This is a genomic window from Trinickia camelliae (assembly GCF_053525655.1).
The window spans coordinates 1-57671 of record NZ_JBCHAA010000002.1; the positions used below are offsets into that span (position 1 = coordinate 1).

Below are 57671 nucleotides of genomic sequence, written 5' to 3' on the forward strand. Positions count from 1 at the left end.
TTTTGGTTACTTTGGGCAAGGACCAAAGTGACCCCGGTCCCGGGGAGGGACGGACCATACGTACCGGCGCGAATTCAAAGTTATCGCGACAACCCAAGCAAAAGAAACCAACCGCCGATAGGCAATAAAGAAATCACCCAACACTACCAGCCAATTCAAAAATCGGCATATAAAGCAGCACCACGATGGTCCCAACCATCGCCCCAACCCCTAGCATGAGAATAGGCTCAAAGATCTTGCTAAACATCTCGATAGCGCGATCGAGCGCCCCATCATGAAAGTGCGCGATACGTTCGCACATACCACCGAGATCCCCGCTCTGCTCGCCGACGCGCAACAACCGCTCAGCCACCGCAGTAGTCAACCCATGCTTAGTCAGCACTTCAGAAGCCGTGCGCCCAGCACGCAGTTGCTCTAAAGCAGGCGTCAAACGCTTCCCATAATCGGCCGGCAGAATCTTGCCCCCAAGCTCAAGAGCTTCGATAAGCGGCGTCCCGCCCAACAGCAACATGCCGACCGTACGATAGAACCGCGCAAGCGCAAACAGATGACACACATCCTTAAGCCTAGGAATACGCCACAACGAACGCAGCATCGCAGCCCGCACGGCCGCGGTGCGCAAAATAAGAACCACGCCGACGACAAATGCGCCTAGAGAGCCAAGCAGCACCGCGCCGTGTTCCTTAACGATACCGGACCACACAAGCATCGCCCGCGCACTACCCGGCAACGTCTGCATACTCTCAAACACAGCCGAAAAACGCGGAATCACAAGAAACGCCATGAACAACAAAATGATCGCGCCAACCGACATCACCACGCTCGGATAAACGAGCGCCCCAGTAATGCGCTTCTTGATCTGCTCGATTCGGATTTCGTAGTGTTGAAAACGCTGCAGCGCGACAGGCAATTGCCCGCTGCCTTCGGACGATTCGACAGTCGCCACCAGCAACGGCGGAAACACGTTCGGCTGCGCAGCCAGCGCCTTCGAAAACGGCTGGCCTTCGTACATGAGGTCCAGCAGCTTGCCGAGAATCTCGCTCGTGCCCTTTTCCTTGCCGGCTTTGTCGCGCAACGCCTCGAGCGCTTCGATCAGCACGAGCCCCGCTTCGAGCAGCGTCGAGAGCTCCTGCAAAAACAGACCCAGCGCGAATTTCGGCGCGCGTTTGCGCCCCTTGAGGCCGGCCTTGCGCGTCACGCCGAGCACGACCGCGCCGGGCGCGCACTGCGCGCGCGCCTGCGCTTCGTCGGCAGCTTCGATGTCCTGCACGGCGATCGCGCCCTGCTGCAAGGTCCGTACTTGGAAAACCGCCACGTCAATCTCCCGCCGACTCGCGCTGCCGATAGCGCGTCGCGCGCTTCAGCGTCAGCGCTTCGTATTCCTTCCACACTTTGGCCGCATAGACCTGGCGCAGCCCCTCGCGTTCAGGCGCGAGTCCGGCGTTGTATGCGCCGACGGCTTCCCACGTATAGCCCACCTGGTCGATGAAACCGGCCAGGATTTCCGCGCCCGAGCGGATCGCGGTGCAGGGCTCGCGCACGAGCCGCTCGCGCGTCACGCCGACTTTGCGCAAGCGCGGCAAGTGGGTGCTGTTGATCTGCATGATGCCGACGTCGAAGCTGCCATCGCTGTTGCGGTTGAACGCCTTCGGGTTCAGCGACGACTCGACCTTGGCGATCGAGTACAGCAGGAGCGGATCGATGCCGTATTCGGAGCCCGCCTGGGTCCAGCAATTGTCGGCCGCCCGCGCGGCCGGCGCCGCCACGCACAGCGGCGCGCACAACGCCGCGAAAAACGCGGCCGCCGCGCGGCGCTTAAAGATCGTAGTAGAGGTCGGCATCTTCGCCACTCCCGCCTTCACGTCCGTCGCGGCCGAGCGAAACGATATCGGCTTCGGAGTCGCGGCCCGGCACGTGATACTGATAGGCGTGCCCCCACGGATCAGCCGGCACGGCCTTCGCGAGGTACGGACCGTTCCAGTTGTTGGTGCCTTGAGGCGCTTTCGTGAGCGCGTCGAGACCTTGATCGGCGCTCGGATAGCTGCCGGTGTCGAGACGGAATTGCGTGAGCGCGTCGCCGATCGTCTTCATCTGCGCCTGCGCCGTTTTGACCTTGGCCTTGTCGACTTGCGAGAACAGCTTCGGGCCGACATAGCCCGCCAGCAACGCAATGATGAGCAGCACGACCAGCAGTTCGAGCAAGGTGAAGCCCTTCTGAGCGGCGCGCCTGACGCGGTGAGAGATGCGATTCATGTATGTCCTCTTCTGCGGATTCGTAGGTGTTGACCCAGCCATTCTCGGCATCTATCCCAATACGGGCAAAGAACATGAAGACAATCTGAATGAACGTGCGCAACGCACGGCAAACGGCGCTCCGAAATGACAAAACCCCGCCGCGATCGCGACGGGGTTTCGTTCCCTCCTAGTCTCCAGTGCGGCTCATCGCCGCGCCGGAGGCCGCCATGACGGCGGTTGCTGCTGCTTACTTCTCAGTCCAGGCGCTCTGCCATGCGGCGCCCTTGCCCGGCTCGTAGTACGCCTTCGACTGGCCGCACCAGCCGCTGTACGGCGCCGGCTTGCACTCGTAGAGCTTGCCGTTGTTGCTGACGACGTCGCCGCCCTTGTAAGCCGTGCCCGCCTTATAGGCCGGCGCTTGCGAACCCGCCTTGACCGTGACCGTGTGCGTGATCATGTTGGGGGTCTTGCCTTGCGACAACACCGACAGCTTGACCGTGATCGTGGTGTTCTCGTTCGGCGCGCTCAGCACGACTTGCTTGCCCGCGAAGTTGTTGCCGCTTTGATCGCGGATCGTCGGCGGCGTCACCATCCAGAAGTAGGTCCCGCCGTTCGGCACCGTCGACGCAGCGGCGTCGAGCGTGAAGGTCGCGCCCGGAGCCACTTGCGTCGGACCGGAGATGCGCGCGACGAGGTCGCCGCCCGGCGTCGGCGTCGGGTCCGGTTCCGGCGTCGAGCCGCCCGTCAACTTGATGTCGTAGGACTGCTGGATCACGCCGTCGTTGCCGTCGGACGTCGTCATCACGAGCGTGTGCTTGCCGGCCTTCGCCGACGCGACGTTGATGCTCATCGTCGCGCTGCCGTCCACGTCCTTCGTCTGCGTGCCGACCATCGTGCCCGCTTCCGTGTAGACGCGGCCCGTCACGGAGCCCTTCTTCGAGAGCGTCACGTAGGCATCGACTACCGCGCTCGTGCCGTTGATCGCGTATTCGCTCTTCGGCGTGACGCTCATCTTCTGCTCGACCGGGCTCGGCGCCGGCTTCTTCGTGATGTCGATTTCGACGCGCGTGATGCCGCTGCCGGGCTTCGCGAAGATCGTGTTCTTGCCGTTGACGGGCTTGATCGAGCCATCGGCGTCGCTGCCTGCCTGGTAGCTCTCGCCCATCGTGCTGTTGACCTTCTGCGCGAGCAGATACGGCCAGCGGTCGTGATTGCCATCCGCTGCGCTGCCGATCGTGATCGATGCGGACAGGTTCGTCATTTCGCCGCTCGCGTTGAAAACGCGCGTGCGCACGGAGTCGCCTGCCGCGAGGTCTTCGATCGGATTGATCGCGCCGACTTGCGTCCAGGCAGGCGCGGGAGCGGGCGTGTCGCCGCCGCTGCCGCCCTTGATGTTGACGTCGATGGCGTTATAGAAGCTCGCGGCCGTATCGCCCACGTCCCAGACGCCGACGATCACGTGATAGCCGCTGTGGTCGCTCGGAATCTTGCAGGTGAACGATGGCTTCGTGCTTGAGAGCGCCATGCCGTATTCGGATTCGCAGAACGGCTTCGCTTCGAGCTGATCGCGCGTGAGCGGTTTGTTCGGGTTCCAGCCGTTCTTCGTGATGAAGTAGCGAATGTCCTGGGTGCGATGCGCCGCCGTAAAACGCCAGGTGAAGGCGCGGGTTTCGCCCGCGATGACGTCGGTCTTGGTCCAGCGGTCGGAGGTCTGCTCGTTGAGCGGGCCCCACGACGAATTGCCGGCGCTCGCGATCTGGCCGTCAGCCGGGCCGCCAACGGGGAAGCGCGGGTTGCCGTCCGGACCTTCGACGCTTTGCGGTTCGTATTGAACAGGGCCGCAGTTCACGTTCTTGCCCAGATTGCAGTAGGCCGCGCGCCCAGGCGGATCGGAAACGTAGCCGTGAGCAACAGCGGTCTGCGCCACCACCATGGAGGCGGCGGCTACGATCGGCAGCAGCGCGAGCTTGCTGGTCTTATTCGAATGACGTGATTTCATGTATGACTTCGATCTCGTTTGGTGCTGGAAGAGTTGCCTACGCATCGCAATGTGAAGGCGCGTTCAATTGGAGTACGAACGGGCACATTCTTCCAATGCGATAGCAAGCACTCAAAGTTTCTAAACAGAATTCAAATGTCTCGCGCAACGAAACGCGCGGTGCGACAGGCATGACGCGCATAAAAAACCCCGCCACGCGGGCGGGGTTGTCGATTGCGCTCAGCATCCGGCCATTGACCGGATGCGTTCGCTCATCGCCTTACTTCTTCACGGTCCAAGCATCGCTCCACGCGAAGCCCTTGCCGGGCTCGTACGCGAACGCGGCTTGACCGCACCAGCCGCTGTACGGCCACGGCTTGCACTCGTAGAGCTTGCCGCCGTTGCTGACGACATCGCCCGCCTTGTACGGCGTGCCGGCCTTGTACGCCGGGTAGGTGTCGCCACCCGTGTCACCGCCCGTATCGCCGCCTGAAAGCGGCTTGATCGTGACCGTTTGGCTCACTTCATGCGTCAGCTTGCCGTCGCTCACCTTCAGGCTGACCGTGTACGGCGTGTCCTTCGACACCACCGGCGCGACGATCAAGAGCTTGCTGCCCGCATTCGTCGGCTGCAAAGCAGCCGGTGCGTTCCACGTGTAGGTCAGCGTATCGCCGTCTTCGTCGCTCGATCCCGAACCGTCGAGCGAGCCGGGGTTGCCCGAGGTCAGGGTCGCCGGGCCGCTGATGCGGGCGACCGGCGCGTGGTTTTCCGGCGTCGGAGTCGGCGTCGGATCGGGCTGCGGCGTCACGGCTTCGGCCTTGACCGTCACCGTCTTGGTTGCGGTGGCCGACAGCTTGCCGTCGCTTGCCGTCACGGTGAACGTGTAGGACTTCTCTTTCGTGTTGCTCGGCGCGGTGAACGTCAGCTTCGCGCCGTTCTTCGTCGCCGTGATGCCCGACGGAACCTTCCACGTGAACGTCAGCGCGTCGCCGTCGGGATCGGTCGAGCCCGAGGCGTCGAGCGTGACTTGCGTATTCGCGTCGACCGTGTCCGGGCCGCTCAAGCGAGCCACCGGCGCGTGGTTTTCCGGCGTCGGGGTCGGCGTCGGATCGGGCTGCGGCTGCACGTCGACGGGCTTGGCCGTGACGAGCACGCTCGCGCTCGAAGACAGGCCGTGCGGGTCGGTGACCGTGACGCGGAAACGATAGTCGGTCGCCGCAAACACCTCCGGCACCACCACGCTTGCCTGTGCACTGCTCGAGTTGTTCAGCAACAGCGAGCCGCCGCTCACTTGCTCCCACTTGTAGGTCAGCGCTTCGCCTTCCGGATCCTTCGATTGCGAGGCATCGAGCGTGATCGTCTTCGTGCCTTGCACCACGATGTCCGCGCCCGCGTTCGCGACCGGCGGCAGGTTGGCCGCGCCGCCGCCTTCGCCGTTGCCGACGCCTTCATGCATGGCGTTAAGCAGGTCGCCGGTGTCGGCGTCGATTTCCCACGAGAACATGCCGCCGAGCTTCTTCTGCTGAACGTACTGGCCCTTCGCGAGGGTCGAGCGGGCGTTGTCGTAGGTGATCAGGTCGCCGTTCGACGGGTTGAACAGGTACGGCGCTTCAGCCGTCTCGTCGTAGTTGTATTGATAGCCGTTGATGCCGGTGCCGTTCGCGCCGGCCATGTCCTTGACGATCTTCTTGTAGTCGAGGATGCCCTTTTCCCATTGACCGGCTTGCGGGCCGGAGGCCTTGCCCGTGAACGGGTTGTTCGCATCGGTCATGCCATGGATGCCGGTCCAGCCGCGGCCGTACGCCGCCACGCCCATCACGAGCTTGCCCGGATCGACGCCTTGATCGAGCAGCGCCTGCATCGAGTTCGCGCTCGTGTACGACTGGTCGGGGCGCCACTTCGGCGCATTGAGCGCGGTCTGGTGGCCCAGCACGTTCATGTCCCATGCACCGTAGTAGTCATAGGTCATGTCGAAGATGTAATTCATGTACTTCGTGGCTTCTTTGTAATTGATGCGGTCGATCTTGTCCTTGCCCGCACCGATTGCCGAAGTCAGTTCGTACGGCTTGCCGTATTCCGCGCTCAGCTTGTCGAGCATCGCGCGGAGTTCTTTCATGAGCGTGACGTAGGTCGCGCCGTCGGTCGGCTTGCCGAGCTTCGGGTTCGCGCCGTTGCCGCCCGGGAATTCCCAGTCGATATCGACGCCGTCGAAGAATTTCCACGTGCGCAGGAACTGCTCGACCGAGTCGACGAACACCTTGCGGTTAGCCACGTTGTCGAGCTGGAAGAACGGATCGGACAGCGTCCAGCCGCCGATCGACGGGAGAATCTTCAGGTTCGGATTGCGCTTCTTGGCGGCCATCATCTGGCCCATCACGCCCTTGAGCGGCGAGGCCGAGGTTTGGCCCGGCAGCACCTTGGCGACTTCGCCCCACGAATCGTGAATCGCGACGCTGTAGTTCGGCAGGCCCTTACAGGAGATCTGCAGCTGGTTGTACGGGTTGCCCTGTTCCTTGAGCGAATCGTTGATGCCGTCGCCGCCGCAGATCGGAATGAAGCCGTACAGGATGTGCGTGAGCTGCTCGACCGGCACTTGCGACATATCGAACTGGCGATCGTAGATCGACCAGGTCGTGAAGTACGTGCCGACCACCGAGCCGCTCTTGTTCGTGTACTTCTTGAATTTGGCGGGCACGTTGTTCGGCAGGTCGTCCGCGAACTCGGGGCGCGTGTCGAACACCATCACTTGCAGCGCCGAGCTGTCGGTGTAGGAGCCGTCGGCCGCGTAGGCGCGAACCTGGAAGTTCAGCTTGCCGGGCTTGGTCGGATGCGCGATGACGGTGCCCGTTTGCGTGGAGCCCGGCGTCAGCGTGACTTGCGACGCGGCATCGACGACGCCGTCGATCACGGCCACGGCCTTGGTCGCCGTGCCGTTGGACCAGATGTCGAACGGCAGCGGCACTTCCACGGTCTTGTTGACCGTGACGTAGTCCTTGTACGCGGCGTTGCTGCCGGCTTTTTCCTGGTCGACGTGAACGAAGCCATACGACTTGCCGTAGCCGTTGATCTCATACGCTTTCAGCGAGGGCGCGCCCGGCGCGGCGAAAGCGGACGACGCGAACAGCAGCGCCATCGTGCTGGCGATCGCTGTGCGTGAGATCACCTTGGCCTTTGCGGAGGTCTTGGAATGCTGAATTCTCTTCATGGGGAGTCTTTTCAGGAAGTTGGCAATGGGTGCTGCATCCACGCGCACGACGCGACGGCTATCCGGCGCATGACGCTCTCGATGTGGAAACGTTGGCATCTTTCCAATTTGGCAAGGGTTCCTCAACGTTCTTGAAAGGAACCTCAAAGTGAGGCGGCGATAGCACCGCGCTTGCAATACGAAAAACGCGCGTGCATGAAAAAACCCCGCCGTTAAAGGCGGGGTTTCGAGACGCTCGCCGGTTGGAGAACCGGCATGGCGGCGGGTGGGATTACTTCTTGATCCAGGCGTCGGTCCACGCCCAGCCCTTGCCCGGCTCATACGCGGACGGCGACTGGCTGCACCAGCCACCGTACGGGAACGGCTTGCATTGGTAGACCTGGCCCTTGTTGAGCACGATGTCGCCAGCCTTGTAGGCCGTGCCCGCCTGATAGCTCGGGTAAGCATCCGGACCCGGCGGCGGCTCGGGCGGCCGCTCCGAGCTGGCCTTCACTGTCACCGTGTAGTTCGTCGTGCTGGACTGCTTGTTCTGCGTGTCGTAGACGGACAGCTTGACCGCGTATTGCGTGCCCGGCTTGGCGTCCGCCGGCACCTTCAGTTGCACGCTCGACGTGTCGGCATTCTTACCCACCGAAGCCGGGACCATCCAGTAGTAAGTGGTCGGCGTGCCGTTCTTGTTGACCGACTGCGTACCGGTTAGCGTGAGCGTCTTGCCAGCCTCGACCTCTGCCGGACCGCTGACCTTCGCTTCCACGGGCTGGGGCGTCTCCGCGCGCTCTACCTTGACCGCCTGCTTCGCGCTCGCGCTGCGCAATCCCTTCGTGCTTTCAGCGCGTACGGTGAGCGTGTAGTTGCCGCTCTTCACGTCCACGGGCAGATCCCATTCCGCGCCGCTGCCCGACGCGGCCGCCTGGCCCGATGCATCGGCGAGCGTCCACGCGTAGCTTGGCTGATCGAAGTTCGCGCTGGCCTTGTAGTTGGACCCCGTGTTGCCCGTCACGGTCGTGCTGCCCGTGAGCGTGACCGCGGGCGCGATCACCATCACCTTCGTGCTCGCCGTCGCCGTCTTGCCCGCCGCGTTGGTCACCTTCAGCTCGAAAACGCCGGTGCCCGCCGTGTCCTTCGGCACGAGCACTTCGGCGTCGGCGCGATCGCCGTTGCGCACCGAGAACGGCCCCGACACGGCGCGCCATTGATACGTGAGCGTCTGTCCCGCCGGATCGCGGCTCGCGCTGCCGGTAAGCGGGTACGACCACGTGTAGTCGCTCGTCCCCACCACCGTGCGGTCCGCGCCTGCGCTCGCCACCGGCGGCTCGGCCGGCGTCGGGGTTGGCGTCGGATCGGGCTTGACCGCCGCCTTCACCGTCACGGTCTTCTTCGCCGTGGTGGACAGCTTGCCGTCGCTCACGGTGACGCCGAAGATGTACGCCGCCGCCTGGCTTGCGCTCGGCGCGACAAAGCTCAGCTTCGAACCCGCAGGCGTGGCCTGGATGCCGGCGGGAATCTGCCACGTGAACGTCAGCGCGTCGCCATCCGGATCGCTGGAACCCGATGCGTCGAGCGTGACCGCGGCATTCGCCTCCACGCTCTCGGGCCCGGTCAGCTGCGCGACGGGCTCGTGGTTCTCGGGCTCAACCTCGGGCTCCGGCCCGGCGAGGTATTGCGTGCCGTCGTACGAACCCAGGTACTCCCAGTAGCTATTGCTCGCTTGATTGGTCGGGAAATACCAGTAGCTCGCCTTCTTCAGCTTGAAGAAATCGACGGTGCCGCGATACGAGTTGTTGGCCTCGTAGAGGTCGCCGACCGTGCCCGTCGTCGAATCGCTATAGCTTTGGAACTCGGTCTTGCCGTAGTCGGCCAGAATTTTCTTCTCCATGGCCTGCAAGGGGCTCAGCGAGGGGCCGCCACGGTAGAGCGTCGTGAGGTAGGTCCAATGGTCGTCGCTCGTCCGATCGAGCGGGAAATAACCGTAGTCGGATGTCTTCAGCAGGAAGTAATCGCGATCGCCGGAAGACGGATTGTCATAGGCATAAACGTCGCCCACAACGCCCGTGCGCACGCCGCTCCACGTCAGGACCTGGCTCTTGCCCTCTCCTGTGGCGACTTTCGTATCGAACGCCTGAGTCTCGGCCGCCGTGGGCACGCCAGTCTTGAGCTGAATGGCGCTGCCGATCAGCATGCTTTGCCCGCTCTCGGACACCGTCACGCGAATCGGCGCGCTGCTGTTCTGGAGCACGTTGGTGGGCGCGGTCAGCGTGATCTGCGGGCTGTTCGACGCCGTGCCGCGGAAGCCCTCCGGAATCTGCCATTCGTACGTGAGCTTGCCCGCGTCGCGGTTGCCGACGTCGACCTTCGCGACAAACGTCGAGCCCGCCGCCACGCGCGCCGGCACGACGATCTTGCCGGCCGCGTTCTGCTCGGCGAGGCTGTAGGTGTACTTGACGGCCGCGTCATGGTTCTCCCAGATCGGCTTGTCGAGCGTCTTCAGGCCGAGCGACTTAAGCGCTGCTTCCGTTTCACTCGTGAGCGGCAAGCCCCACTTCTCGAAGAACGGCGTGAGGTCATAGCCGGACACGCGGCTCGCCTGCAAGATCAGGAACTGCTTCTTCGTGGCATCCGTCATTGGCAGTTGATCGCTGGGCAACGCACGCGTGAGCGCGCCGAAGCGGGCGTAGAAATCCTTGCCGAACGCGAGATCGAGCTGCCAATACATGGCCAGGCGAATCCACACGTCGGTCAGCTCGTCGTAACTGCGCGAAGCCTGCGCCAGATAGTTGAAAGTCCGGGTCCAGACGCCGCCCGCTTCCAGGCGCGTAGCCTGGCCTTCGAACATGCGCTGCACGTAGAGCGAAGTCAGGTTGACCGTCACTTCGGTCTGGCCGGTCCATTTGATCGCAGGCAACTGATAGTGATGGCCGAGTTCGTGCCACGGCCCCCAGGACGTACGCAAGCCCGCGGCGCTCACCACGTCGCTTACGCCGCTTATGTTGGTGCGAAGCCAAGTGCTGGAGGCCGACATATAGCCGCCGGTCGAATCCGGCTTGGTCGAAAACTGGTACGTAAAAGGCGTCGCCTCGTGAGGGCGCGCGTTGGCTGAAGAAAGGCCGAATTGTTCTTCGGTGGCATCCACGATGCGGTCCCAGGTCTGCATCAGCAAGACCGGGTCGTCGACCTTCTGCTTGAGCACGCCGGCCGGCATGACGATCGACATGCGCTTGCCGATCAGCTCGGCATAGGGCGCATCGGGGAACGCTTCGAACATCTGCGACCAGTCCGCCTTGCTGTGCTTGCCGAGCACGAAGTGCGGCATCGCATGGCCGCCGCTCACGATCTCGACCTCGACGTCGCCGCCGAAGGGCTGGTTCGGCGCGGAGAATTCGATGGCGCCCCCGTTCTGCACGGTGACCGTGTTGAGCCCCTCGGTGAGCTTCACGACCTGATCCGTTACGGAGGCATCCGCCGCGTTGTAGACCGGCACGATCCAAAGTTCAGGCGGCACGTTCGGCTTGCGGCCGCCGAGCGGCGTGTAGCGGATCGTCAGCGTTTCGCCCTGGGTGGCGTAATAGCCGCTCGCCTCATAGGGATGCGGCGTGAACTGGCGGCGTTGGTCGATCAGCAGGTCCTTTACGGTGCCGCGCTGCTTCAGCTTGAGCGTGCGTGAGGCCGCGTAGGGGCTCGTCTCGGCGGCCACGGCGGCGACTGTGCCGGGCGGCGTCGCGGCGGACACATAACCGGGAAGCTGCGCGCCGAGCGCAAAGGCCGTCAAAATCGCCAGCTGACGCCGCTTGGGCGCGCACAGGAAGGAAGTTCGGAACGATGACATGGGATAAGGTTGGATATCGAACGATGGGCGGCGGGCGGGGCTTGGCTGAACGTGCCCGCCCGGCGTGGGCCAACCTTATCGAAGCGATCCCTGCTTCCCAAAGAATCTAAGAAGTCCTCCAAGAATTTCTAAACGATTTCTAAGCGCTGCCGGGTGCAGCGAAATCGAAGCGCAGGGGTCGCGTCAAGCCGCCTCGCTTTCCCCGAGTTCGACGTGCGTCACCGGCAGGCTGATGCAAAAAATCGAGCCCTTGCCGAGCGTGCTGACGACGTCGATTGCTCCGCCGTGTCGCTCGACGACGGTCTTCACGAACGGCAGCCCAAGGCCCACGCCGTCGCGCCCCGCGCGGCGGTCGTCGACCTGGAAGAACGGATCGAACAATTGCGGCAGGGCAGCTTCGGAAATGCCGATGCCTTGGTCGGCGATCTCCACTGCCACGCGTTCGCCGGGCTTTCGCACGAGCGCCACGGTAATCGCAGTATGCGGCGGCGAATATTTGATCGCGTTGTCGATCAGGTTGATGACGGCGCGCATCAGCATGTTGCGATTGGCGAGCACGAACACTTCGTCGCCGTCGAATTGCGGGCCGTGGAGCGCGATTTGCTTTTGCTCGGCCGACGCCGTGATGTTGTCGATCGACTCCACGAGCAAATCGATCAGCGGCACCGGCGAAAAGCCCTGCGCGTCGAGATGCTCGGCGCGCGAGAGCTGCATGAAGTCCTGCGCCACGCGCAGGCTGTAATCGGCGAGCCGGTGCAGCTCGCCGATGAACTTCTTGTCGTCCTGCTTCGGCGCGCCCGCGGCGCTCGCGGCGTTGCGCTCGTCGAGCAGCGAGAGGATCGTCGACAGCGGATTGCGCAGGTCGTGAGCCATGTGGCGCAGCACCTGCCTGTCGTGCGTGACGGTCTCCTTCACGCTCGAAATGTCGACGAGACAAATCAGCGTCGAGCGCTCGCCGGCTTCGGCATCGGGCTCGAACGACACACACAGCAGCATGTGGGGCGCGCCGTCCACGTCGACCTCCACGCCGCCCTCGCCCGCCTCATCGCAATGCTGATCGGCCAGGGCCTGAACCGCCGCGGTCGTAATCGGCACGGCCTCGGCATCGCCCGTCTCACCGCTGCGCGGCCGGAACGGTGCACCGAGCGCGAGCAGATTCGACGCCTTGTCGTTGCACAGCGTGATGCGGCCGGTCTGCTCCAGAAAAATCGGATACGGCAGCAGATTGATGACCTTGACGTAAGCCGTCTGCCACGAGCGAATCTGCTGCATCGCGGCCCGGATGTCGCTGCGCGCGCCGAGCAATGCATCCGGCTCCCTGTGCACCGGGTGCGCCGGCTCCTGCAACACGACCGCGCTCGAAATCTGCCGCAGCTCGCCGATCTCCGTGCGCAAGAGCCGCAATGTGCCGTCGAGCCGGCTCGACGCGAACACGCCGTAAATCGCCATGCCGCACGCCACCAGCGCACCGACGGGCACCCAGATCCGGAACACGCCCAACAGCCCGGTCGACGCGAGCAGCACGAACGCGCCCCAGGCGAGCGCGAACCAGTGCATGCGCCGCCCTGGCGTCAGCGCGCAGATCGCGAGGATGGCAAGCGCGAGCGCGACGTAGACGGCCGTGAAGAACCACGGCGACAGCGCCTGAATCACCCCGCCGTCGAGCAGCGCCTCGGTGATCAGAGCGTCGAGCTCCGCCTGCGGCACGGTGTCGAGATTGAGCGAGGAGAGCTTGAAGGCTCCGGTTTCGAGCACCGAATGCCCGACGAACACGAGCTTGCCCGACCACACCTCAGGCGGCACACGCCCTTGCAGCACGTCGACATAGGAATAGCGCTGAATCTGCGAGCGCTTGGGCAGCATCAGCATCAGCGACTCGGTCATCTGATTGCCGACCGACAACGCGCGCGGCAGCGTATAGCGGTGCGGATCGCCCTCGGGAATCGAAGCTTCCGCCACGCGGATCGCCTCGAGCGCGACATGCGGATAGGTCCGTTCGCCGATGTGCAGATACGGAACGATGCCGCTCACCGCGCCGTAGTGTCCGATCGTCACCAGATGCTGACCGACGCCCGCGATACCCGAACACAGCTCCGAGGAAGCGGGCATCAGCGGCTTGCCCTGGTCGCCCTGCAGCTCCGACGGCAGCGGCAACACGACGCGCCCATTGCGCTGCACCGCCTGCGCGAAGGCAAAGGCATGCGGCGTGGTGTTGGGAAACAGCAGATCGAACGTGACGCTAGCCGCGCCCGCGAGACGGTCGAGCAGCTGCGCATGCGTGCGCCGCTCGAAGATCGGCGAGACGCCAAGCGCGCCGACCGTCTTCGCATCGACGCCGATCAAGACGACGCGCTGCGAGCCCTTGCCGGGAAACAGCCAGCCCGCGATATCGAAGTGCACTTTGTCGAACGAGCCGAACACCGTCTGCAATTCCGGCGAGGACGCGAGCGCGCCCAACAGCGCAATCGCAAGCACGCCGGCCACGTTGCGCCAGCGCGAGAGCCGGGAAAACGCTGCGCGCAGCGTGGCGGCCGCGCGTAAGCCGGCTGGATTTGCACCGCTCGCGGGGACGCCACGCTTAGCGGCGCGATTGTTTTGAGATGGTGCTGACGTTTCGGATTTCATGCGGGGACAGCGAATATACGCACCTGTCTGCTCGTTACGAATTATTTACAAGATGACATGGTATGTCGGGAAAGGCCGCTTCTGAACAGTCGATCCCCACTCTTTCAACTTCTTTTTAGGTTCCTTTGCGACGCATCACCCGGTCTCCACAATGCGACCCTGTTTCGACAACGCTGAGCCGAGTGTTGGACGAACACCTCCCACACGTCGCAATGAAGAGCACCCACATGAACCAAGTTACGAAAGTCACTGCACTCAGCCTCTTGGCGATCGCGGGCTTTACCTCGCTGTCGCTGCAATCGGCCCATGCCGACGGCAACGATACCGGCACGATCAACTTCACCGGCAAAGTCCTCGCCAGCACTTGCACGCTCGATTCAAAGTCGTTAGAAGTCCCGATGGGAACGGTCTCCGCCGATTCCTACGCCACGGCCGGCACCACCGGTCGCTCGGTGCCGTTTCACATCGACCTGAGCAATTGCAACGCCGCGCTGAACGGCGTGGCGGTTGAGCTGACCGGCACGGCCGATGCCGACAAGTCGCAACTCCTCAGCGTCAATGGCGGTCCCGACAGCGCAAAGGGCATCGCGATCGAATTGCTCGACCAGAAAGACAAGAGCGTCCCGATCAACTCGACGGCCGACGAATATGCGCTGAACGAAGGCGCCAACGCGCTCGACTTCAAGGCGCGCTACGTCTCCACGGCCGACACCGTCACGCCCGGCGACGCCAACGGCACCGCTCAGTTCTTCTTGAAGTACCGCTAAGCACAAGCCCCTGTTCAAGCGAACGTCATTTGCGCGGCGCCTGGCGTCGCGCGTCCTTTGCCATGAGAACGCACCGCCTCGCATTCCTTCGTTATCCGATCACCGGCCTGCTGTGCCTGGCAGCCGCGATCGCTTCACCTGCACACGCCGGCATCGTTGTCGGCGCGACGCGCGTGATTTACAACGAATCGGCTCGCGAGGCTTCCGTTTCGATCAAGGACGTCGATAGCGCGCCGTTCGTCGTGCAGACGTGGATCGATACCGGCGACACCCATGCGAAAGCGCCGTTCTTCATCACGCCGCCGCTTTCCCGGCTGGACCCGGGCAAGCAGAACATGCTGCGCGTGATGCGGACGAACCAGCCGCTGCCGGCCGACCGCGAATCGATGTACGGGCTGAACGTCAAGGAAATTCCCGAAGCGTCGCGCGACAAGAACGTCCTGCAAATCGCCGTGCGCACGCGCATCAAGCTGTTCTACCGTCCGGCGAGCCTGCCGGGCAGTCCGGCCGATGCGCCCAAGCAACTGCAATGGCATCTCGAGACCGCGCCCGACGGCAAAGGCAGCACGCTCACAGTCCATAACCCGACGCCTTACTACGTCACGTTCGCCACGCTGCATGCGGGGCTCGCGCCCGCCGAAAGCGTCGATATCGAATACGTCGAGCCGTTCGGCGACGCCAAGCATTCGATCGAGAAACACGGAGGCAATACCCCGCTCGACATCACGTTCTCCACGATCAACGACTTCGGCGCCCTCGTGGGTCCGGTTACGGCACGAGCCGAGCGATGAAGCGCCCGGCTCGCCGGGCAACATGGCTCAAGCGCTGGCTTCTTGGCGCCTGCATTGCGATGCAGGCTGCCGGCGCCGCATGGGCGCAAGCGTCGGCGGGTGATGCATCGCCTGGGATCGCGCCGCCTGAAACGAATACGTTCGCGCAAGCGCTCGACGCGGCGGGCGGCTCGAACACGCCCACGCGTTTTAACGCGCAGTTCCTGCAGATTGGCGATACGCCACAAGACGCCGCGCAATTCACAGCCGCCGACCTGGACGCGTTTTCCAACGGCAACGTGACGCTGCCCGGCAAGCATCGCATCGACGTCACGGTCGACGACGAGCACGCCGGCTCACACGAGATCGAGTTCGTCGCGCAGCCGAACCTGCGCGGCGCGATACCGTGCGTCACGCCTGCGCTGCTCACGGACATCGGCATCAACCAGGAAGCCTTTCCGGCGCTGCGCGGCGCAGCGCGTGACGAATGCATCGACGTCGCCGCGAAAATGCCCGAAGCGAGCTTCAGCTACGACGCCGACGCGCGGCTTCTGAACGTGACGATTCCGAACGCGATGCTCAAGCACGTCGCGCGCGGCTCCATTGACCCGTCGGAATGGCAGAACGGCATCAACGCTGCGCTCTTCGACTATCGCGTGAGCGGTGCGAAGAACTATGCGGGCGGCGAAGCGGGCGGCGGCCTCGATTGGTACGCCTCGCTGCGCTCGGGCGTGAACGTCGGCCCATGGCGCTTTCGCAGCACCGCGATGCTCAACCACGCGGCGGACAGCACACGGCTGCAAGTGCAAAACATCTACGCGAGCCGCGCGCTCGCCTCGATCAAAGGCGAGGTCACGATCGGCGATGCGATCACGCAGAACGATATGTTCGACAGCATGGCGTTTCGCGGCATTCAGCTCCAATCGGACGAATCGATGGAGCCCGACAGCCTGCGCGGCTACGCGCCGGTGATCCGCGGCATCGCACTCACGCACGCGAAGGTCGAGCTGCGCCAGAACGGCTTTCTGATCTACAGCACCTATGTGCCGCCGGGCCCGTTTTCGATCGACGACCTCTACGAAACGACCTCCAACGCCGACATCCAGGTCACCGTGATCGAATCCGACGGCTCCCGGCGCTCGTTCATTCAGCCGTATTGCAACATTCCGGCGCTGTTGCGCGAAAAAGCGTGGCGCTACGGCGTGACGGCGGGCGTGTTGCGCATTCCCGGCGCGCTCAAGAGCCCGACATTCGTGCAAGCGACGCTCGCGCATGGACTGAAGCACGATCTCACGCTCTACGGCGGCTTGACCGTCGCGCCGATCTATCAGTCGGTGGTGCTCGGCGTGGCGAAGAATATGCGCTACGTCGGCGCGTTTTCGCTCGACGTGACCTATGCGCGCTCGCAACTGCAGGACGGCCGCGCCGAGCACGGGCAATCGCTGCGCATCATGTACGACAAGTCGCTCGACGCCCTCGGCACGCAATTCCGCGTCGCGGGCTATCGCTACTCGACGCGCGGCTTTCACACGCTGCCCGACCTCGTGCAGCCCGTGAGTCTCGATCCGTTCGCGCTCACCACGGCCAATGCGCGCGACCGCATCGAAAGCAACATCTCGCAGAGTCTCGGCAGCGTGGGCTCCGTGTATCTCCAGTTCACGGAGCAGGGCTACTGGAACCATGCGGGCCGCGATCGCGTGCTGCAGCTCGGCTACACGGGCAGCTACAAACGCATTCCCTTCAGCCTGAACGTCAGCCTCAATCATGGCGCCGACGGCTCTTCGAGCCGGCAGATCGCGCTCTCGGTGTCGTTGCCGCTCGGCAAGGCCGAGGAAACCTCGCAGTTCGTAACCGCGTCGCTGATGTCGGACAACGACGGCCTGCACGAAGGCGCGGCCTACAGCGGCTCGCTGCTCGCCGACCAGCGCTTGAGCTACAGCCTGCAGACCGACCACTCGCCAGCGGGCGGCGTGAGCGGCTCGGCCAACGTGAACTACCGCGCGGGCTTCGGGGAATTCGCCGCGACGCAGACCCAAGCGCGCGATCGCGGGCAGACCTCGGTCGAGGCCGCGGGCGGCATGGTCGTCCATCGGCACGGCGTGACGTTCTCGCAGCCGCTCGGCGAGACGGCCGCCCTCGTCGCCGCGCCGGGCGCGGACGACGTCGGCGTCGAAGCCAACCCCGGCGTGCACACGGACGGCGCGGGCTACACGGTCGTGCCCAACCTCACGCCGTACCGCCGCAACCGCATCACGCTGCGCACCGCCGACCTTGGCCGGCAGGTGGAAGTGCAAACGGCCACGCGGATCGTCACGCCCAAGCGCGGCGCAATCGTGCTCGCGCCGTTCAAGGTGTCGGTCGGACGCATGATCCTCGACATCAAGGACGACAACGGCAAGCCGCCTCCATTCGGCGCGCGCGTCATCGACGAAGACGGCCAGGAAGTCGGCATGGTCGGCCCCGACGGCCAGAGCTTCATCACCGGCGCGGGCGACCACGGCACGCTGCGCGTGCGCTGGAGCAAGCGCGCAGGCGACGAATGCAAGTTGACGTTCGATGTGACCGGCTTGCGCTTGAAGTCGGACATGCCGGAAACCGATGCCGTCTGCACACCGCTCGAACCGGCCGCCATGCCGCGCACGGCGCATGCCGTGCCGCAAGCGGCAGGGCCACCCGCAGCGCCCGGCGCGTCCACTAACGGGGATATCCCATGATCGCGATGCCTTTCATTCTCGCCGCGCAAAGCACGCGGTTCATCCGGCTGTTCGCTTTGCTGTGCCTGATGGCGCTGGCGAGCACGGCCCACGCCTACTGCATGACCGACGGGGGCGACCTCGATCCGCTCACGAACGGCACCGTCCCCTCCGACGCCGACGTGCCCGACGGCGCGCCGCTCGGCCACCTGCATCAGTGGACGATCACGCTGACCTGCAACAAAGGCACGAACGGCAAGGCGATTCCGGAGACCGTCGAGTTCGACAACGCCTTGGGCGTGATGCCCGGCACCGACCTGTGGGCCACGACGCTTGCGGGCGTCGGCTTGCGCGTGACGGTCAACGGCACCCTCGTCAGCACGAATCGCAGCTTCAATTTTCAGCACCCGGGCGACGGCTCGAAGATCGTCTACAACATGACGCTCCAGATGATCAAGACGGGGCCCGTGCGGCCGTCGAATTTCACCACCGACGTGTTCGGGCTCGATACGATCTCCGTCGAAGAAGGCGGACACAACATCGGTCACGAGCGCATCGTCGATACGCTGTTCGAAGGCGTCGCGTGCAACGTCACCAACGACTCGAAGAACAAGATCGTGAACATGGGCACCTGGACCGTCTCGAACTTCAACGGCGTAGGCTCGTCGGTCGGAGAGCAGATGGTGTCGCTGAACCTGCGCTGCGACAGCTACGGCACGCCGATTCAGACCCCGCTGTCGATCAGCCTCGACGGCACGGCCGTCGAAGGCCACGACGACGTCCTGCAAGTGACGGGCGAACCGGCCGCGACAGGCGTCGGCATTCGGCTCACCGAGTACGGCACCAGAGCGCCCATGCCGCTCAACCAGTGGATCCGGCTTACCGATTCGACGAATGTCGGCCAGCGCAGCGTCGTCATGAACGCCGACTACTACCAGTACGCCGACAAGATCACGCCCGGCGAGGCGAACGGCATCATCACGTTCCGCATCGACATGAGGTGACGCGCTCAGCGAACCGCTTGGCGGTTCAAGAGCCGCCATCGAGCGAAGCGGCTCGCATGGCCTCGCCCGGCTTCGTGAAAAGCCGTTGTCTGAGCTGCGCGATCTGCGCGTCGCGCGCTTGCGCGGGCAGCCCCATCGCCTCGATTTGCGCGCGCTGCGCCGCGTAGTCCGCGTACTTCGCGCGCCAGACTTCCTCATCGCTTTGCATTTGCGCGACGCGCGCGGCGGCGTCAGGGCCAAGCGACTGCGTTAGTTGCGAGCGCAACTGATCCGCCGACGCGCCCTGCTTCTGCATCTGCGCAATCGAATCGATCGCTTGCTGCTGCTTGCGCGTGCGCTCGCGCGCCGCGCGCTCCTCCAGCGGCAGTTGCTGATCGAGCGCCTGCAGCCGCGCGGCTTTCTGCGCATCGGTCAATGAGCTATCGGCGGCGATGCGCATGCGTTCGAGATCGAGCTGCTGATGCTGGCGTTCGTCGCCGAAAAACGGCACGTCCCACTCGCCCATCGTGCGGCTGGCGAGCGATGCGCGCTGATCGAGCGCGAGCTGCACGGCGTCGAAGTTCAGCTTGCCGTCCGCCGAAGCGGGCACCCCGGGCAAATGCCCCAGCCCATCCTGGTACAGCAGATAGCGTCGCCATACGTCGAGCGCTTCGGCTTGCGCGGGCGCGCCGTCGAGCTGGGCCGCGATTTGTTTTCGGACCAGCGCGTCGAGTGCGGCGGGGGTCATTTCGTCTTGCGCCGTCATCAGATAGTCGAAGAAATCGCGAACGGCGCGCGTCTTCAGCAAATGGCCGCCGTCGCCGACCGGCAGGCGCGGCACCGACGAGCCTGCCAAGGATGCTGGCAGTGCTTTCGGCGCGGCCGCCGTCGCACTTGCCGCCGCTGCGGCTGCCGCGTGCGGCGCTTCGGCAACCTTCGCCGTGCCTGGGCCGCTAGCGCTCTTCAATGCAGCGAAGAACCAAACGGCGCAGGCCAGCGCAACACTCGCCGCGAAAAACAGCACACCGTAGTGCCGGCGCGTCAATCCGTTTCCGTTACGTGCCATCGTTTGCATGCCCCGCGTGTTGCGGCGGTTGTTCCCGCCATCGCGTCCGCGCCCGGCCCTGCGGACCCGCGACGCGGCCAGCCCCAACTCGTGCGAATCGCTACACGCCCTGCAGCTTCAACCGGTTGGCGTGCGCGCGAATCACCGCTACGGGGTCCGCCGCATTGGCGCCGCGAATGCCGAGCAACTGATTGATTTCGTCGAGGTGGTTCCACTTGTAGCTCGTGCTCAGCACATTGCCGTAAAGCGCGCTGCAAACCGAAACGAGACCATCGTTCTGCCCCGAACCGCGATTGATCATGATCGTGCCCGTACCGTAAAGCACGAGCGTCGACGGATCGGTGACGTCGGCAGGGTCGAGCAGCCCAACGCTGGTATCGGTTGCGCCCTGGATGCCCAGAATCGAGGTCGGCTGAATCGCACTGCCGGCCCACGAGTACATCAGGTGCGTGTTGCCGCCGACCGTCTCCGTCGGTGCACCCGTCTGGCACGACCCCGGCGCGCCGAGCCCCGCGCTCGGGAACTGCTGGTTGAACGACGCGGCGTTCGCTGACTCCAGCGTGGCGAGCGCGGCAAGCGCGTTCTGATTCGTGTTGAGGTTGCTGCTGAAGAGCGTGCCGAGCACGTTCGCGAACGAGCCGATGATCGGGGCGGCGAGCCCGGTCGGGTCTTTCGCGAGCACCTCGGCGACGAAGTCCGCGAATTGCGAGCCCCAGTGCGGCGTGCCGATCGTCGTCACCGACGCCACCAGGTCCGGCGCCACCGCCGCGACATAGCGCGAGGTCAGCCCGCCCTGGCTATGGCCGATCAGATTGACCTTCTGCGCGCCCGTCACCGCCAGCACCTGCTTCACGTACGCGAGCAGTTGCTCGCCGCGCCCATTCGGGCCGGCGTCGCTTTGAAAACCGGAAAGGTTCGCGACGTAGACCGTCGCGCCGTGCGACTCGAGATCCGACTGGATGCCGTACCAGTAGTCGAGCACGCCGGCGTATTTGTCGGTGCCCGAGAGGCCGTGTACGAGGATGATCGGATAGCGCGTATCGGCGTAATCGTCGGTGGCCGCGGGCGCGACGGCGGCAGCCGCTTCGCGCGCGCTCGACAGCGAGAGAAAAGCGGTTAGTCCTGCGAATTGCGTGCTGCTCAGCGCAAGCGCCATGAAACCGGCGAGCGTGCGTTTTCGAATGGATCTCGACATGCGTTTCCCTCCTGTCTGTACGTTCACTTCGTGGATTTCATGCGGACCTGCGCTGCGACGTTGCTGAACGCAGGCCTAGCAGTGAAACAGCAAACGGAAAGTGAAGTAAGAGAGGAAACGCTTGTTTAGACAGGTATCACTAATCGAGTGACGCGCGCACCGCTGCATAGCGGGTGCGCGCGTTGAAACAAACGCGGCGATTGTTGAGCGTTCTCGCCGCCCCCGATCTTTACATCTTGATCCGCAAACGCGCCCACGCGGTGCGCCCCGGTTCCATGATCGGCGTATTCGCCGAAAAACCGAAGCCCGCGTTGCCGGCCAGATTCAGATGCTCGTAGTAGGACTTGTTGAGCAGATTGTCGACGCCGACCGTCAACTGCATCGTCTTGTTGAAGTCGTATTGCGCGTGCAGCGACAGTACCCCGAACCCCGCGCTCGGCCCGAAGTCCTTGCCGACCACGTTGCCTTCGTTGAGCGCGATGCTCCGCTGCGGCGCCACCACGCGCCACAACGCCCCCGCCGACCACGCGCGATACGTGTAGTCGAGCGCAAAGCGCGCTTCGAGCGGCGGTATCTGCGGCAACGCTCCGCCCGAGCTTGCGTTGTGACCGTAGGCATAGGCAAGCGACGTCTCGAAGCGCCAGTTGTTCGTCGGCCGCCACGTCGTGCCGGCTTCGCCGCCCATGATGCGCGCGTTGACATTGGTCGCTTGCGACATCGACGCCATCATGCCCGTGCCGTAGTTGAACAGGATGAAGTCCCGCACCATCCCGGCATAGGCCGATACCCATGCGTCGAGCTTGTCGGTCTTGTATTGCGCGCCGATATCGATCTGCGTGGTCTTTTCCGGCTGAATGGCCGAGAACGCGTTGACCGATCCGGCCGGGCCTTTCGTCGGCGAAAACAGTTCCCAGTAGTCGGGGAAGCGCTCCGTGTGGCCGATGCCCGCGTACCACATGGCCGGCGTGCCGGCGATGTCCTGCTCGTAGCGCACGAATCCGCTCGGCAGGTACTTCGTGCGTTCGTTGCCGTAGGTCGGGTTCGGCATCGTCATTCCCATGCTGCCCGCGGTCGCGCGATCGTCGCGCGCGCTCGAACGGTCCACTCGCGCGCCCGCGATTACGCGCTTCGTATCGGCCAAGTCCCACGTGAGCTCGCCCAACGCGCCCACGTTCCACAGCGCCGCCGACGACAGCCACGGCTTGCTGCCGTAGTCCACCGAGGTCGCGCCCATCATGGCCATCGCCGAACGCGTATCGAGCTTGTTCGTCTGCCAGTCGATGCCGGTCACGAGCGTGAGCGGGTCCGCGAGACGCAGGGTTCCGGCAACGCGCCCGCCGAACGTGCGACGGCGCACTTCGGAGGCCATCGGCATCGACATCATGCTGTTGGGATCGGGCTCGCGCAGCGTGTAGTTGTCCATCACGTGGTCGAACTCGTTGTAGTAGACCTGCGCCTCGATGCGTTCGAGCACATCATTGATGTGCTTTTTGTCGAAACGCAGGCCGAAGGAATCGCGCCGGAAATGCACGCCGTCCATGCTGCGGCCCGCGTAGCGCGCATAGCCGTCGCCGGTGCCCGCGGTCAGTTCGAGCTTCGTGTTCGCATCGGGCGTGACGCCGATCGCGGCATCGGCGTTCCACTTGTCCCACTGCGAAGGCACGGTGTTGCCGTCGCCGTCCTTGTAGTCCTGCGAATGCGCGTGGTTGGCGACGATGCGCGCGTACATATCCTGATTGCCGGCCGCCAAATCGGCATTCTGATCGTTGCGGCCGAACGAGCCGCCCACGACACTGCCGTCGAAGCGCACGCCCGGCTTGTCGAAGCGCTTCGTGTCGCGCTCGAACCGGATCGTGCCGGCCGATGCGCCTGGGCCGTACAGCACCGTTTCCGGTCCCTTGATCACAGTAACTTTGTCGTAGCTCTCGGGTGCGATGTACGACGTCGGCGCGTCCATGCGGCCGGGACACGCGCCCTGCAGCGCCGCGCCGTTCGTGAGGATGTTCAGGCGCGAGCCGAACATCCCGCGCAGCACGAGGTCGCCGTTCGTGCCGCCGCTTCGGATCGCCGTGAAACCGGGGATCGTCTTCAGGTAGTCGGCGCCGTCGCTGGCCGGCAGCGGCTGGCGCGGCGTCTTCGGGTCCGTCACGATCGTGAGCGGATCGGACGGCGGCGCGGCGAGCACTTCGATCGGCGGCAGCGAAGGGGCGTCGGCGGCGGGCGTTTGCGCGACGGGTGCCGCCGCGGCCGCGCTCGCGCCTTGCGGCAGCGTCTGCGCGTGGGCAAAGCTGATCGCACCGGCAGCGAGCGACGCGACGGCCAGGTGAATGACGCGTCTGCGATTTCGACCGTCGAGCGACGGCCTAGTGGTCAACGGAAAAACGGATGAAGCGTGATCGAAAGACATGTGTTTAGGAGCCCAAAGAACGCCCGTCCGGCCGATATAAGGATCGACAGGATCAGCAAATTACAAAAAGAATGAAGGGAAGACGCGTTCAGGCGTCGATGGGCGGGGCGCGCGGATAGCCGCGCGTATAACGTGTGAAGCGCCGCTTGGCAGCGGGCGCGACAGGAGAAACGAAGTCGGGTGATTGCTGGGCGCTCTGCAGCACCGGCGGCACGGTCCCGAGCGCCGGACTATGCGCGAGAAGACTGCAATAACCGCAAGCGTCGAGATGCAGACCGTGCTGTGCGTGCTGCCCCGCTTGCTTCCCCGATGGATGGCCGTGGTCCGCGTGCGCGCCGGAATCGGCGCCGCACACCGGCATCTCCATGTGCGACGCGCGCGCCTCGACTTGCGACACGAGCGGCCCAAGCACCGTCAGCCAGATCGCAAAGATGCCCAGCCATGCGGTCAATTTTCGGGAAAGGCGGTGCATGAAGAGGATTCGGGGGTGCCTTGAGTTTCAACAGGCCCCGAATATTACAGATGGTTTTCTACGATGAATAGCCGTTCTGAATAATGAAAGCGAACCGCACTGCGCACGCGCATGAATTGGGCGTAATTCGGCGATAAATCTGCGGCGATTCGCCGCATAAAAAGAGGGGTGTAAGCAGAAGTGCTGCTAAAGCGCAGCAGGTGACGTACTTGAATACCTGTTTGTCGTCGAAGAATGAGTCCGGCGCTCATTGCGAGCGCCGGGGTTCATGGTCTTGACATCGTCGTTCTGGCGCCGGCCATCACTAGCACATATGCAGGCCACCGTTCAACGAGAAGTCGGCTCCCGTCGCGAATGCTGCGTCATCGCTAGCCAGCCAAGAGACAATCGACGCTATCTCAGTCGCCTCTCCCAAACGGCGCACCGGAATGCTCTGAACGATCGCCTCCAATACTTCCGGACGCACCGCGCGCACCATAGCGGTTCCGATATACCCAGGCGATACCGTGTTCACCGTGACGCCCTTGGTCGCAACCTCCTGGGCAAGCGACATCGTAAAGCCGTGAATGCCCGCTTTGGCCGTCGAGTAGTTGGTCTGGCCAAATTGCCCCTTCTGCCCGTTCACCGACGAAATGTTGATGATTCGGCCCCACTGCTTACCGACCATCTCCTCGATGACCTGCTTGGTCACGTTGAACAGGCTGGTGAGGTTCGTGGCAATGACGTCGTTCCAATTCTCCCGTGACATCTTGCGAAACACGCCGTCCCGCGTGATGCCGGCGTTGTTCACGAGCACGTCGATGTCGCCGACCTCCTTCTTCACCTTCGCGAAAGCCGCCTCAGTCGACTCCCAGTCGGCGACATCGCCCTCCGACGCGACAAAGGAGAAACCCAGTTCGGCTTGCTCTGCCAGCCAGCGAGCCCGTCGCGGGGATTTCACTCCGCAGCCCGCCACTACCGTGAATCCATCCTTGTGCAGACGCTGGCATATCGCCGTTCCGATTCCCCCCATGCCTCCGGTTACATATGCAATCCGCTTCGTCATGACTCTTGCTCCTCGGTTAGGGTTTGCGTCCAAGATATTCGCGCCTGCTCAACGACGATTCCCCGCTATACACATTATTTGGTAGCAGTACTACCTTTTAAACTTCCGTTGATGGTTTGAGCGCGTCGATTCAGGTTGTTCGATATCTCTCAGGAGTGTCGCTGTAGTTGCCGGCACACTTGCTAACGCTAGCTACTCGTTTTGGCAATTTCAAGTCCGGACACGCGGATTGACATCAGCGAACCCCATGTCTCTGTTGCTAAAACGTATTTAGCCGAGTCATGCAAGATGGCGGCCTGCGGCAAGTTCATGCGTATCGTCGTTACGCACGAACAATCCTCGACCTGGCGGTGAGTCAAGACATACGGCTCGTGAAGAGCCATATGTCTTTGATAAAGCGTGATGAAAGGCGACGGATTACTGCGGCTGGATATTGGCCGCTTGCTTACCCTTTGGTCCCTGCTTGACCTCGAAGGTCACGCGTTGCTCTTCCTGCAAGGACTTGAAGCCTTTAGCCTGAATTTCGGAGAAGTGCGCAAAGAGGTCTTCGCCGCCATCGTCCGGCGTGATGAACCCAAAACCCTTTGCATCGTTAAACCACTTGACTTTACCTGTTGCCATTTCCTGGATTTAAAACAATCGTTCTGTTGAATTGACTACACGTCGCCGAAGCGGCGACGGCTGCGAGGGACTACTTTTAACACGAGCAAAAGAGTGTAAGACATGCGCGTTTACGCCGATGTGACAAGACTCACCCATGTCACAATTTATCTCCTCCACTTACACCCTAGGCATTTTTGCCAAATGATAAGAATGCCTAAGTAAAACTGACCGAGTCTGGAATCTTTCAAGTTCTTATTACCGGAAACTGTGGCCGTAAGCAGCGACGTGTTGTTAATGCCGGGACTCCGATACCGTCCGCAGGAGATCTGCGGCGCTCATCTCTTAGTCAAGCTCAGGCCGCCAACAATCCCATAATGCGAAATGAGGGCTCGCGTCCCAAAATTAGCTTGGCCATGACACGTTGCGGGTACTGCGCATCGGGAAAAAAGCTTTCATATCGTGATATTTTCCGCGCAATACATTGATTTATAAATATTTTTCTTTTGAATCAATGGCTGTCTTCCGGCAGCCCGGGCATCCTTTTCCTCGGTACGCTCTTATACAAGAGGTGGATGTTCGAAGATTTGCCGTCCGGCTGATAGCAAGTCACTCCGAAACCGCCCAGTGCTTTTTATAACGCTGGAGATGTCATATGCCGTACGTCTACGTAGAACCTGTTCCGAAGGGGCGGTGGGGCCCCATTGATGGATATACCGTTGAATTCCAGGACGGCACCAGAGTCGTTCAGGAGGTTTATCGCTCAGAAGTACGCGCAGTGAGCGAAACCAAGCTGCGCGGCTACGTGCCTTTGCTTGCAAAAGTACGCATAACGGACAAGAGCGTCACTGAACACTGGCAAACGGCCGAGGAATCACTTCTGCAAGACTAAAGCTGACCAGTAGCACCCGCAAACCGCGACGAACGCGTACTTCACGTTGATTCCTTCGTGAAGTACGCCGTCGTCACTGCCTCGCCAAACGTTGCTGAAAGTGCCCTCACTTGACTGGCGCCACATTTTGGGTGCCGTTAGGCGGCGGCGATTCGCACGCGAAACTTTGAGCCGTGAGCGAGTCGGAATACACCGTCCATCCGGCAACATCGGTCGCGGCCACGCGGATCGGCCGTTCGACCGTCGACCGGTCGCCAAATTTATAAAGACACGTTGGCTCGTAATAGAAATCGAGGAAGCCGTACTGGTCCGCCGACGGCACGCCCGGGACGGCGAAGGCGGCGTCCGGCGCGCGACCCGGGAGGTGGTCAACGCGTAGCACCACCGGCTTGTTCGGCGTGAAGCCCTCGCCGAAGAATTCGACTTGGTCGGTGACGTTTTGGCCCTGCACGGTGCCGAAATATTCCCGCGCGTAAAGCTTGGCGCCCGGCGGCGGGTGCGGGCCCGCGCAGGCTGCGCAGAGCGCCGCGAGGAGTAACGCGGCACCGGTCTCGCGCACTTTCCGGACCATGCCTCTGTGCCCTGCCAACCGTTCTTCGTTCATGCGCCTAGTGGTGGTTTGAGTCACGTCAATGTCGCGTCACTTCAAGCCGAAATCAACCCGCGTCGTCGCGCCCTTGTCCTTGATGTCTTGTGCGTCGAGCTTCGGCGCGACGATGAACACGCGGCTTGAATCGACCTTGCCCTCGAAATACTGCTGCACGGCTTGCGCACGCTGCTGCGCGAGCGCACGCAGACTCGCGTCGTCGATCGGCGCATGCTCGGCGAGCGCGGTCTTCATGTCGTCGGCGGGGATGCTCTTCGTCAAGCCGATGAAGTTGCGCGGCTTCTTGAAGTCCGCATTCTTGTACACCTTCGTCAGATAGTCGTCGTACTCCTTCGGATCGACCTTCACCGTCGACGGATCGACGCTCTCGCCGTGCCCGATCACATCCTTCAGCTTCTCCTGCCGCACGAGGCGGTCGACGTAGACGAGGCGCAGCCCGGGCGTATCGATAGCGGGGTCGACGCGGCCGATCAGGTCGATCTTCACCGAGGGCTTGTCGTTGAGCGCCTTGACGATGGTGTCGAGCTTCTGCGTCGTCGCGTCGGTGAGCTTGGCCGAGCCCGGATCGAACTCGACGTAGCCGAGATCCTCGCCGCCTCCGCCAAATGCGTTGGCGAGCAGCGAGAACGGCGCGGTCACCGCCTTCTCGATCAAGTTCACGAACGCGTGCCAGATCACGCCGCCGATGCTGAATTCAGGGTTCGCGAGCGACCCCGACACCGGAATGTTCACGTCGATCTGACCGCGCGAGTTCTTCAAGAGCGAGATCGCGAGACGCACCGGCAGCTTCGTCGCCGTGTCGTTCTGGATGTGGTCGCCGAACGTGAGCTGGTCGATGAAGATGTGGTTGTTCGCGCTCAGCTGATCGTTGTCGAGCTTGTAGCTCAGATCGACATTGAGCTTGCCCTTCGTGATCGGGTAGCCCGCATATTTCGCGGAGTACGGCGTGAGGTTCGTGAGCTCGATGCCGTGCGCGGTCGCGGTCAGGTCGAGCTGCGGCTTCTTCAGAAGCGGGTTCACCGTGCCGCGGATCGAGATCGGGCCGTTCGCCTCGAGCTTCGCGCCGACGTCGACCGGCGCGGGCGTCGTCGATTGCGTGCCGAAGGCGCCGATCGTGCCCGTGATGTCGACGAGATTCGCCGTGTAGTTCGGCTTGATGAAGTCGTCGGTGTAGTTCACGCGGCCCTTTTGCAGCACCAGTTGGCCAAAGCGCAGGTTGACCGGCGCGCTCGGCGCGGCGCTGGCCGTGGCCGATGAAGCAGCTGCGGGCGCGGCGACATGCGCGCTTGCGGAAGCCGCCGCAGCCGCCGATGCTTGCTGCGCGACGGCCGCGGCCGAAGCCGGCGCCGCCTCCGCGCCCGGCGTCAGCGGAACCGGCGCACCCTTACCCTGCTCCGCCGATTTCTGCTGCGCGATCACATCGTTCAGATTCAGCTTGCCTTGCGCATCGAGCAGCACGCGTCCGAAGAAGTTGGTGAACGTCACGCGGCCGACGTCGACATCAGTGCCGTGCTCGTCGTAGCGCGCTTTCAGGTTCGCGAGCGACAGCGCACCCCAGCCCGCGAGCGGCGTCGAATTCACGCGATCGAGCAGGCGCACGTCGACGAGCGCCGCGTCGCCGCGATACGACGCGCTCATCGTCTTCTCCGTCTGCGCGAACGCAAGATCGCCCTTCAGGTTCAAGAGCGCGCTCGCCATCGTCGCATTGAGCTTGCCGCCGAAGTACGGCTCGAACGCGGCTGCGTCGAGCCGGTTGCTGTTCACGTTCAGCGCGAGCTTGAGCGGACTCGCGGTCACGTCGCCTTTCAAGTCGACCGAGCCCTTCTTGTTGAGCGTCGCCTGCAGCGTGACGGGCAGCGGCTTGCTCAAGTCGTCGCTGATGTTCTGAACCGAAAGCTGGATCGGCGTGAAGCTCAGCTTCGCGGGCTGCGGCGTGCTGTTGTCGACGAAATCGGCCGACGCGTCCTTCAACGTGAACGAGCCGATCTTGTAGCGCCACGCCGGCCCTTGCGCCTCCGCCTGCTGCGCGCTGTGCGCGACCTTGCGCTCCGGCGCGGCCTGGCGCGGCGCGGCGAGCGTCTGCAGATCGATACGGCCGTCCTTCATGCGCTGCGCGTTGATGGCGAGGCCGGTCGCCTCGATGCTCGTGATGTCGGCGGTGCGCGCGGTCAAGTCGATCTGCTTGATCGCGACGTGACCGTCCGCGAGCGCCACGGCCGGCGTCTTCGCATCGTTGCCCGCGATCTTGAGCGACTTGAGGTCCACCTCGCTGTCGCCGACCTGCACCGCGACCGGCGACTTCGACCAGTCGGCGGTGGCGTTCACCGTCGTGCTGAGCGTGCCGTCGGTCACGCGTGCCGACGTCACGCCTTCGATATACGGCTGCGCGATCGGCAGCGGGATCGATGCGAGCGTCACCTTCGCGTCGGCGGTCTTCGCGACGAGGCCGAACGAGCCCGCGAGCCCGACCGAGCCGCCGTTTTGAAGATCGGTGTTGAACGTGTAGCGGGCTGGCGTCTTCGCGAGCGTCGAAAAATCGTCGAGCCCGACGGCCAGATGCGTGAGCCCGACCGACATCGGCTGCGCCGGGACGCGGTCGTCGATATGGATCGTGCCGTCGTTGATGGCGAAGCGCTTGATCGACAGATCGAGCGGCACCGAAGGCTTCGATTCGGCCGTGGCCGCAGACGACGCAGCCGGAGCCGACGCCGCAACCGCCTCGCTCGCCGCAGAGGCAGGCGGCGTCACCGCACGCACGATGGAAAGCGTGCCGTCCTTCTCGCGTGCGAGATTCACCACGGGCTGATCGATGTGGATGTCATCGAAATGAAACACGCTCTTGAGCGGTTGCAACTCCGCGGCCGCGACGTGCACGCCGCTCGCCGCGATAAGCGGCGCCTTCGCGGCATCGACCACCGCCAATTCCGTGAGATCGGTGGTGCCGGTCACGGTGAGCGTCGGCGTCTCGCCTTCCATCACGAAGTTCAGCTTCAAGTCGCTCGCGAGCTTGCCCGAGGTTACCGTCACCGGCAGCTTGGCCGGCACGTACGACAGCATCCTCGGCACGTCGATGCCGTCGAACTTGAGCGCGACTTCCGATTCGCGCGACGCGGCAAACGGCTTGGTCTTGCCGTCGATCGCGAGCGGGCTGCCGTCGATGCGCGCGCGCAGGCGCGGATCGACGAAGATGTTGGTCTTCGACGCCAGCGTCGCGATGAACGGCACGCCGAGCGCGAACTGATCGACGACGTGCTTCTGGCCGAGCAGTTGATCGTCGAAATAGAAGCTGCCGTTTTCGATCTGGATGTTCGAGATCGAGAACGGCGTCGGCTTGCTTGCGGGCTTGCTCGGCGTCGAGAACTTCTCGATCAGGTCGGTGAAATTGAAACGTTGCGCGTCGTAGCGAACGATATGAATGCGCGGCGAATCGACCTTGATTTCGTCGACGATCGGCGCGAGACGAAACAGCGACGACCACGACGCCTGCACCACGAGCCGCGAGATATCGACGAACTCGCCCGCGCCGCCGCGCTCGCCGACGTGAATGTTGTCGGCTTCGAGATTGAGCGTGTAGGGATTGAGCGCGATGCGCCCGATGCTGGCCGGCCGGTCGAGCTGCTTGCTCAACTGCTGCTCGGCGATGTGCCTGATGAGCGGCGGCGCCGCGAAAAAGCCGAGCAGCCCGAACAGCACGACGACGATCAGCAGCCAGATCGCGGTGCGCTTCGCGCGATTCGATTGCGCTGCCGAGCGCAATGTCTGCAACGAGGAAACCAGAGCTGCTTTGCTTGGACTTGCCATGCTTTATTGCCTATTTATCGACGCGAAACCGCCGCGCAAAAAAACAAGAGTCCGCCGCTCGGAAGTATAGGCGGCGGACTCCGCTCATTCATGTCAGCGGCCGAATTATTGCCGTTGGACTGCGGGCGGCTGCCAGTTGCCGTCGGTGGCCTGCGGCTTCGGCGCGTACAGGCGCATGACGAGCTTGAAATCGCTGCGCGGCGTCGGCAGCCAGTTCGATGCGCGCGCCTTGCCCGGCGAATTCGCCGACACGTAGATGTCGACCGAGCCGTCGCGGTTGCGGCGCAGCCGGTCGCGCGAGCCGATCGAGCGGCGCGCTGCGTCGGTGTCGGGCAGCGCGCCGTCCGCCGTATACGGCGTGATCGTCCAGAACGCGCGTACCGGCGGCAGCGCCTTCGCGTCGAAGTGGAGCACGTAGCGGTTCGCGCCGTTCAACGCCTGGCCGTCGCTGTCGATCGTCACGGTCGGCCGCACCTCGTCGTCCTTCGTGGCGCTGCCCGGCTGCGCGTAGGCCGCGTAGGCGCGCAGCGCATAGTCGTTGCTGTAGTGGCCAACGTCGTCGCCGAGCCAGCTCCAGCCGTTCGCCGTGAGCGCATTGGCCGGCACCGCCGCGACGCGGGCGCGTCCGTCGGCGAGACCTGCGGCGATCGCGTCGGCCGCGCCGTCCGGCAGCTTCACGGGCTCGCCCGGCTTCACGCCGAGATCGGCAAGGATCTTGAGTGCGTGCGGATCGGCGGGCGTCGGCGGGTTGTCTTGCAGCGCGTTGGCGAGCTGGGTGAAGAACGCGTTGGCGTCGAGCGCGGCGACTTGCGCGGCCGGCGCGGCTTCCGGCGCGGTGTCGGCGGGGCCGCCGCGCGTCGCCATCGACGAGCCGCGCGCGTCGCCCGTGTACACCGACAGCGGCACGACGCGAATCAGGCGCTGCAGCTTCTTGACCGCCGTCAGGTCACGCGGACCGTTCGACTGAATCCGCACCGACAACCAGACGTTCGCCGAGCTCGCATCGACGCGCTGCACGTTCTTCGGCAGCTTGCCGTCCCAGCCGGGCGCGACGAAGGCAATCGTTTGCGTCTTGGCGGCGCCGGTGCGCGGGTTGGCGTCCGCGCCCGTCGACCAGATCACGTTGCTCCACATGTCGAGCGCGCGCGCGCCGAGGTAGCGGCCGCGGCTATCCGGCAGCGTCACGACAACCGGTTCGGCGCTCAAGTCGAGCCAGCCGTTCGAAGCCAGCGTATCGACGTCGGGCGTCGGCGGATTGGCCGCGCCGACGGGCGGCTGCGCCTGTTCGTGGCGCAAGGTGTTCACGGGCGCCTGGCCGGGCTGCGTACCGTCGTCCCCGATCGCCGCGCTGCGCGAGTTCTGCATCAGCACGAGCGGATAGCCGAACACATAGGAGTCGGCGACTTCGTCTTTGATCCAGCCGTGGTTGTCCGCCGGAGCGGGCGCGGGATGATTGGCGGCGCAACCCGCGAGGAACGCCAGGCCCGCGAGCGATGCGCAGGCCGTCGAAAGCAGCGATTTTCTTATCATTGGGTGGTGTTGGGCGACGCTTGCCGGGCAGCCGGCCGTGACAGGCCAGCGATGCAGCGCTTCCCGCAGACCCCGGTCCGGTCCGCGCGCGCTGTGCTTCTTGATCTTGAAAAGGCGTTTTATCGTATCCTCGCCGGCTAAGCAAGAACAAGGCGGAAGCGTTGCGAAATCGCGTGCGGAACCCGGTTCTTGCACTATTTGACGTTGTCGGCGCTGACCGGCGCGCTCGTCATCGGCTCGTCATCTTCCAAGGGCCGGCATACACGCAAGCCGGGCTTGACCTTCCCATCATGGGAAGCTCAATACTGAATTCGTCATCGGCCATTGCCGCCTTCGAGCACCGCCTTCGAGCCCACTTCGTCATGACCGACTTGTCCGAACCCACCACTGCCGCCATCCCGCTCGTTACGACGGAACTCGAGATCGGCGGCATGACCTGCGCGATGTGCGCAGCACGTATCGAAAAGGCGCTCGCGCGCACGCCGGGCGTGGCGCGCGCCGCCGTCAATCTGGCGACGGAGCGCGCCACGGTTGCCTCGGATGCGCCGCTCGACGTCGACGGGCTCGTGGCCGTCGTGGTGCAGGCAGGCTACGAAGCGCGCCCGGTTGCGGCACCCGAAGCGGCCGCTCAGCCCGGCGCCGAGGCCACCGATACCGACACCCGCAAACGCCGTCAGGACCGCCGCGAGCGCAACGCGCTCATCGTCGCGGCGCTCCTGACGCTGCCGCTGATGCTGCCGATGCTCACCGAATGGTCGAGCACGCCGCTCGCGCCGCCGGTGTGGCTGCAGCTGACGCTCGCGACCATCGTGCAGTTCGGCTTCGGCGCGCGCTTCTACTCCGCCGCGTGGCGGGCGCTGCGCGCGAAGGCCGGCAACATGGATCTGCTCGTCGCGCTTGGCACATCGGCGGCGTACGGGCTCTCCGTCTGGCAGACGGCCGCGCATCCCGGCGAGATGGCGCACCTCTACTTCGAAGCGTCGGCGGTCGTCATCGTGCTGGTGCGCTTCGGCAAGTGGCTCGAAGCGCGCGCCAAGCGCCAGACCACCGACGCCATCCGCGCCCTCAACGCGCTGCGTCCCGATCGCGCCCGCATCCGCGGCGGCGACGGTCACGAACGCGATGTGCCGCTCGCCGAGGTTCGAGTGGGAACGGTTGTGGTCGTGCGGCCCGGCGAGCGCGTGCCGGTCGACGGCGTCGTGCTCGAAGGCCGCACGCATATCGACGAATCGCTGATCACCGGCGAGAGCCTGCCGGTCGCCAAGGAGGCGGGGGAGCGCGTGACGGCGGGTTCGATCAACGGCGACGGCCTGATCGCCGTGACGACGAGCGCGACCGGCGCCGAGACCACGCTCGCGCGCATCATCCGGCTCGTCGAGACCGCGCAGGCGGAGAAGGCGCCGATCCAGCGGCTCGTCGATCGCGTGAGCGCCGTCTTCGTGCCGGCGATCCTCGCAATCGCGCTCGTCACGCTGTGCGGCTGGCTGTTGGCCGGGGTGTCGGGCGAGAGCGCGATTCTCAACGCGGTGTCCGTGCTCGTGATCGCCTGCCCTTGCGCCCTCGGGCTCGCGACGCCCGCGGCGATCATGGCGGGCACCGGCGTCGCCGCGCGCCATGGCGTGCTGATCAAGGACGCGCAAGCGCTCGAACTGGCGCAGCGCGTGTCGATCGTCGCGTTCGACAAGACGGGCACGCTGACGGCCGGCAAGCCGTCGGTGGTCGCTTTCGAACCTGTCGCGTTCGAACCTGTCGCGGTCGGCATGGGGCGCAGCGAAGCGCTCGCGCTGGCCGCCGCCGTGCAGCGCGGCAGCGATCATCCGCTCGCGCGGGCGCTCGTTGCTGCGGCGGAGCCGGGCACGCAGCCGAAAGCCGCGCACGCGCTGGCCGTGCCGGGACGCGGCGTCCAAGCCGAAGTCGAAGGCCGCACGCTCGCCATCGGCAGCAGCCGCTGGCTCGCCGAGCTGGGCATCGATCTGCCGGCCGCTATCGCGGCGCGCGCCAAGGAATTCGAAGCGGCCGGCAACACCGTGTCCTGGCTGATGAGCCTCGCGACCCCGAACACGCCCGCCGCCGCCCTCGCGCTGATCGCGTTCGGCGACACCGTCAAGCCAAGCGCGCGCGACGCCATCGAACGCCTCGCCGCGCGCGGCGTGACGAGCGTGCTCGTGACGGGCGACAACCACGGCAGCGCGGCGAGCGTCGCGGCGGCGCTCGGCATCCGCGAATTCCACGCGAACGTGCTGCCCGCCGACAAGGCGCGCGTCGTGAGCGAGTTGAAGCAACGCACCGGCGGCATCGTCGCGATGGCCGGCGACGGCATCAACGACGCGCCCGCGCTCGCCGCCGCCGATATCGGCATGGCGATGTCGACCGGAACCGACGTCGCGATGCACACCGCCGGCATCACGCTGATGCGCGGCGACCCCGCGCTCGTCGCCGATGCGATCGATATTTCGCGGCGCACGTATCGCAAGATCCGCCAGAACCTGTTCTGGGCGTTCGTCTACAACCTGGTGGGGATTCCGCTCGCGGCGTTCGGCCTGCTCAACCCGATGCTCGCGGGCGCGGCGATGGCGTTTTCGAGCGTGAGCGTCGTGACCAACGCGCTATTGCTGAAGACTTGGCGTAGCGGTAAATGAGCGGCAAATAAGAGGCAAACGAGCCACAAAAATGAAAAGCCCCGCGTCCAAGACGCGGGGCTCGTGCCATCACACAGCGTGACGCTTACTTACTGGCGGTAATCTCCGTGGTCGCCGTGATCCCCGTGGTCGCCGTGGTCATGGTCGTGGTACGGGTCGTGATCGTGCGGATGGCGGCGCATCCAGTCATCGTGAGCCCAGTAGCGGTGGCCGTCCCAGTAGCGGTCGCCATGCCAGCCAAGCGAGATGTTGATGTCGACAGGGATCACATGCGGCGCGTCATACCCCGGTTGCGGCGCGCCGCGGTACACCATCTGGGCCGAGGCCGATCCTGCGGCCAAGAGTGCGCCCCCTGCAACGAGCGCGGCGGCGATCGAATGCGAAATCTTCATCTTGAGTTTCATCGTCGTTCTCCAGTAGTCGAGTCAATATCCGGTAATGCCGCACGGCTCGTGCCTGCGCGGAAACCTATTTGGGCGCGGCGCCTGCCGCTCGAAAGGCGGCGTTCCGGCGACGCGCTTCAAGCCGTGCGCTTGGAAACCAATGTACTGGGCTCGAGGCTGTGGGGAAGTGAGCGGTTGTAAGGCGAAATTTCAACCGAAACTCGCGGCTCGGACGACAGAAACAGACGGGGAGGTCTATACAGACAAAGTGAGACGGGCGTAACGGCCCTATTTCCGCGTTGGAAATGGCGCGCAGCACGTTACATCCGTAACGGACAGGAAATCTTTGGGGTCACTTCAACCCGTGCGCTGAAAAAACAAAACGCCGGCGCACGTGGTGCGTGCCGGCGTTCGAGAAGACCCGCAAGCCCCGGCTGACTACCGGGCTTGCCGAGGTTTTGCGCGGCTTAGCGGCGCATCAATCCGACGAGCGAGATCTGCGAGCGGCGGATGCGCTCAGCTTCGAGGTGGCGCGCTTCGTACGAATAATCCGAATCGAGCGGCAGGTGCGGCGATGCGAAAAGGTCGCTGGCCTTTTGGATCAGGGCGAGGATAAAGCTCATGAGCGACTCCTGTTGGACAATGGACTAGGGTTTTCCCTTAAGAAGAATTATAGGGTTTTCCCTAGCCCATTGCCAGTGCGACGCAGCAATTTCTCGATGCGTCACGCTGCCGCACGGGTTTGAGGCCGTTTGTGCGTTGCAGCAATACAACAAGCCGCCGCCATCTCCGTCAGGTGCTCGGCTTCCACGGCCAGGACGGATAGATACGCTCGCTGGTCTCGACGCTTTCGCGCGGGGACGTCTCCGAATCACTGGCGCGCTCGACGTCGCTCGACTCGGGCGCCTCCGGCTCGGCCTCGCGGGGGCCTGCGACGGCCGCTGAAATCGGCTCCGCGACCGCCTCGAGCACCGCGACGCCCTCACCGAACCACGGCACCTCGACGCGCAACTCGGCAACATAGGCCCGCCATCCGTCCGGGTTGCCGGCAAAGAGATGCCGCTGCACGGTCGATGCAAGCTCCTCGCGATTCAGCTCCGCTTCGAGCAGTTCGCTCGGCCACGTGCAGAAAGCGGCGCTCGCGCGCTGCGCGAACTCGACCGGCGTCATGCGCGGCGACACCTGCTCGAGCAACGGGAGGCTCGCCAGCGACGTGTCGGTCTCGGCGACCTGATGCACCGAGCGTTGACCGGCCTCGCGTTTCAGCAGAGACGCCACCGTCTCCATGACCTCGCCGAGATGCAGCAACAGTGCGCGGCGCTCGAATCCGTCTTTCATTGATTCCTCTCCTGCGGGTGAATTCAATCCCAAATTCTAGCCGCGGTAGCGGCGTTGCCAGTTGAATCGGCGCGATGGGGTGCGCGCGGTAATCCGTGGGAATGTGGCGAGAAGCTGGCGCACGACGCATGGGCGCCCCACGACTCGTCGTGCGCCGCGCTGTTAATACGTGGGAGCCGCTTTGGGCTTGTGCGAGTGCGGCTGGGGTTTCGCGTGCTTGGCGGCAGCCGGCGCCTGCGGCGACTGGCGCGTCACCGGCGCGGGCGCGGCAGGCGGCGCGGACGGCGTCGCCGTCTCGCTGACGGCGGAACGCGCGTTGGCCGACGCGGCGGCATCGGCGAGCGTCGTCAGCGTGGCCTGCTGGCTGCGCAGCATGTCTTCGATGCGCTGCTGCTGGGCCGCGCTCTCGTGCGTGAGCCGCATCAGCAGCGCTGTCTGCGTGATGCCGATCGCGATCGTCACCAGGAGCGCCGCCACGACGGTCGACAGCAGCCACTTCATGCGCCGCGAATGATCGCCGGCCGCGCGGCGCTGGTCGGCGATGACGCCGTAGAGCGCGTCGACCGTGTCGGCAAACGCCGTGGCGCGAGCCCAGTCGAGATCCGGTGCGCGCCGCGAGGCGGCCGGGGTGTACGGCGCGGCCTCACGTGCCAGCGGCTTGGCCTGAGCAGGCGCTGCGCTTGGCTCGGCGGACGCCGGCGCGGGTTCCGGCGCGAGCGCGGATGCCGGGCCTGCACTTGTTTCCGCGGATGCGGCGGACGATTGCGGCGGCGTCTCCGGCACAACCGTTTGCACCACAGTAGCCGCGACCACCTCAGTCGAGACCGACGTTGCCTCTGCCTCATCGGCGAGCAGGCTGTTGTCGCTCGCCGCGTTCTCGCTCGGGCGCGCGCGGCGCGCGGGACGCGACGCCTTGGCTTCAGCCGGCGCCTGCGCCGTTGCTTTAGACGAGGCCACCGCCTCGCCCCCCGTCTCGGCGCGCTCCGCGACCGGCATCCCAACCGCCAGCAGCACGTCATCCGGCAGCTCGAACCCCGAGAGCGTGCCTTGCCGCGTATCGATGTTCATCGCTTCGAGCGCGGCGCGCGACGCATCGGCACCCGCCGGATCGTCGCCGAACAGATCGCCGGTGCTGTCGTCGCGGGTGACGTCGCTGAGTTGCGCGAGGCGCTGCGCCGACTTGGCGGCGCGCGCGAGCTTGTTTTCGGTATCGGATGAGTCGGCGCCTGCACGGCGCTTCGCCGTGGCCGTGCGGGAGGAGCGGGAAATCGAGGGTGCTGCGGTGTCTGCCATAGCGTGGTGGAGCGGCCGCCCGTCAGGCGCCGCTCATTGGTATTGTCTGCGTTTTGCGAGACTGCATTGTCTCATGGCCGCGGCGCGTTGCCGCCGCGATTTGCGGCCGATATGCGGCCCATATCGCGTGCTTGCGATGGCCTGCCCAGGAGGCTAGGCGGGCGCAATTTGCTTTATCCTTGCGCATCTCGCGGCACTTCGCGCCGCGCGTCGCACGCTATTTTCGACTCAACGCACACCATGCCCTCCGACGTTTCGACCACGGCCCAAGCCGCCACGCTTCGCGAACACTTTTCGCACACGATCCTGCCGATCTGGCGCGGCCCCGGTTTCAATGCGTCGCTGCAATTGCCGTACGAAGCCGTCAGCGCCGACGACCACCAGCCGCTGCCCGTCACCCGCTATCGCGCGATGGCCTGCGCCCGCCAGCTCTTCGTGTTCTCGCAGGCAGGCAATGCCGAGCATGCGCACCGCCTGTTCGAGTCGCTCACGCGCTACTTCGCGGATACGCGCAAAGGCGGCTGGCTCTACAGCGTCGACGCGAGCGGCGCCCCGCTCGACACGACCAAGGATCTCTACACGCACGCCTTCGTCGTCTTCGCGTGCGCCGAGTACTTTGCGAAGTTCGGCAACCGAAGTGCGCTCGCCACGCTGAATGAAACGGCCTCGCTGATCGAAGCGCGCTTTGCGGCGCCTGCAACGAACGGCCTGCTCTACGCCGCGCTCGACGAAGGCTTCACCACGGTTCGCGAGGGCCTGCTGCAAAACCCGCTGATGCATCTGACCGAGGCGTATCTCGCCGCGAGCGAAACCACCAGCGGCACCGCGTTCAGCGACGCCCTCGCCCGCCTCGCCCTTGGCATTGCCGGCACCTTCGTGCACGCGCCGACGGGCTGCATCGCTGAACTGCCGATCGGCTCCGAGGACAATCGTCTCGAACCCGGCCATCAGTTCGAATGGTTCTATCTCGTGAAGCGCGCGGGCAAGGCGATCGCCGCATCGGGTCTCGATGCAGCGCTTGAGCGCGCGTTCGACTTCGCGCAGGAGCGAGGCATCGATCGCGCGACAGGCGGCGTCTGCGCGGCGCTCGACGAACAAGGCGCGGTGAAAGATGCGACGCAGCGCATCTGGGCGCAAACCGAATATTTGCGCGCGCTCGCCACGCGCGGGGACAGCGCGTCGCTGCAGACGCTGCCGCAGCAGATCGAGCGCTTTCGCACGCGCTTCCTGCACGCACGCGGTTGGTACGAATGCAAGACGCAGGACGGCGCGGTCGCGCGTGCCGACATGCCGTCGACGACGCCTTATCACTTGGCAACCGCCTACGCGTCGCTGCCGGAATAACACACGCCACCAGACAAAAAAACGCCGGCATGAAAGCCGGCGCCAACTCCTACCCCCAAAAACACTGTCCGCGATCAGTACGCCGCCTGCGCCACGCCCATCGGTTCGATGCCGCTAGCCGAAAACCGAGCCTCGCCCAGCACCGCGTTCGAAATCTCGAACACCGATACCGCGTCCTTCAACTGCCGCGTCTGATCGTGCAGCGAAGAAGCCGCGGCCGCAGCCTCCTCGACGAGCGCCGCATTCTGCTGCGTCATCTGATCCATCTGCACGACCGCCTGATTGACCTGCTCGATCCCGGTGCTCTGTTCGAGCGACGACGCGCTGATTTCCGACATCATCTGCGCGACGCGCGAGATCGACGTCGACACGTTCTGCATCGCCTCGCCCGCGCGCTCGACGAGCTCCGAGCCGCCTTCGATCTGCGCGACCGATTCGCTGATCAGCGCCTTGATCTCCTTGGCCGACTGCGCGCTGCGCTGCGCGAGACCGCGTACCTCACCCGCCACGACCGCGAAGCCGCGCCCTTGCTCGCCCGCGCGCGCCGCTTCAACCGCCGCGTTCAGCGCGAGGATGTTGGTCTGGAATGCGATGCCGTCGATCACGGTGATGATTTCGGCGATCCGGTCCGAGCTTTGCGCGATCGCGCGCATCTTCTGCACGACGCCGTCGACGACGCCGCTGCCGCGCGAGGTCGCCTCGAGCGCGTCGTCGGCGAGCGCGTTCGCGGTGCGCGCGTGATCGGCGTTCTGCCGCACGGTCGCGGTCAGCTCCTCCATGCTCGATGCCGTCTGTTCGAGCGACGCGGCTTGGCTCTCGGTCCGGGCCGACAGGTCGGCGTTGCCGGTCGCGATTTCATCGGCGCCGAGGTGGATCGAATCGGCCGCGTCGCGTACGGTTTTCACGGTGCGCGCCACGCTCGCCTGCATCCGCGCGAGCCCATCGAACAGGCGCCCGATCTCGTTGGTGCCGCGCTGCGTGATCGGCTGATTGAGCCGGCCGAGCGCGATCCGGTCGAAATGGCGGCCGGCCTCTTCGAGCGGCGCCACGACGCCCCGCTTCAAAGCGATATACACGGCGACCGTGCCCGCCAACAGCGCGACGAGAATCACGATGCTCACCGTGCGAAACGCCACGAGACGCGCATCGATCGAATCGAGCGACGCCTGGCTCGCCGCATCGCCGAACTGCGAGAAGTTGTGCTGCTCGGCGAGGTAGGCGTCCTGGAACGATTGGGTCGGCTGGTCGAGGAAGGCTTGCACATTGCCGGCGTCGAGATACTGCACCAGCTCGCCCAGCGCCGTGTGCAGCTTCTGATACTTCTCCGCGAGCGCGGCGGCGCGGGCGCTGTTTTCGTCGCTCGTCTTCGTCGCGTTGCTGAACTTCGCGAACGATTGGTCGGCGAGCGCGAGCTGGTCGCGCGCGTGCTGCACGATGTCTGCGGGTTCGGTGCCGCCGCGCGCCATACGCGTACCGGCGCGCGACAGGTTGATGCGCGCGTCCATCAGATGCTGGGTCGTCTCGTTGACCGCATCGACCTGCTTCAGCGCGACGTTGGCAAGATCGCCGACGTCTTCGTGCGTGGTCGTCAGCGACCAGAAACCCAAACCCGCTGTAACGAGCTGAAGCAGACAGAATGCGGCCAACACAAACAGCAGGCCGGAAGCGAGTTTGATCTTGCTGAACATCGTGAATACCTGAAAACGCCAAGAGGAAAACCACAGCACATAACCACTGTGCTCGTTTACGGCACGGAGAACGTTTGCTTGAGTGCGGATGGCGCGATTTGCGCAAACTGCGAGAGGACGGGGTGCTTACGGCGAATTTCGATCACTTTGCACAACAATTCGCGTCAATGGCTTCGATTTGCCTTGACTCGACGCACTGGCGCTTCCTAGAGTGAAGCCAACCAAAATCGGGGGGATCGAGGATGACCGAATTCGTGGATCTCGCGCGCAGTGCGCTGCACGCCCAGCCTTTCAGCATGCTGCTCGGCACCGAATTGATGCACGTCGGCACGCGCGATCTGGCGCTGCGCTTGACGATTCGCGACGAGCTTCGCCAGCAGCACGGCTTCGTGCACGGCGGCGTCATCAGCTATCTCGCCGATAACGCGCTCACCTTCGCGGGTGCGCTGGCGCTGGGTCCGAGGGTGGTCACCATGGAATACAAGATCAACTACATGAGGCCCGCCGTGAACGGCACGCTGATCGCGCGCGCGGAGCTGGTCTACGCGGGGCGCGGGCATGCGACCTGCCAATGCAACGTGTTCGTGATCGACGGAGAAAAGGAAAAGCTGGTCGCGATTGCGCAGGGGACGATCAATCGGGTGGGGGATGGCGGCGAGGGAAGTTCAGGTACGGCGTGATGCCGTCATCAGCCCATCACGCTCCACGCGAAGTGATAGGGAAGAAACGGCGACGGGCCTTGTCCGTATTCCTGCAGCATGTTTCTCGCCCTGAGCAGAAATCCCACCACGCCGACGAAGACGAAGACGCATTGCAGAGCCCGCCTACGCTCATTGACGTGGGCGGAAATGAAAGCCAGGTCGCAACACAGCGCGAACAGCACCAGCCACTGAAATCTGAGCCCCGCATAGCTGAATCGCGCGAGGACAAAGCTGAGCACCTCGCAGCACAGGAGCAGCCAGATCGAGCGAGGCACGCGGCCCGCTGCGATGCCGATCCCCGCGGCCAACAGGATACAAAGCGCGAGCGGCGCGAGGCCGGACACGCTATCCGGCGCAATGGCGCCGCTGTAGTAACTCAGCTTCAGCAGCAGCTTCTCGTAAAAGACGACGACCAGTGCGCAACCCGCCAGGATGAGCGGGATGAAGTGTTGGCCGGGCTTTAGCCGCCGAACTTGCAGCAGCGCGATGAGCACGATCGACGAAACATGAATGCTGGCGGCGATCAGCGCCAATACCCCCGCCGAAACGCCACGCTTTTCATCCCATGCGTCGGAGGCCATTTTTCCCAGGCAGAATGCGATTCCATATCGCAGCCCGTTCATCGACATATCGTAGAAAAAGCACGGAAAAATCAGCGCGGCGAAAACGATTGCATCAGTCCGCTTCCGTGAGAAAGCAAGGAGGCAAGCAACGACGACCAGTAGCGACATCACCGCAACAGAAAATCGCGGATCCTCGATGAAGAAGGTCAGTCCGCGCGCAAGCAACTCGAAGCCGGGTTCGAGCGTCCTCGGAATATCCCTTGCGTCGCTCAAAACAATGGCTCTGACCATGGTCATGTACGACGCGGTATCGGTGCCCACGCTACCCCGCAGCACCGAGAGCAAGCCCGGCACCGTCAAACCGAGCGCCAGCCATTGCCATGTTTTCAGCTTCCAGCGCCAGCCCATCAAGCCGGCGAGCAGCATGCTGGCGTATCCGCCCAGGTAGAAGATCATGTCGGGTTGCTTCCGAATTGCCTTGAATTGCCATGCAAAAAATCGGGAGCATCCTAACGTTACGGCCGGAATCCTCATCCTAATTTCACGCTTCGCCGTGTCGCCTCGATTCAAACTTTCATTCGATAAAAGTAAAAACAGCCGCCCGAGGGCGGCTGTTTTTACTTAAGGCTAGCTAAGAAGACAAGCTAACGAACGAATCCCGGCCTTATTCCGCCGCGTAAGTCCGCTGCTGCTGCTCGCCGAGACCCTGGATGCCGAGGCGCATCGTCTGCCCCGGCTTCAAGTACACCGGGTTCGGCTTCACGCCCATGCCGACGCCCGGCGGCGTGCCGGTCGAGATCACGTCGCCCGGCTGCAGGCTCATGCATTGCGACAGATACGACACGACCTTCGCGACGCTGAAAATCATCGTGCGCGTGCTGCCGTTCTGGTAGCGATGGCCGTCCACTTCGAGCCACAGGTCGAGTTGCTGCGGATCGGCGACTTCGTCGCGCGTGACGAGCCACGGGCCGATCGGGCCGAACGTGTCGAAGCCCTTGCCCTTGTCCCATTGACCGCCGCGCTCGATCTGCCATTCGCGCTCGGACACATCGTTGATGACGCAGTAACCCGCCACGTAATCGAGCGCATGCGCTTCGTCGACATACTTGCAAGGCTTGCCGATCACCACGCCCAGCTCGACTTCCCAATCGGTCTTGTTCGAGCCGCGCGGGATTTCGACGTCGTCGTTCGGGCCGACGATCGCACTCGTCCACTTGTTGAACACGACCGGTTCCTTGGGCACCGGCAGGCCCGATTCCGCCGCATGGTCCGCGTAGTTGAGGCCGATGCAAACCAGCTTGCCGACATTGCCCACGCACGCGCCGATACGCGGATTGCCCGAGACGAGCGGAAGCGATTTCGGATCGACGCCGCGCAGCTTGGCGAGACCGGCGTCGGTCAGCACCTCGCCTGCGATATCGCGCACGACACCCGACAGATCGCGAATCTTGCCGTCAGCATCGAGCAAACCCGGCTTTTCCTGGCCCTTCGGCCCATAACGAAGCAGTTTCATCGTTGCACTTCCTCACGTCTCGTTCAGTTGATGTAAAAGCGAACCGGTTAATTCGGTTCTCCTATCGAACGTGCGCCCATACGATCGGCTTACGTTCGACAGGCGATGCCCCTCGAAGAATTCTTTAGTTCGACGCGGCCGGTCTAGGCGCGGCCGGCATAGGCACGGTCAGTTTGACCAGCCGCCGTCGATCACATGCGCGTGCCCGGTGGTGAACGCCGACTCGTCGGACGCCAAATATAACGCCAAAGCGGCAATCTCATCCGCCTTGCCAACGCGCCCCATCGGCTGACGCGCGACAAACGCGGCGCGCACCGCATCGATCGTGGCGCCCTGTGCCTTCGCCTGCTCGGCGATGCGATCCTCCAGCGACGGCGACTCGACCGTGCCCGGACAAATCGCATTGCATCGTATGCCGCGCGTAATGAAGTCCGCCGCGACCGCCTTCGTCAGACCGATCACCGCCGCCTTCGATGCACCGTACACGCAGCGGTTCGGCACGCCCTTGATGCTGGACGCCGCCGACGAAATGTTGATGATCGAGCCACCGCCCTTTTCCAGCATCGCCGGCAGGAACGCGCGGATCATCCTGAACATCGCCTTCACGTTCAGATCGAACGCGAAGTCCCAATCCTCCTCGCTCGCCTCCAGAATCGAGCCTGCGTGCACGAAGCCGGCGCAGTTGAACAGCACGTCGATCGCGCCGACTTCGGCGGCGAGCGCCTTGATCGCCGCGCCGTCGCGCACGTCGAGCTTGCGGACTTCGAACGGGCGATTGGCAAGGCCGTCGATGCGGATATCGGTGGCGATCACACGCGCACCCTCGCGCGCGAACATTTCGGCGGTCGCGAGGCCGATGCCTTGCCCGGCGGCGGTGATCAAGGCCGTCTTCCCGGCCAGTCTTTGTACCATCTGCGGCTCCCAATGAAATGGTGTCTGAGACATAACGAGTATTGCAGTACGCGCTCAACGAACGCGCAATACGTATTGCACATCGTGTCTTGCGTATTACGGATTGCGTGTTTTACAGACGATAGAACGCGCTGGCGTTGCCGCCGAAAATCGCGTCGCGCTCCCCATCGGACAGATCGGCGACGAGTGCGTTCGCGCACGCGTGCCAGAGCAGGTAATCGCCGTTCAGGTTGAGCACCGGCCAGTCGCTGCCCCACATCAGGCGGGACGGGCCGAACTGGGCGAGGAGATGGGAAACGTAAGGCGCGAGCGTCGCTTCGGTCCAGCCCGCGGCGGCCTCGGTCGCGAGCCCCGAGAGCTTGCAATGGACGTTCGGCAATGCAGCAAGGCGTGCGATGCCGTCCGCCCAAGGCTGCCAGCTTGCGGCGCCGTCGCGGATCGGCGGCTTCGCGCCATGATCGACGACGATGCGCAGCGCCGGAAAGCGCTTCGCGAACGTGTGGAGCGCGTCGACGTGACGCGCGAAGATGAGCGCATCGAAAGCGAGATCGTGGGCGATGAGCGCTTCGATGGCGGGCGCGAGCGCGGGGTTCGCGATCCAGTTGTCGTCGGGCAGGTCCTGCAGCATCGGCCGGACGCCTTTGAATTTGGGTTCGCCTGCCAGTTCGGCGATCAGCGACGGCGCGTCCGGGTCCTCCAGCGGCACCCAGCCGACGACACCCGCCACCGATTCTTCGCCGCGCGCGATATCGAGCAAATAGCGCGTTTCGGCCACCGTCTGCGCGGCCTGCACGATCACTGTGCGATCGATGCCGGTGCGCTCGAGCCACGGCGCGAGGTCAGCAGGACCGAACTCGCGGTAAAGCGTGCCGAGCTGCGGCGTAAGCCATCCGTAGTCGCCGCGCTGCGGATTCCAGTAGTGCTGGTGGGCGTCGATTCGCATGGTGAGAGTTGAGTTGGCGGGTCTATGAGCTTGGCACCGGCGCTGCGGCATCGAGCAAACCTTCCTCGCGCAGATCGGACCACAGCGCTGGCGGAATCGGCCGCTCGAACGATGCGGCGTTCTCGCGCAATTCATCCGCGCTATGCGCGCCGGTGAGCACGGTGGCGACCGCCGGATGCGCGTAAGGAAACTGCAATGCCGCCGCCGCGATCGGCACATGATGTGCTTTGCAGACACGCTCGATGCGCGCCACGCGATCGATGATTTCAGGCGGCGCCGCGACGTAGTTGAACTTGAGATCGCCTTCGACGCCGCGCGCGAGGATGCCCGAATTGAACACGCCACCAAGCAGGATGCTGACGCCGCGCTTTTCGCAGGCGGGCAGCAAATCGGTGAGCGTCTTTTGTTCGAGCAGCGTGTAGCGGCCGGCAAGCAGCGCGCAGTCGATGTCGAACGCGTCCATCACTTCGAGGATCGCCGCGCCTTCGTTCACACCGAGCCCGACCGCTTTCACCGCGCCCGATGCGCGCAATTCGTCGAGCGCCCGGAAACCGCCGCCCTGCGTCAATTGATTCCAGTAATGCGCGTTGTTCTCGCCATGCGTCACACGGCCGATGTCGTGGATCAGCAGGATGTCGATTTCGACGATGCCGAGCCGCTGCTGGCTGTCCTCGTACGAGCGCAGGATGCCGTCGTGCGTGTAGTCGTAGACCGCTTGGAACGGCAGCGGGTTTTGCCAGCCTTCGGGGTTGTGCGCGGCGTCGAACGGCGTCGTGCGCGGCACGAAGCGCTTTCCGACTTTCGTCGACAGCACGTATTGGTCACGCGGGTAATGCCGCAGCGCAGTGCCGAGCCGGTGCTCGGCGAGCGTATTGCCGTAGTGCGGCGCGGTATCGAAGTAGCGCACGCCCGCGCGCCAGGCGGCGTCGATCGTCGCGTGCGCGTCTTCGTCCGACAAATCGCGGTACAGCCCGCCAAGCGGCGCGGTGCCGAGCGACAGCCCCGTGACTTCGAGGTCGCGCGCGCCGATTTTGCGGCGCTGCGTCACGTTCGTCACGTTCTTCACGTTCGATTGAACAGCATCGGTCATGGCCAAGGTCTCCGCGTTCAATGCGATGTTATCTCCACGACGCGCTGCGTGTGCGCCGCCGCGCTCGACGGCAGGCACGCCGGTCCGACCGGCTCGAACGACTTGTAGGTCAGGATGAACTCCTGATGGCCGAGCGCTTCCGATTTCGACGCGCCGCCCGCCGCCACCGCGAGCGTCTGGTCGAACACTTCGCGGCCGACTTCATCGAGCGTCGCGCGGCCTTCGAGAATGCGGCCCGCGTCGACATCCATGTCGCCGGACAAGTTGCGGTACGTCGCCGGATTCGCGCAGACCTTGATGACGGGCGAGATCGCCGAGCCCACCACCGAGCCGCGTCCCGTCGTAAACAGAATCAGATGCGCGCCGCACGCAATCAGCTCGCCGATCTCGGCGTTGTCGCTGATGTTCGGAAAGCCGAAGCGCGGCTCGCCGTCGGGGACGACGTCGAGCAAATAGAGGCCGCCCGTCGGCGGCACGTCGCCGGGTTTCACGATGCCGACGATCGGCGACGCCCCGCTCTTCGCATACGCGCCGAGCGATTTTTCTTCCTGCGTCGTGAGCCCGCCGTCCGCGTTGCCGACCGCGAAGCTGCCGTGGCCGAGTATCGAGTAATAGCGCGCCGCCTTGCTCACGCATTGCACGATCGCATCGCCCAAATCCGGGCGTGCCGCGCGGCTCTTCATGTGGTATTCGCAACCGACCAGCTCGCCCGTTTCCTCGAAGATGCAGGTCGCGCCCGCGTCGATCAGATGATCGAACGCGCGGCCCACGGCCGGGTTTGCGGTGATGCCGCTCGTGCCGTCCGAGCCGCCGCAGATCGTGCCGATCACGAGCTCGCCGAGCGCCATCGGCACCTTCTCCTGCGCGGCCAACTGCGCGCGCGCCTTCTTCACCCAATCGACTCCATATTGAATCGTGCTGCGCGTGCCGCCCTTCTCCTGAATCGTCAGCACCTCGACCGGCCGGCCGCTTTCGCGCACGACGTCGGCCAGATAGTGCTTGTTCATGCTCTCGCAGCCGAGCGACACGAACAGCACCGCGCCGACGTTCGGATGCGTCGTCAGCTGCTGCATCATCTTTTCCGCGTACTCGTTCGGATAGCAGCCCGGAAAGCCGATTAGATGGACCGGTGGCTGGCGTTCCGCGTCTAGCGCCAGGGGGTCGTCGAACGCGTCGAGCGACTCGCGAAACTCCGCGACGATCTCGCGCGCGACGTGATGCGCGCATTCGACGAGATACGCCACCGCAACGACATTGCGGATGCCCTTGCGTCCGTCGCCGCGCAAGTAGCCGCGCAGCGCGGGCTGCGCCGGGTTGCCATTCAAAGGAGCGTGAGTAGAAGCAGTCATGTTGTTTCCTGAAACAGCGACATCAGCACCCGCGGCCGCCTGAAATGCGCGGCAGTCAGTGGTGCACGAATTCGTGGCCTGCGTCGTGCGTATAAGTCGGCAGGTAGTCGCTTTCGACGTTGTGGGTATGCAGGTGCTCGCCGCGTTCGACGCGCACCGTCACGTGACCGATCACCGCGCCGTAGCGCAGGACCTTGGCGTCCTTCTCGATCGGATGGCGCGCGACTTTGTGGCCGAGTTCGATCGTCTTGGCGAGCGTCACGCGCTCGCCTTCGATGTCGATCGCCTCGCCCGCTTCGAGCCGCGCCGCTGCGATCAGGCAGTTGTCGCCCGGATTCAGCAGGATCAGCCGCGCATCGGTATGGAGTTGACGTTCACTGCTCAAGAAAGCCTCCCAGGTTGCCATGGCCTGTCCATGTGAAGAACAGGCCCTCGTTCTAGTTCTGTCCTTCGCCGCCCGCGATGCGCGCCACCATCAGCGAGCCGAGGATGATCGCGCCGTAGATCGCCTGAATCCAGAACGACGGCACTTGCGCGAGCGTCAAGAGGTTCTGCACGACGCCGAGCAGCAGCACGCCGGTCAGCGCGCCGAGCATCGTGCCCTTGCCGCCGTCGAGCGAAATGCCGCCGATCACCGCCGCGGCGAACACCGTGAAGATCATCCCGTTGCCCTGGTTCGCGTTGATCGCGCCGACGTAGCCGGTGACGATCAGCCCGCCGAGCGCGGCCAGCACGCTGCCGAGCACGAACACGCCCCAGGTGATGCGCTCGACGCGAATCCCCGCGGCACGCGCGGCCTGCGGGTTGCCGCCGATCGCGTACAGGGCGCGGCCGAGCCGGTGATAGCGCAGCATGAATGCGGCAATCGCGAACGCCACCGCCGCGAGCCACACCGACGCCGGCAGGCCGAGCACGATCGTCGTCGCGAGCGCGAAGAACGCAGGCGGCATGTCGAACAGCGTGCCGCCTTTGGTTGCGCCCACCAGCATCCCGCGCAGCACGATCAGCATCGCGAGCGTGACGATGAATGCATTCAGTTGCAGCCGCACGACCAGAAAGCCGTTGATGAAACCGATCAGCGCGCCGACCGCGAGGATCGCGATCAACCCCGCAAACGTAGGCCATTGCCATCCGAACCCGGCGGACGCTGCCGGCATCACGAGCATCGCGCCAATCGCGGGCGCGATGCCGACCGTCGATTCGAGCGACAAATCGAATTTGCCCGTCAGCACGATCAGCGATTCGGCGAGCACGACGAGCGCGAGCGCCGCCGATGCGCCGAGAATGCTGATCAGATTCGCCTTCGTCAGAAAGCTCGGGCTCACGAATGCGCCGATCACGATCAGCAGCACGAGCGCAGGCACGAGCGCGAAATCGCGCAGGCGTGCGATCTCGATGCGCGGGGCGCGGCCGGGCGCGGCGCCCAACGCCTGGCCCGCAGCCAACGCGGGGGTCACACTATTCTTCATGATGCCTCCCGCCGGGCCGCCCCAAGGGAGGCATCCGCCCCCTCGGGGGGCAGCGAACGTAAGTGAGCGTGGGGGTCGTTCATTAATTGACTCCTTCAACGGATGCGATCAGGTCGTTGTCTTGCCAACCGGCGGGGAATTCGGCGGTGACGCGTCCTCGGAACATCACGAGCACGCGATCACAGGTGCGCAAATCGTCGAGTTCGCCGGATACGACGAGCACCGCCTTGCCCTCGTCGCGCACACGATCGACGACCGACAGCAGCGCTTCTTTCGATTTGACGTCGACGCCAGCGGTCGGGTCGATGAGCACCAGCACGTTCGGATCGTTCGCGAGCGCACGCGCCATCACGACCTTCTGCTGATTGCCGCCTGAGAGACCCGACACGACATGCTCGGGCCCTTGCGCGACGATGCCGAGCGAAGCGATCGCGCTACGGCCAAACGCGTGCTTTTTCGCAGGCGGCACGATACCGAGCTTGCCCATGAGACGCGCAATCGTCATCGACGCGTTCTCCGCGATCGATTGCGTGAGCACGAGCCCTTCGTGATGGCGATCCTTCGGCACGCAGCCGACGCCGCGTGCGAGCGCCGCGGGCACGTTGCCGGGCGGCAGCGCGTCGCCGTCGACGCGGATCTCGCCGCGCCGCTGCGCGCGCAGGCCCGCGATCGCTTCGGCGACGCTCGTGCGCCCGCTGCTCGTCGCCCCCGTGAGGCCGACAACTTCGCCGCACTTCACCTCGAACGACACGTCTTCGTAATCGTGGCCGTGGAGCTTCAAGACTTCCAACGCGACCGGCGTATTAGCGGCCAGCGCCGCACGCGACGCCGCATCGGTGACGGCAAGCCCGCCGCGCTCGCCCGTCATCGCTTCGATCAGCTTGTCGCGCGGCATGGCGCTGACCGGCGCGCTGACGATGTGCCGCGCGTCGCGCAGCACCGTCACCGCCTGGCAGATGTCGTAGACCTCTTGCAGATGGTGCGAGATGAAAAGGAAAGTCACGCCCTCGGCCTGCAGCTCGCGAATGCGCGTGAAGAGGCGCTTGATTTCGTCGCCGTCGAGCTGCGCGGTGGGTTCGTCGAGGATGATGAAACGCGCGCCGTACGACAGCGCCCGAGCGATCTCGACAAGCTGCCGCGCCTCCACCGTGAGATCGCCCGCACGCGCATCCTCGCGCACGTCGATCTTCCAGTGCTCGAGCAGCGCACGCGCATCGCGGCGCATCCCTTTCCAATCGATGATGCCGCGCCGCGACGGCTGCCGGTTGACGAACAGATTCTCCGCGACGGTCAGATCGCGAATGATCGTCGAATGCTGATAGACGCACGCGACGCGCTCGCGCCACGCGTCGCGATCCGCGATCGGCGGCGCGGCGACGCCGCCGAACCGCACCTCGCCGACATCGGGCTTGCGCAGGCCGGTGAGGATCGACACCAGCGTCGACTTGCCCGCCCCGTTGCGCCCGACGAGCGCATGCGACTCGCCCGGCATCACGCGCAGGCTCACGTCCTGCAGCGCGGCCGTCGAGCCGAAGCGCTTCGTCACGTTCAGCGCTTCGACCACCGGCGGACGTTCCTGCGCGGCTGGTGTCGTCGGCACGCTCATTTGACCGTGTTGCCCCACAGGTTCTTGTCGTCGACGTTCGCCTTCGTCACGAGCGGCGCGGGCAATTGATCCTCGAGCAAGCCAGGCTGCAACTGAACGATGTTGCTGCCGTGATCGGTCGGGCCCGGCTTGAAGGTCTTGCCCGCGAGCGTCGCCTGGATGTAGTAGAGGCCGTACTTCGCGTAGAGGTCAGCCGGTTGCGAAACCGTCGCGTCGATCTCGCCCTTGCGGATCGCTTCGAACTCCTGCGGGATGCCGTCGTTGCTGACGATCACGATGTGCTTCGCGTGGCCCGCCGGGAACAGCAGCTGCTTGCGGCGCAGTGTCTGCAGCGTCGGCGAGAGATACACGCCGCCCGCCTGCATATAGATCGCTTTGACGTCGGGGTTCGCGGTGAGCAGGCTGTCGAGCGCGGTTGCGGCCACGTCGCCCTTCCAGCTCGCCGGGATTTCGAGCAGCGACAGGCTCGGGTACTGCTTCAGGCACGAGCGGAACGCTTCCGAGCGGTCGCGGCCGTTCACCGATGCGAGGTCGCCCATGATCTGCACGACCTTGCCCGCCTTCACGTGCTCACCGATGTACTTGCACGCCTGCTCGCCGTAGGCGCGGTTGTCGGCGCGCACGACCATCGCGACCTTGCCTTGCGTCGGCGCGACGTCGACGGCCACCACCGGCACGTTCTTCGCCGATGCGGCATCGAGCGCGCGGCTGATCGCCGCCGAATCGAGCGGCCCGACCACGATGCCTTTCGCACCGAGGTTGAGCAGGTTGTTCATGTCGGTGATCTGCTGGGCAGGATCGCCGTTCGAATTGACGGGCGCGAGCACGGGAATGCCCATCTGCTTCGCGTACTGCGTCAGGTAGTTGTTGTACGACTGCCAGAACGGCGACGTGAGAAGCGGCAAGCCCAGACCGACCTTGCCGGTTTCGGCGGCGCGCGCCGGACCGGTCACGGTCAGCGCCGCCACGCACGCTGCGCCGGCACTGAGCGCGAGCATGCCCCGGATAAACCGACGGGCCGCACGCGGCCCTTGGATGAACGTCATTCTTTGTCTCCTGATTGCGTTGTTGAACTGCCTGTAAGACTGTCCTGCGCTTTTTTGTTGTCGATCGTGCCGTCATTCATCAGTGAACGTATTATTCATATACGGACTTTTTGAAGTCAAGGAAGTGCAGCGCACAAAGGCGTCCGTGTTTTCCCTAGCGTCTTACGGGGCGGCATGCCCGTACCCTCATCCGTGCCTGCTACGGGAAGTGCCCGCCACGGAAAAATCAAAGTGAAAACTTCGAGAGAGACCCCGATCACGATGGAACCGGTCACCAAAGAGCAAGAAGAGAAGGACGATAGCGACCGCTACCGCGCCCCCGCGCTCGACAAAGGGCTCGACATCCTCGAATTGCTCGCCGAGCAGAAGGAGGGGCTGACGCGCGCCGAGATCACGAAGCGGCTCGGGCGCAATGCGAGCGAGATGTATCGGATGCTCGAGCGGCTCGTCGCGCGCCAATATGTGGTGCGCTCGGCGGCGGGCGATCGGTATTCGCTGAGCTTGAAGCTGTTTGCGCTCGCGCATCGTCATCCGCCGACGAACCGGCTGATCGCCGAAGCGCTGCCGTTGATGCAGCGCTTCGCGGATGAAGCCGAGCAGTCGTGCCACCTCGCCGTCTACGATCGCGGCAACCTGCTCGTGATCGCGCAGGTGGATGGGCCGGGAACCTGGGGGATGTCGGTGCGGCTAGGGTCGCGGGTCGGGTTGATCGATACGGGGTCGGGGCGCGTGATGCTCGCGTTTCAGACGCGCGAGCACCGCGCGCATATGCTCGCCGAGCATACGAAAGTGAAAGGCGAAGTGACGATCGATGTCGAGGAGTTGGAGAAGGTTTGCGAGCGCGTTCGCAGCGACGGGTATTCGCAGAAGGACAGTCAGCAGATCTTCGGCGTGACGGATGTGACGTTTCCGATCCTCGGGCCGTCGGGGCATGCGCTCGCGGCGATGACGTGCCCGTATTTAAGGCGGATCGATGAGTATGTGGCGCCGTCGATCGAGGCGGTGACGGGGATGTTGAGCGAGACGGTGAAAGGGCTTTCGATGTTGGGGGAGGAGGCGTGAAGATATTCCGGTCGCCATCCGGCCTAGGTTAGAATAGCGCCCCTCTCAAAATCCGCATTCGCCGCCTCCCACGCGGCGGATGCCCCAGCAAAAGCAATGGCGAAACTTCTGACCGATTCCGAATTCCAGCGTTTTTCCGAGCTCCAGCAGAAGCAGGCGAGCTTCACGATCACGACCGAAGAGGCCGACGAGTTGCGCGACATCGTCGCTCGCGCGCAGCAAAAGCGCGACGACCGCGCGGCCGCGATGCAGGCCATCGAAACCTACATCGCCCAGTTCGATATCTCCCCCGAAGAGCTTTTCTCGGCCGAGCAGATCGGCGACGCCGCGCGCACCTTCGGCCTGATTCCCGCTGCGAAGAAAGAGCGTGTGCTGCCGCCGTCGCTGACGTTCAACGGCAAGCCGTATCAGTGGACGTCGCGCGCGCTGCCCGACGAAATCCGCGTGCCGCTCTTCGACGCCTTCAAGGCAGGCCAATCCGTGAAAGACTTCATCGCGACGCCCAAGGACGCGACTCGCAATGCCGCGACGATCGCGCGTCTCGAGCGCGAAACGGGCGCCGTCTACGCGGATGCGTGGCTCGAGGAATTGTCGGTGTCGCGCGCGCAGGTCGACGAGGCCACGGCGAAGCTCGCCGCATAAGTCGCGCGCCGTATTTCAATTGCGCCGCGCATGAACGGCGGTGGCGCGCAGCTAAGGCAACTAGAGCAGCCAAAGCGGAGCGCAACCGCCGTCAGTCAAACCGAAGCGCTCTCCCCGAGCGCAAGGCGCAATCCCACCACGCTCGGATCCTCGGTTCGCGACACCGCGAACCCCAGCGCTTTCGCCAGCCCGATCATCGGCGCATTCTCGGCGAGCACCTCCCCGACGATCCATCGCGTGCCGCGCGAGCGCACGTATTCGATGATCCTCGTCATCAAGAGCCGTCCCAATCCGCGGCTCTTGAGCGCTGAGCGTATCGCGACCGCGAACTCGGCCGCTTCATTGTCCGGGTCCGCGATCGCGCGCACGACGCCGAGCGTGTATTCCGTCCCATTCTCGTCGAAGGCGGTCGCGATCAGCGCCATCTCGCGGTCGTAGTCGATCTGCGTCATGCGCGCGAGCTGCGAATGATCGAACCCGCGTACCGCCCCGAAAAAGCGCAGGCGCAGATCATCGGACGACATCGATTTGATGAACGCGCTGTGCATCGCTTCGTCTTCGGGGCGGATCGGTCGGATCATCATCTGCTCGCCGTGCCAGTAGATGCTCTCCTCGAGACGGCGCGGGTACGGAACGATGGCGAGCCGGCTGCGCTTCGCGGCGACCGTCACGCGCGGCGCGACCAGCACGGCGCGCGTGCGCGTCACGCGCAGCGTCACCTGCAGGCCGGCCACTTCCTTCACGTCGCAGACCGCGTGCGACAACCCCGTCAGCGCGGCCAGCACTGGCTCGATCGACGCCACCGCTCGCGCGTACGGCGAGCGCGACACGACCTCGCGCGACAAAATCGGATTCAGCGGCGGCAGGCTGTATAAGCAAAGCGGCGCCGACAAGCCATCCAAGGACGGCGCGGTGAAGCGGAACACCGGGCCGAAGTTCGCGTCGTCGCGCAATTCGACGGCGAGGTCGACGATCTTGGCGTCGTCGATGACGGCGGCGGTTTCGGGGCAACCGGGCGCGTCGCGCGCCTCGACGATGCCGCCTTCGGTCACGCCGCTTTGGTACGCATGCACGCTAGCGGTCTGCTCCGCGTGCTCGCGCAACACCGTCAAGCCGAAGCATTCGAAAAAGCGCGCCGCCTCCTCGCCCGACAGCTCCGCCTGCCCCTCCTCTACCGCCCGCTTGGCTTGCGCCTGCGCGCAGTCGATCGACTCGGGCACCTGCTCGGGCAAGCCCTCCGGCGTCTGCATCAGCAGCTCACGCGCGAGCCGGTAGTCGACGAGACGCGCGAACGCGCGCGCGAGCCGTTGCGGCGTCGTATGAACGGGGATGCCTTCCGCGTGCAGCGCGTCGCGCGTCGCGTTATCGACGCCGCCAAAGAAGCACGCCAGCAGCCCGCGGTAGGCGAGCTTGTGATTCTCGATCAGCACGCGCGCCACCTCGGCAACGGGCGCACTGTGCGTCGGCGCGTGCACGACGAACGTGGTGCCGGTGTCGCGGTGCGTCGCCAAGGCTTCAAGCGCGCGCCCGAAATGCTCGGGCTTCGCGTCGTCGCCGAGCAGCAGCGGATTGCCGGGCAAAGCGGATGGCGCGTCGCGCGACGACGTCAGATGCGGCAGCGCCTCGGCCACCGCGCGCGCCGCAGCCTCCGGCCATTGCGCAAGCGCGTCGCCGGCCGCGGCGAACGCGTCGGCGGCGAGCGTCGCCACGCCGCGGTCGCTCGTGATCAGCGTGGCCGTCGAGCTCGCCGCCACGCGTCCCACGCCGAGCGTTTCGATTTCGTCGAGCAGATCGTCGAGCGAATGGACGCGCACGATACCGGCACGCTGGAATGCGGAGCTGTAGAGCGCGTCGTCGGCATCCCCGCGCCCCGAGCGCAGCGCGAGCACCGGCTTGTTGCGCGCCGCCGCCCGCGCCGCCGACATGAACTTGCGCGCCGCGCGCACCGTCTCGAGTTCGAGCAGGATCGCGCGCGTGCTCGGGTCGCTCGCGAGGTAGTCGAGCGCGTCGCCGGCGTCGACGTCGGCTTCGTCGCCGAGCGCGATCGCGTGCGAGAAACCGAGCCCGCGCGCGTGCGCCCAGCCGAGCACGGCATTCGTGATCGCGTTCGACTGCGAAACCCAGGCGACGCCGCCCTCCTTCACCGGAAACGGCGAAGCGGCGAAGCGGGCGTTGAACGCCGGCGTGATGACGCCGACGCTGCCCGGCCCGACGATACGCAGCAGATACGGCCGCGCCGCCGCGAGCGTCTGATCGAGCGCGGTGCATTCACCGCGGCTCTTGACCTCGCCGAAGATGATCGCCGCGCGCGAGCCGAGTTTGCCGAGCTTGTGAACGATGGCGGGCCAGGTGGCGGGCGGCGTGCAGATCAGCGCGACGGTGGGCGGCTCCGGCAGATCGTGGACGTCGCCGAATGCGACCAGCCCGCTCAGCTCGGCGTATTTCGGATTGACCGGCCAGACGGGACCCGCGAAGCCGCCTTCGAGGACGCGCGCCCACACCATCGCGCCGAGGCTGCCCGGCCGCAATGAGGCGCCGATCACGGCAACCGATTTCGGCCGAAACAACGCGTCGAGATTGCGAACGGTCATGGATACTCCAAGGTAGAGCCGCGCAAGGCGGCGCGGGGGTCTCGAAAACATCGCTAGCATAGGCGATCGAGCCCCCGCGCGCGACAGGTCCGGAGCGGTCAGTGCGGCTCCGCGTCGCGGCGAAATGTGGGCATAATCGCGGAGTTCCACGCGCCCAACGCGCCATTACAAGTACGACGGAAGGACATAGACCATGCGGCGCTTGCCATCGCTGATTGCGTTGCGCTTTTTCGAAGAGACGGCTCGACATATGAGCTTCAACCGCGCAGCCGCCGCGCTGTGCGTCACGCAAGGCGCCGTGAGCCGCCAAATCAAGATTCTCGAGGATTCGCTCGGCACCAAGCTGTTCGAGCGCGACCACAAAGGCATCCGCCTCACGCCTGCGGGCGCGCAGTTGCTGCCGTGCGTCTCCAACGCCTTCGACACCATCGAAAGCGGCACGCGGCAGCTCGCGTCGATCACCGGACGCAAGCGCCTCGTGCTGTCGGTGCCGCCGACGTTCGCGACGCAGTGGTTCTCGCCGCGGCTCGGGTCGTTGGGGGTGGAACTGCCGGATGTCGAGTTGTCGGTTCGCACCGGCCCCAGCGACGATTGCCATTGCAACGTCCGCTTCGGCCGCGAAGCGTTGCCCGAGGGGCAATCGGAATTACTGATGATCGAACGGCACACGCTGGTGTGCGCGCCCAAGCTCGCGAGCGAATCGCTCGAAACCCTGCTAGAACGCGTACCGGCGCTCCACGTGCTCTACAACGACACGCGGCTCGGCCTGTGGCCGAACTGGCTCGCGCAGGCGCAATTGCCCGCG

General features: G+C 64.6%; 44 protein-coding genes (1 of these 44 running past the window's edge). 11 read left to right on the plus strand and 33 right to left on the minus strand.

Annotation, left to right across the window (positions count from 1 at the left end):
* Positions 1-133 precede the first annotated feature (133 nt).
* The 7 genes from AAHK20_RS03535 to AAHK20_RS03565 all read right to left on the minus strand — a co-directional run bounded on the left by AAHK20_RS03535 (position 134) and on the right by AAHK20_RS03565 (position 13866).
* Complete coding sequence (locus AAHK20_RS03535; RefSeq protein ID WP_449180057.1) at positions 134-1315, minus strand: type II secretion system F family protein; 1182 nt, start codon at positions 1313-1315, stop codon at positions 134-136.
* Position 1316: 1 nt separating this feature from the next.
* Positions 1317-1841 (minus strand): transglycosylase SLT domain-containing protein, encoded by a 525-nt coding sequence (locus AAHK20_RS03540; protein WP_449180058.1) that lies wholly within the window; start codon positions 1839-1841, stop codon positions 1317-1319.
* On the minus strand, positions 1816-2253 hold the full coding sequence (gspG, locus tag AAHK20_RS03545; protein WP_449180059.1) for a type II secretion system major pseudopilin GspG: 438 nt from the start codon (positions 2251-2253) through the stop codon (positions 1816-1818). The genes AAHK20_RS03540 and gspG overlap by 26 nt, the downstream gene beginning before the upstream one ends.
* Before the next feature lie 229 nt (positions 2254-2482).
* Complete coding sequence (locus AAHK20_RS03550; protein ID WP_449180060.1) at positions 2483-4234, minus strand: lytic polysaccharide monooxygenase; 1752 nt, start codon at positions 4232-4234, stop codon at positions 2483-2485.
* A 259-nt stretch (positions 4235-4493) separates the two neighbouring features.
* Positions 4494-7418 (minus strand): glycosyl hydrolase family 18 protein, encoded by a 2925-nt coding sequence (locus tag AAHK20_RS03555; protein ID WP_449180061.1) that lies wholly within the window; start codon positions 7416-7418, stop codon positions 4494-4496.
* Between the two features lie 271 nt (positions 7419-7689).
* Positions 7690-11241, minus strand: coding sequence for a M60 family metallopeptidase (locus AAHK20_RS03560; RefSeq protein ID WP_449180062.1), 3552 nt, complete (start codon positions 11239-11241; stop codon positions 7690-7692).
* Between the two features lie 183 nt (positions 11242-11424).
* Positions 11425-13866: an ATP-binding protein gene (locus AAHK20_RS03565; protein ID WP_449180063.1), complete on the minus strand. Its 2442-nt coding sequence runs from the start codon at positions 13864-13866 to the stop codon at positions 11425-11427.
* A 227-nt stretch (positions 13867-14093) separates the two neighbouring features.
* Here AAHK20_RS03565 and AAHK20_RS03570 point away from each other — a divergent pair, with 227 nt between their 5' ends.
* The 4 genes from AAHK20_RS03570 to AAHK20_RS03585 all read left to right on the plus strand — a co-directional run bounded on the left by AAHK20_RS03570 (position 14094) and on the right by AAHK20_RS03585 (position 19100).
* Positions 14094-14633 (plus strand): fimbrial protein, encoded by a 540-nt coding sequence (locus AAHK20_RS03570; protein WP_449180064.1) that lies wholly within the window; start codon positions 14094-14096, stop codon positions 14631-14633.
* Between the two features lie 62 nt (positions 14634-14695).
* Positions 14696-15424 (plus strand): fimbrial biogenesis chaperone, encoded by a 729-nt coding sequence (locus AAHK20_RS03575; protein ID WP_449180065.1) that lies wholly within the window; start codon positions 14696-14698, stop codon positions 15422-15424.
* The gene (locus AAHK20_RS03580) at positions 15421-18117 is read left to right on the plus strand and encodes a fimbria/pilus outer membrane usher protein (protein WP_449180066.1); all 2697 of its coding nucleotides are present in this window, start codon (positions 15421-15423) and stop codon (positions 18115-18117) included. The genes AAHK20_RS03575 and AAHK20_RS03580 overlap by 4 nt, the downstream gene beginning before the upstream one ends.
* The gene (locus AAHK20_RS03585) at positions 18114-19100 is read left to right on the plus strand and encodes a fimbrial protein (protein ID WP_449180067.1); all 987 of its coding nucleotides are present in this window, start codon (positions 18114-18116) and stop codon (positions 19098-19100) included. Before AAHK20_RS03580 ends, AAHK20_RS03585 begins: the two co-directional genes overlap by 4 nt.
* A gap of 25 nt (positions 19101-19125) precedes the next feature.
* Here AAHK20_RS03585 and AAHK20_RS03590 read toward each other — a convergent pair whose 3' ends face one another.
* From AAHK20_RS03590 to AAHK20_RS03620, 7 genes are all read right to left on the minus strand, one after another.
* Entirely contained in the window at positions 19126-20145 is a 1020-nt protein-coding gene (locus tag AAHK20_RS03590; RefSeq protein WP_449180068.1) for a lipase secretion chaperone, read from the minus strand.
* 100 nt (positions 20146-20245) lie between these two features.
* Complete coding sequence (locus AAHK20_RS03595; protein WP_449180069.1) at positions 20246-21340, minus strand: triacylglycerol lipase; 1095 nt, start codon at positions 21338-21340, stop codon at positions 20246-20248.
* A gap of 229 nt (positions 21341-21569) precedes the next feature.
* Positions 21570-23747, minus strand: a complete 2178-nt coding sequence (locus tag AAHK20_RS03600) for a TonB-dependent copper receptor (RefSeq protein WP_449180070.1) — start codon at positions 23745-23747, stop codon at positions 21570-21572.
* An 88-nt stretch (positions 23748-23835) separates the two neighbouring features.
* Positions 23836-24219, minus strand: a complete 384-nt coding sequence (locus AAHK20_RS03605) for a DUF2946 domain-containing protein (protein ID WP_449180071.1) — start codon at positions 24217-24219, stop codon at positions 23836-23838.
* Positions 24220-24263: 44 nt separating this feature from the next.
* On the minus strand, positions 24264-24470 hold the full coding sequence (locus AAHK20_RS03610; protein ID WP_449180072.1) for a hypothetical protein: 207 nt from the start codon (positions 24468-24470) through the stop codon (positions 24264-24266).
* 53 nt (positions 24471-24523) lie between these two features.
* On the minus strand, positions 24524-25264 hold the full coding sequence (gene phbB, locus AAHK20_RS03615; RefSeq protein ID WP_449180073.1) for an acetoacetyl-CoA reductase: 741 nt from the start codon (positions 25262-25264) through the stop codon (positions 24524-24526).
* Positions 25265-25681: 417 nt separating this feature from the next.
* Complete coding sequence (locus tag AAHK20_RS03620; protein ID WP_449180074.1) at positions 25682-25885, minus strand: cold-shock protein; 204 nt, start codon at positions 25883-25885, stop codon at positions 25682-25684.
* 634 nt (positions 25886-26519) lie between these two features.
* Here AAHK20_RS03620 and AAHK20_RS03625 point away from each other — a divergent pair.
* Entirely contained in the window at positions 26520-26756 is a 237-nt protein-coding gene (locus tag AAHK20_RS03625; protein WP_449180075.1) for a hypothetical protein, read from the plus strand.
* A 106-nt stretch (positions 26757-26862) separates the two neighbouring features.
* Here AAHK20_RS03625 and AAHK20_RS03630 read toward each other — a convergent pair whose 3' ends face one another.
* The 3 genes from AAHK20_RS03630 to AAHK20_RS03640 all read right to left on the minus strand — a co-directional run bounded on the left by AAHK20_RS03630 (position 26863) and on the right by AAHK20_RS03640 (position 32694).
* On the minus strand, positions 26863-27360 hold the full coding sequence (locus AAHK20_RS03630; RefSeq protein WP_449180076.1) for a hypothetical protein: 498 nt from the start codon (positions 27358-27360) through the stop codon (positions 26863-26865).
* 36 nt (positions 27361-27396) lie between these two features.
* The gene (locus AAHK20_RS03635; RefSeq protein ID WP_449180077.1) at positions 27397-31164 is read right to left on the minus strand and encodes a DUF748 domain-containing protein; all 3768 of its coding nucleotides are present in this window, start codon (positions 31162-31164) and stop codon (positions 27397-27399) included.
* A gap of 105 nt (positions 31165-31269) precedes the next feature.
* Positions 31270-32694, minus strand: coding sequence for a DUF1254 domain-containing protein (locus tag AAHK20_RS03640; RefSeq protein ID WP_449180078.1), 1425 nt, complete (start codon positions 32692-32694; stop codon positions 31270-31272).
* A 362-nt stretch (positions 32695-33056) separates the two neighbouring features.
* On the opposite strand from AAHK20_RS03640, the gene AAHK20_RS03645 reads away from it, so the two are divergent.
* Positions 33057-35333, plus strand: a complete 2277-nt coding sequence (locus AAHK20_RS03645; RefSeq protein WP_449180079.1) for a heavy metal translocating P-type ATPase — start codon at positions 33057-33059, stop codon at positions 35331-35333.
* 89 nt (positions 35334-35422) lie between these two features.
* Here AAHK20_RS03645 and AAHK20_RS03650 read toward each other — a convergent pair whose 3' ends face one another.
* From AAHK20_RS03650 to AAHK20_RS03665, 4 genes are all read right to left on the minus strand, one after another.
* On the minus strand, positions 35423-35737 hold the full coding sequence (locus AAHK20_RS03650) for a hypothetical protein (protein ID WP_449180080.1): 315 nt from the start codon (positions 35735-35737) through the stop codon (positions 35423-35425).
* 446 nt (positions 35738-36183) lie between these two features.
* Complete coding sequence (locus tag AAHK20_RS03655) at positions 36184-36339, minus strand: hypothetical protein (protein ID WP_449180081.1); 156 nt, start codon at positions 36337-36339, stop codon at positions 36184-36186.
* Between the two features lie 169 nt (positions 36340-36508).
* Entirely contained in the window at positions 36509-37054 is a 546-nt protein-coding gene (locus AAHK20_RS03660) for a hypothetical protein (protein ID WP_449180082.1), read from the minus strand.
* A gap of 162 nt (positions 37055-37216) precedes the next feature.
* A complete protein-coding gene (locus tag AAHK20_RS03665) occupies positions 37217-38347 on the minus strand; it encodes a hypothetical protein (RefSeq protein WP_449180083.1) in 1131 nt (376 codons plus the stop codon).
* Between the two features lie 240 nt (positions 38348-38587).
* On the opposite strand from AAHK20_RS03665, the gene AAHK20_RS03670 reads away from it, so the two are divergent.
* Positions 38588-39691, plus strand: a complete 1104-nt coding sequence (locus AAHK20_RS03670; RefSeq protein WP_449180084.1) for an AGE family epimerase/isomerase — start codon at positions 38588-38590, stop codon at positions 39689-39691.
* 74 nt (positions 39692-39765) lie between these two features.
* Here the strand turns inward: AAHK20_RS03670 and AAHK20_RS03675 are convergent, their stop codons facing one another.
* Positions 39766-41379 (minus strand): methyl-accepting chemotaxis protein, encoded by a 1614-nt coding sequence (locus AAHK20_RS03675; protein ID WP_449180085.1) that lies wholly within the window; start codon positions 41377-41379, stop codon positions 39766-39768.
* Positions 41380-41621: 242 nt separating this feature from the next.
* On the opposite strand from AAHK20_RS03675, the gene AAHK20_RS03680 reads away from it, so the two are divergent.
* Positions 41622-42059, plus strand: a complete 438-nt coding sequence (locus AAHK20_RS03680) for a PaaI family thioesterase (RefSeq protein WP_449180086.1) — start codon at positions 41622-41624, stop codon at positions 42057-42059.
* An 8-nt stretch (positions 42060-42067) separates the two neighbouring features.
* Here the strand turns inward: AAHK20_RS03680 and AAHK20_RS03685 are convergent, their stop codons facing one another.
* From AAHK20_RS03685 to AAHK20_RS03730, 10 genes are all read right to left on the minus strand, one after another.
* On the minus strand, positions 42068-43099 hold the full coding sequence (locus AAHK20_RS03685) for an EpsG family protein (protein WP_449180087.1): 1032 nt from the start codon (positions 43097-43099) through the stop codon (positions 42068-42070).
* A gap of 208 nt (positions 43100-43307) precedes the next feature.
* A complete protein-coding gene (locus AAHK20_RS03690) occupies positions 43308-44156 on the minus strand; it encodes an ureidoglycolate lyase (RefSeq protein ID WP_449180088.1) in 849 nt (282 codons plus the stop codon).
* Positions 44157-44324: 168 nt separating this feature from the next.
* Positions 44325-45068 (minus strand): SDR family oxidoreductase, encoded by a 744-nt coding sequence (locus tag AAHK20_RS03695; protein WP_449180089.1) that lies wholly within the window; start codon positions 45066-45068, stop codon positions 44325-44327.
* 112 nt (positions 45069-45180) lie between these two features.
* Positions 45181-46011 (minus strand): amidohydrolase family protein, encoded by an 831-nt coding sequence (locus AAHK20_RS03700; RefSeq protein ID WP_449180090.1) that lies wholly within the window; start codon positions 46009-46011, stop codon positions 45181-45183.
* Between the two features lie 22 nt (positions 46012-46033).
* Positions 46034-47101, minus strand: coding sequence for an aldo/keto reductase (locus AAHK20_RS03705; RefSeq protein WP_449180091.1), 1068 nt, complete (start codon positions 47099-47101; stop codon positions 46034-46036).
* Positions 47102-47118: 17 nt separating this feature from the next.
* Positions 47119-48450 (minus strand): UxaA family hydrolase, encoded by a 1332-nt coding sequence (locus AAHK20_RS03710; RefSeq protein ID WP_449180092.1) that lies wholly within the window; start codon positions 48448-48450, stop codon positions 47119-47121.
* Between the two features lie 55 nt (positions 48451-48505).
* The gene (locus tag AAHK20_RS03715) at positions 48506-48835 is read right to left on the minus strand and encodes a UxaA family hydrolase (RefSeq protein WP_449180093.1); all 330 of its coding nucleotides are present in this window, start codon (positions 48833-48835) and stop codon (positions 48506-48508) included.
* Positions 48836-48887: 52 nt separating this feature from the next.
* The gene (locus tag AAHK20_RS03720; protein WP_449180094.1) at positions 48888-49919 is read right to left on the minus strand and encodes an ABC transporter permease; all 1032 of its coding nucleotides are present in this window, start codon (positions 49917-49919) and stop codon (positions 48888-48890) included.
* 82 nt (positions 49920-50001) lie between these two features.
* Positions 50002-51525: a sugar ABC transporter ATP-binding protein gene (locus tag AAHK20_RS03725; protein ID WP_449180095.1), complete on the minus strand. Its 1524-nt coding sequence runs from the start codon at positions 51523-51525 to the stop codon at positions 50002-50004.
* Positions 51522-52571, minus strand: a complete 1050-nt coding sequence (locus tag AAHK20_RS03730; protein WP_449180096.1) for a sugar ABC transporter substrate-binding protein — start codon at positions 52569-52571, stop codon at positions 51522-51524. Before AAHK20_RS03730 ends, AAHK20_RS03725 begins: the two co-directional genes overlap by 4 nt.
* Positions 52572-52832: 261 nt before the next feature.
* On the opposite strand from AAHK20_RS03730, the gene AAHK20_RS03735 reads away from it, so the two are divergent.
* Positions 52833-53633, plus strand: coding sequence for an IclR family transcriptional regulator (locus AAHK20_RS03735; RefSeq protein WP_449180577.1), 801 nt, complete (start codon positions 52833-52835; stop codon positions 53631-53633).
* A gap of 96 nt (positions 53634-53729) precedes the next feature.
* The gene (locus AAHK20_RS03740; RefSeq protein ID WP_449180097.1) at positions 53730-54275 is read left to right on the plus strand and encodes a hypothetical protein; all 546 of its coding nucleotides are present in this window, start codon (positions 53730-53732) and stop codon (positions 54273-54275) included.
* Positions 54276-54370: 95 nt separating this feature from the next.
* Here AAHK20_RS03740 and AAHK20_RS03745 read toward each other — a convergent pair whose 3' ends face one another.
* Positions 54371-56866: a bifunctional acetate--CoA ligase family protein/GNAT family N-acetyltransferase gene (locus AAHK20_RS03745; RefSeq protein WP_449180098.1), complete on the minus strand. Its 2496-nt coding sequence runs from the start codon at positions 56864-56866 to the stop codon at positions 54371-54373.
* Between the two features lie 193 nt (positions 56867-57059).
* Here AAHK20_RS03745 and AAHK20_RS03750 point away from each other — a divergent pair, with 193 nt between their 5' ends.
* Positions 57060-57671, plus strand: partial view of a LysR family transcriptional regulator gene (locus AAHK20_RS03750; RefSeq protein WP_449180099.1) — the 5' portion only. The gene runs 279 nt beyond the window's last position; 612 of the gene's 891 nt are visible here — the first part of the coding sequence; it begins with the start codon at positions 57060-57062; the stop codon falls past the right edge of the window.

Excerpts from the sequence above, each read along its gene's own strand:
- AAHK20_RS03540 (WP_449180058.1), bottom strand. The coding sequence starts at position 1,841 with ATGCCGACCTCTACTACGATCTTTAAGCGCCGCGCGGCGGCCGCGTTT.
- gspG (WP_449180059.1), bottom strand. The coding sequence starts at position 2,253 with ATGAATCGCATCTCTCACCGCGTCAGGCGCGCCGCTCAGAAGGGCTTC.
- AAHK20_RS03550 (WP_449180060.1), bottom strand. The coding sequence starts at position 4,234 with ATGAAATCACGTCATTCGAATAAGACCAGCAAGCTCGCGCTGCTGCCG.
- AAHK20_RS03555 (WP_449180061.1), bottom strand. The coding sequence starts at position 7,418 with ATGAAGAGAATTCAGCATTCCAAGACCTCCGCAAAGGCCAAGGTGATC.
- AAHK20_RS03560 (WP_449180062.1), bottom strand. The coding sequence starts at position 11,241 with ATGTCATCGTTCCGAACTTCCTTCCTGTGCGCGCCCAAGCGGCGTCAG.
- AAHK20_RS03565 (WP_449180063.1), bottom strand. The coding sequence starts at position 13,866 with ATGAAATCCGAAACGTCAGCACCATCTCAAAACAATCGCGCCGCTAAG.
- AAHK20_RS03570 (WP_449180064.1), top strand. The coding sequence starts at position 14,094 with ATGAACCAAGTTACGAAAGTCACTGCACTCAGCCTCTTGGCGATCGCG.
- AAHK20_RS03575 (WP_449180065.1), top strand. The coding sequence starts at position 14,696 with ATGAGAACGCACCGCCTCGCATTCCTTCGTTATCCGATCACCGGCCTG.
- AAHK20_RS03580 (WP_449180066.1), top strand. The coding sequence starts at position 15,421 with ATGAAGCGCCCGGCTCGCCGGGCAACATGGCTCAAGCGCTGGCTTCTT.
- AAHK20_RS03585 (WP_449180067.1), top strand. The coding sequence starts at position 18,114 with ATGATCGCGATGCCTTTCATTCTCGCCGCGCAAAGCACGCGGTTCATC.
- AAHK20_RS03590 (WP_449180068.1), bottom strand. The coding sequence starts at position 20,145 with ATGGCACGTAACGGAAACGGATTGACGCGCCGGCACTACGGTGTGCTG.
- AAHK20_RS03595 (WP_449180069.1), bottom strand. The coding sequence starts at position 21,340 with ATGTCGAGATCCATTCGAAAACGCACGCTCGCCGGTTTCATGGCGCTT.
- AAHK20_RS03600 (WP_449180070.1), bottom strand. The coding sequence starts at position 23,747 with ATGTCTTTCGATCACGCTTCATCCGTTTTTCCGTTGACCACTAGGCCG.
- AAHK20_RS03605 (WP_449180071.1), bottom strand. The coding sequence starts at position 24,219 with ATGCACCGCCTTTCCCGAAAATTGACCGCATGGCTGGGCATCTTTGCG.
- AAHK20_RS03610 (WP_449180072.1), bottom strand. The coding sequence starts at position 24,470 with ATGAGCGCCGGACTCATTCTTCGACGACAAACAGGTATTCAAGTACGT.
- phbB (WP_449180073.1), bottom strand. The coding sequence starts at position 25,264 with ATGACGAAGCGGATTGCATATGTAACCGGAGGCATGGGGGGAATCGGA.
- AAHK20_RS03620 (WP_449180074.1), bottom strand. The coding sequence starts at position 25,885 with ATGGCAACAGGTAAAGTCAAGTGGTTTAACGATGCAAAGGGTTTTGGG.
- AAHK20_RS03625 (WP_449180075.1), top strand. The coding sequence starts at position 26,520 with ATGCCGTACGTCTACGTAGAACCTGTTCCGAAGGGGCGGTGGGGCCCC.
- AAHK20_RS03630 (WP_449180076.1), bottom strand. The coding sequence starts at position 27,360 with ATGAACGAAGAACGGTTGGCAGGGCACAGAGGCATGGTCCGGAAAGTG.
- AAHK20_RS03635 (WP_449180077.1), bottom strand. The coding sequence starts at position 31,164 with ATGGCAAGTCCAAGCAAAGCAGCTCTGGTTTCCTCGTTGCAGACATTG.
- AAHK20_RS03640 (WP_449180078.1), bottom strand. The coding sequence starts at position 32,694 with ATGATAAGAAAATCGCTGCTTTCGACGGCCTGCGCATCGCTCGCGGGC.
- AAHK20_RS03645 (WP_449180079.1), top strand. The coding sequence starts at position 33,057 with ATGACCGACTTGTCCGAACCCACCACTGCCGCCATCCCGCTCGTTACG.
- AAHK20_RS03650 (WP_449180080.1), bottom strand. The coding sequence starts at position 35,737 with ATGAAACTCAAGATGAAGATTTCGCATTCGATCGCCGCCGCGCTCGTT.
- AAHK20_RS03655 (WP_449180081.1), bottom strand. The coding sequence starts at position 36,339 with ATGAGCTTTATCCTCGCCCTGATCCAAAAGGCCAGCGACCTTTTCGCA.
- AAHK20_RS03660 (WP_449180082.1), bottom strand. The coding sequence starts at position 37,054 with ATGAAAGACGGATTCGAGCGCCGCGCACTGTTGCTGCATCTCGGCGAG.
- AAHK20_RS03665 (WP_449180083.1), bottom strand. The coding sequence starts at position 38,347 with ATGGCAGACACCGCAGCACCCTCGATTTCCCGCTCCTCCCGCACGGCC.
- AAHK20_RS03670 (WP_449180084.1), top strand. The coding sequence starts at position 38,588 with ATGCCCTCCGACGTTTCGACCACGGCCCAAGCCGCCACGCTTCGCGAA.
- AAHK20_RS03675 (WP_449180085.1), bottom strand. The coding sequence starts at position 41,379 with ATGTTCAGCAAGATCAAACTCGCTTCCGGCCTGCTGTTTGTGTTGGCC.
- AAHK20_RS03680 (WP_449180086.1), top strand. The coding sequence starts at position 41,622 with ATGACCGAATTCGTGGATCTCGCGCGCAGTGCGCTGCACGCCCAGCCT.
- AAHK20_RS03685 (WP_449180087.1), bottom strand. The coding sequence starts at position 43,099 with ATGATCTTCTACCTGGGCGGATACGCCAGCATGCTGCTCGCCGGCTTG.
- AAHK20_RS03690 (WP_449180088.1), bottom strand. The coding sequence starts at position 44,156 with ATGAAACTGCTTCGTTATGGGCCGAAGGGCCAGGAAAAGCCGGGTTTG.
- AAHK20_RS03695 (WP_449180089.1), bottom strand. The coding sequence starts at position 45,068 with ATGGTACAAAGACTGGCCGGGAAGACGGCCTTGATCACCGCCGCCGGG.
- AAHK20_RS03700 (WP_449180090.1), bottom strand. The coding sequence starts at position 46,011 with ATGCGAATCGACGCCCACCAGCACTACTGGAATCCGCAGCGCGGCGAC.
- AAHK20_RS03705 (WP_449180091.1), bottom strand. The coding sequence starts at position 47,101 with ATGACCGATGCTGTTCAATCGAACGTGAAGAACGTGACGAACGTGACG.
- AAHK20_RS03710 (WP_449180092.1), bottom strand. The coding sequence starts at position 48,450 with ATGACTGCTTCTACTCACGCTCCTTTGAATGGCAACCCGGCGCAGCCC.
- AAHK20_RS03720 (WP_449180094.1), bottom strand. The coding sequence starts at position 49,919 with ATGAAGAATAGTGTGACCCCCGCGTTGGCTGCGGGCCAGGCGTTGGGC.
- AAHK20_RS03725 (WP_449180095.1), bottom strand. The coding sequence starts at position 51,525 with ATGAGCGTGCCGACGACACCAGCCGCGCAGGAACGTCCGCCGGTGGTC.
- AAHK20_RS03730 (WP_449180096.1), bottom strand. The coding sequence starts at position 52,571 with ATGACGTTCATCCAAGGGCCGCGTGCGGCCCGTCGGTTTATCCGGGGC.
- AAHK20_RS03735 (WP_449180577.1), top strand. The coding sequence starts at position 52,833 with ATGGAACCGGTCACCAAAGAGCAAGAAGAGAAGGACGATAGCGACCGC.
- AAHK20_RS03740 (WP_449180097.1), top strand. The coding sequence starts at position 53,730 with ATGGCGAAACTTCTGACCGATTCCGAATTCCAGCGTTTTTCCGAGCTC.
- AAHK20_RS03745 (WP_449180098.1), bottom strand. The coding sequence starts at position 56,866 with ATGACCGTTCGCAATCTCGACGCGTTGTTTCGGCCGAAATCGGTTGCC.